Annotated in this window: 46 protein-coding genes and 1 pseudogene (2 of these 47 only partly in view); 13 read left to right on the top strand and 34 right to left on the bottom strand. The window is 36.6% G+C overall.

Annotated elements, in window-relative coordinates:
- The 13 genes from dinB to uvrC all read right to left on the bottom strand — a co-directional run.
- Positions 1–542: the 5' portion of a DNA polymerase IV gene (gene dinB / locus AO58_RS0105180; protein WP_024980685.1), read on the bottom strand. 541 nt of this gene lie to the left of the window's left edge; only the first 542 of its 1,083 coding nucleotides appear in the window; its start codon is at positions 540–542; its stop codon lies off the left edge, out of view.
- A 106-nt stretch (positions 543–648) separates the two neighbouring features.
- Positions 649–1,128 (bottom strand): septal ring lytic transglycosylase RlpA family protein, encoded by a 480-nt coding sequence (locus tag AO58_RS0105175; protein WP_024980684.1) that lies wholly within the window; start codon positions 1,126–1,128, stop codon positions 649–651.
- 62 nt (positions 1,129–1,190) lie between these two features.
- Positions 1,191–1,613, bottom strand: a complete 423-nt coding sequence (locus tag AO58_RS0105170) for a hypothetical protein (RefSeq protein WP_024980683.1) — start codon at positions 1,611–1,613, stop codon at positions 1,191–1,193.
- Between the two features lie 100 nt (positions 1,614–1,713).
- Positions 1,714–4,992 carry a TonB-dependent receptor gene (locus AO58_RS0105165; protein ID WP_024980682.1) on the bottom strand — a complete coding sequence of 1,093 codons (3,279 nt, stop codon included), beginning with the start codon at positions 4,990–4,992 and terminating at the stop codon, positions 1,714–1,716.
- Between the two features lie 517 nt (positions 4,993–5,509).
- Positions 5,510–8,293, bottom strand: a complete 2,784-nt coding sequence (locus AO58_RS0105160) for a TonB-dependent receptor (RefSeq protein WP_024980681.1) — start codon at positions 8,291–8,293, stop codon at positions 5,510–5,512.
- A gap of 352 nt (positions 8,294–8,645) precedes the next feature.
- Positions 8,646–10,295 carry a glucose-6-phosphate isomerase gene (pgi, locus tag AO58_RS0105155; protein ID WP_024980680.1) on the bottom strand — a complete coding sequence of 550 codons (1,650 nt, stop codon included), beginning with the start codon at positions 10,293–10,295 and terminating at the stop codon, positions 8,646–8,648.
- Between the two features lie 120 nt (positions 10,296–10,415).
- Positions 10,416–11,636: a M23 family metallopeptidase gene (locus AO58_RS0105150; protein WP_024980679.1), complete on the bottom strand. Its 1,221-nt coding sequence runs from the start codon at positions 11,634–11,636 to the stop codon at positions 10,416–10,418.
- 88 nt (positions 11,637–11,724) lie between these two features.
- Positions 11,725–12,660: a tryptophan 2,3-dioxygenase family protein gene (locus AO58_RS0105145; RefSeq protein WP_024980678.1), complete on the bottom strand. Its 936-nt coding sequence runs from the start codon at positions 12,658–12,660 to the stop codon at positions 11,725–11,727.
- 4 nt (positions 12,661–12,664) lie between these two features.
- Positions 12,665–13,438 (bottom strand): DUF3108 domain-containing protein, encoded by a 774-nt coding sequence (locus tag AO58_RS0105140; protein WP_024980677.1) that lies wholly within the window; start codon positions 13,436–13,438, stop codon positions 12,665–12,667.
- Between the two features lie 294 nt (positions 13,439–13,732).
- Complete coding sequence (gene hppD, locus AO58_RS0105135) at positions 13,733–14,893, bottom strand: 4-hydroxyphenylpyruvate dioxygenase (RefSeq protein ID WP_024980676.1); 1,161 nt, start codon at positions 14,891–14,893, stop codon at positions 13,733–13,735.
- A 145-nt stretch (positions 14,894–15,038) separates the two neighbouring features.
- Complete coding sequence (locus AO58_RS0105130; RefSeq protein WP_024980675.1) at positions 15,039–16,196, bottom strand: homogentisate 1,2-dioxygenase; 1,158 nt, start codon at positions 16,194–16,196, stop codon at positions 15,039–15,041.
- A 157-nt stretch (positions 16,197–16,353) separates the two neighbouring features.
- The gene (locus AO58_RS0105125) at positions 16,354–18,558 is read right to left on the bottom strand and encodes a patatin-like phospholipase family protein (protein WP_024980674.1); all 2,205 of its coding nucleotides are present in this window, start codon (positions 18,556–18,558) and stop codon (positions 16,354–16,356) included.
- A gap of 21 nt (positions 18,559–18,579) precedes the next feature.
- A complete protein-coding gene (uvrC, locus tag AO58_RS0105120) occupies positions 18,580–20,370 on the bottom strand; it encodes an excinuclease ABC subunit UvrC (RefSeq protein ID WP_024980673.1) in 1,791 nt (596 codons plus the stop codon).
- Positions 20,371–20,706: 336 nt separating this feature from the next.
- Between uvrC and AO58_RS0105115 the strand changes: the two genes are divergently transcribed.
- The 7 genes and pseudogenes from AO58_RS0105115 to AO58_RS18090 all read left to right on the top strand — a co-directional run.
- Positions 20,707–21,747: a succinylglutamate desuccinylase/aspartoacylase family protein gene (locus tag AO58_RS0105115; RefSeq protein ID WP_024980672.1), complete on the top strand. Its 1,041-nt coding sequence runs from the start codon at positions 20,707–20,709 to the stop codon at positions 21,745–21,747.
- A 56-nt stretch (positions 21,748–21,803) separates the two neighbouring features.
- On the top strand, positions 21,804–23,060 hold the full coding sequence (locus AO58_RS0105110; protein ID WP_024980671.1) for a pyridoxal phosphate-dependent decarboxylase family protein: 1,257 nt from the start codon (positions 21,804–21,806) through the stop codon (positions 23,058–23,060).
- Positions 23,035–23,607: a 5-formyltetrahydrofolate cyclo-ligase gene (locus AO58_RS0105105; RefSeq protein WP_024980670.1), complete on the top strand. Its 573-nt coding sequence runs from the start codon at positions 23,035–23,037 to the stop codon at positions 23,605–23,607. The genes AO58_RS0105110 and AO58_RS0105105 overlap by 26 nt, the downstream gene beginning before the upstream one ends.
- 37 nt (positions 23,608–23,644) lie before the next feature.
- The gene (locus AO58_RS0105100; RefSeq protein ID WP_024980669.1) at positions 23,645–25,618 is read left to right on the top strand and encodes a transglycosylase domain-containing protein; all 1,974 of its coding nucleotides are present in this window, start codon (positions 23,645–23,647) and stop codon (positions 25,616–25,618) included.
- Between the two features lie 529 nt (positions 25,619–26,147).
- On the top strand, positions 26,148–26,633 hold the full coding sequence (locus AO58_RS0105090; RefSeq protein ID WP_024980668.1) for a T9SS type A sorting domain-containing protein: 486 nt from the start codon (positions 26,148–26,150) through the stop codon (positions 26,631–26,633).
- Positions 26,633–29,401, top strand: a complete 2,769-nt coding sequence (locus AO58_RS18355) for an SUMF1/EgtB/PvdO family nonheme iron enzyme (RefSeq protein ID WP_081764645.1) — start codon at positions 26,633–26,635, stop codon at positions 29,399–29,401. Before AO58_RS0105090 ends, AO58_RS18355 begins: the two co-directional genes overlap by 1 nt.
- A gap of 272 nt (positions 29,402–29,673) precedes the next feature.
- Positions 29,674–30,012: pseudogene (locus AO58_RS18090) on the top strand (peroxiredoxin family protein); the annotation flags it as partial.
- Positions 30,013–30,279: 267 nt separating this feature from the next.
- Here the strand turns inward: AO58_RS18090 and AO58_RS0105070 are convergent.
- From AO58_RS0105070 to AO58_RS0105060, 3 genes are all read right to left on the bottom strand, one after another.
- Positions 30,280–31,317, bottom strand: a complete 1,038-nt coding sequence (locus AO58_RS0105070) for an NADP(H)-dependent aldo-keto reductase (protein WP_024980665.1) — start codon at positions 31,315–31,317, stop codon at positions 30,280–30,282.
- A 139-nt stretch (positions 31,318–31,456) separates the two neighbouring features.
- The gene (locus AO58_RS0105065; protein ID WP_024980664.1) at positions 31,457–32,395 is read right to left on the bottom strand and encodes an OmpA/MotB family protein; all 939 of its coding nucleotides are present in this window, start codon (positions 32,393–32,395) and stop codon (positions 31,457–31,459) included.
- A gap of 144 nt (positions 32,396–32,539) precedes the next feature.
- A complete protein-coding gene (locus AO58_RS0105060; protein ID WP_024980663.1) occupies positions 32,540–33,301 on the bottom strand; it encodes an exodeoxyribonuclease III in 762 nt (253 codons plus the stop codon).
- Between the two features lie 198 nt (positions 33,302–33,499).
- Between AO58_RS0105060 and AO58_RS0105055 the strand changes: the two genes are divergently transcribed.
- Positions 33,500–35,302 carry a GNAT family N-acyltransferase gene (locus AO58_RS0105055; RefSeq protein ID WP_024980662.1) on the top strand — a complete coding sequence of 601 codons (1,803 nt, stop codon included), beginning with the start codon at positions 33,500–33,502 and terminating at the stop codon, positions 35,300–35,302.
- 39 nt (positions 35,303–35,341) lie between these two features.
- Here the strand turns inward: AO58_RS0105055 and AO58_RS0105050 are convergent, their stop codons facing one another.
- The 4 genes from AO58_RS0105050 to AO58_RS0105035 all read right to left on the bottom strand — a co-directional run bounded on the left by AO58_RS0105050 (position 35,342) and on the right by AO58_RS0105035 (position 39,415).
- Positions 35,342–36,040, bottom strand: coding sequence for a response regulator (locus AO58_RS0105050; RefSeq protein WP_024980661.1), 699 nt, complete (start codon positions 36,038–36,040; stop codon positions 35,342–35,344).
- A gap of 7 nt (positions 36,041–36,047) precedes the next feature.
- Positions 36,048–38,096, bottom strand: a complete 2,049-nt coding sequence (locus tag AO58_RS16950; protein WP_244530669.1) for a tetratricopeptide repeat-containing sensor histidine kinase — start codon at positions 38,094–38,096, stop codon at positions 36,048–36,050.
- 93 nt (positions 38,097–38,189) lie between these two features.
- Positions 38,190–38,429, bottom strand: a complete 240-nt coding sequence (locus AO58_RS0105040) for a hypothetical protein (protein WP_024980660.1) — start codon at positions 38,427–38,429, stop codon at positions 38,190–38,192.
- 173 nt (positions 38,430–38,602) lie between these two features.
- A complete protein-coding gene (locus AO58_RS0105035; protein ID WP_024980659.1) occupies positions 38,603–39,415 on the bottom strand; it encodes a LytR/AlgR family response regulator transcription factor in 813 nt (270 codons plus the stop codon).
- A 335-nt stretch (positions 39,416–39,750) separates the two neighbouring features.
- On the opposite strand from AO58_RS0105035, the gene AO58_RS0105030 reads away from it, so the two are divergent.
- A complete protein-coding gene (locus tag AO58_RS0105030; RefSeq protein WP_024980658.1) occupies positions 39,751–40,272 on the top strand; it encodes a DUF3575 domain-containing protein in 522 nt (173 codons plus the stop codon).
- Positions 40,273–40,326: 54 nt separating this feature from the next.
- Here AO58_RS0105030 and AO58_RS0105025 read toward each other — a convergent pair whose 3' ends face one another.
- On the bottom strand, positions 40,327–41,868 hold the full coding sequence (locus AO58_RS0105025; protein WP_024980657.1) for a glycine--tRNA ligase: 1,542 nt from the start codon (positions 41,866–41,868) through the stop codon (positions 40,327–40,329).
- A gap of 96 nt (positions 41,869–41,964) precedes the next feature.
- Here AO58_RS0105025 and AO58_RS0105020 point away from each other — a divergent pair, with 96 nt between their 5' ends.
- Both AO58_RS0105020 and AO58_RS0105015 read left to right on the top strand, forming a co-directional pair.
- A complete protein-coding gene (locus tag AO58_RS0105020; RefSeq protein WP_024980656.1) occupies positions 41,965–42,648 on the top strand; it encodes a ComF family protein in 684 nt (227 codons plus the stop codon).
- A gap of 170 nt (positions 42,649–42,818) precedes the next feature.
- Positions 42,819–43,427, top strand: coding sequence for a superoxide dismutase (locus AO58_RS0105015; RefSeq protein WP_024980655.1), 609 nt, complete (start codon positions 42,819–42,821; stop codon positions 43,425–43,427).
- Between the two features lie 72 nt (positions 43,428–43,499).
- Here AO58_RS0105015 and AO58_RS0105010 read toward each other — a convergent pair whose 3' ends face one another.
- Both AO58_RS0105010 and AO58_RS0105005 read right to left on the bottom strand, forming a co-directional pair.
- The gene (locus tag AO58_RS0105010; protein ID WP_024980654.1) at positions 43,500–43,781 is read right to left on the bottom strand and encodes a TM2 domain-containing protein; all 282 of its coding nucleotides are present in this window, start codon (positions 43,779–43,781) and stop codon (positions 43,500–43,502) included.
- 78 nt (positions 43,782–43,859) lie between these two features.
- Positions 43,860–44,807 carry a 2-hydroxyacid dehydrogenase gene (locus AO58_RS0105005; protein WP_024980653.1) on the bottom strand — a complete coding sequence of 316 codons (948 nt, stop codon included), beginning with the start codon at positions 44,805–44,807 and terminating at the stop codon, positions 43,860–43,862.
- Positions 44,808–45,028: 221 nt separating this feature from the next.
- On the opposite strand from AO58_RS0105005, the gene nhaA reads away from it, so the two are divergent.
- Positions 45,029–46,195, top strand: a complete 1,167-nt coding sequence (gene nhaA / locus AO58_RS0105000; protein WP_024980652.1) for a Na+/H+ antiporter NhaA — start codon at positions 45,029–45,031, stop codon at positions 46,193–46,195.
- A 424-nt stretch (positions 46,196–46,619) separates the two neighbouring features.
- Here nhaA and proC read toward each other — a convergent pair whose 3' ends face one another.
- From proC to AO58_RS0104945, 11 genes are all read right to left on the bottom strand, one after another.
- Entirely contained in the window at positions 46,620–47,396 is a 777-nt protein-coding gene (gene proC, locus AO58_RS0104995) for a pyrroline-5-carboxylate reductase (RefSeq protein ID WP_024980651.1), read from the bottom strand.
- 77 nt (positions 47,397–47,473) lie between these two features.
- Positions 47,474–48,826, bottom strand: a complete 1,353-nt coding sequence (gene mgtE / locus AO58_RS0104990) for a magnesium transporter (RefSeq protein WP_024980650.1) — start codon at positions 48,824–48,826, stop codon at positions 47,474–47,476.
- Positions 48,816–49,595: a 16S rRNA (adenine(1518)-N(6)/adenine(1519)-N(6))-dimethyltransferase RsmA gene (gene rsmA / locus AO58_RS0104985; protein WP_024980649.1), complete on the bottom strand. Its 780-nt coding sequence runs from the start codon at positions 49,593–49,595 to the stop codon at positions 48,816–48,818. Before rsmA ends, mgtE begins: the two co-directional genes overlap by 11 nt.
- A 47-nt stretch (positions 49,596–49,642) precedes the next feature.
- Positions 49,643–50,122, bottom strand: a complete 480-nt coding sequence (locus AO58_RS0104980; RefSeq protein ID WP_024980648.1) for a nucleotidyl transferase AbiEii/AbiGii toxin family protein — start codon at positions 50,120–50,122, stop codon at positions 49,643–49,645.
- Positions 50,112–50,300 carry a hypothetical protein gene (locus AO58_RS0104975; RefSeq protein WP_024980647.1) on the bottom strand — a complete coding sequence of 63 codons (189 nt, stop codon included), beginning with the start codon at positions 50,298–50,300 and terminating at the stop codon, positions 50,112–50,114. Before AO58_RS0104975 ends, AO58_RS0104980 begins: the two co-directional genes overlap by 11 nt.
- Positions 50,301–50,388: 88 nt before the next feature.
- A complete protein-coding gene (locus AO58_RS0104970) occupies positions 50,389–50,700 on the bottom strand; it encodes a DUF4286 family protein (RefSeq protein WP_024980646.1) in 312 nt (103 codons plus the stop codon).
- Between the two features lie 76 nt (positions 50,701–50,776).
- Positions 50,777–52,555 (bottom strand): tetratricopeptide repeat protein, encoded by a 1,779-nt coding sequence (locus tag AO58_RS0104965; RefSeq protein ID WP_024980645.1) that lies wholly within the window; start codon positions 52,553–52,555, stop codon positions 50,777–50,779.
- Positions 52,556–52,731: 176 nt separating this feature from the next.
- Positions 52,732–54,003: a serine--tRNA ligase gene (gene serS / locus AO58_RS0104960; RefSeq protein ID WP_024980644.1), complete on the bottom strand. Its 1,272-nt coding sequence runs from the start codon at positions 54,001–54,003 to the stop codon at positions 52,732–52,734.
- A 209-nt stretch (positions 54,004–54,212) separates the two neighbouring features.
- Positions 54,213–54,752, bottom strand: a complete 540-nt coding sequence (locus AO58_RS0104955) for a DMP19 family protein (RefSeq protein ID WP_024980643.1) — start codon at positions 54,750–54,752, stop codon at positions 54,213–54,215.
- A 469-nt stretch (positions 54,753–55,221) separates the two neighbouring features.
- The gene (locus tag AO58_RS18135) at positions 55,222–55,392 is read right to left on the bottom strand and encodes a hypothetical protein (protein WP_169733396.1); all 171 of its coding nucleotides are present in this window, start codon (positions 55,390–55,392) and stop codon (positions 55,222–55,224) included.
- A gap of 20 nt (positions 55,393–55,412) precedes the next feature.
- Positions 55,413–55,640 carry a CDGSH iron-sulfur domain-containing protein gene (locus AO58_RS0104945; RefSeq protein WP_024980642.1) on the bottom strand — a complete coding sequence of 76 codons (228 nt, stop codon included), beginning with the start codon at positions 55,638–55,640 and terminating at the stop codon, positions 55,413–55,415.
- A gap of 155 nt (positions 55,641–55,795) precedes the next feature.
- On the opposite strand from AO58_RS0104945, the gene metG reads away from it, so the two are divergent.
- Positions 55,796–57,671, top strand: the 5' portion of a protein-coding gene (gene metG, locus AO58_RS0104940) for a methionine--tRNA ligase (RefSeq protein WP_024980641.1). It continues 179 nt past the right edge of the window; only the first 1,876 of its 2,055 coding nucleotides appear in the window; its start codon is at positions 55,796–55,798; the stop codon falls past the right edge of the window.

Genomic DNA, 57,671 nt, shown 5'->3' with positions numbered 1-57,671 from the left:
AAGTTTTCTAAAAAAGGAATGATATCAGCACCACTAACTGTTTTTTGACCATTAGGTTTATTGTAGTCACTAGCTACCTTTGCGATGAACTTGTTAATTGAAATTCCGGCTGAAGCTGTCAAACCAACTTCGGATAAAATTCTAGCACGAATTTCTGAAGCAATTAAAGTCGCACTTGGATTTCCTTTTTTATTTACCGTTACATCCAAGTAGGCTTCATCTAAAGAAAGAGGTTCTACCAGATCTGTATAATCATAAAAAATGGCCTGTATTTGTTTGGAAATTTCTTTATATCGATCAAAACGTGGAGGTACGAAAATTAAATCGGGACAATATTTTTTGGCCAATACGCCGCTTAAAGCACTACGAACACCAAATTTACGAGCCTCATAACTCGCTGCTGAAACGACACCTCTATTTTCGTTACCACCGACTGCAATTGGCTTTCCTTGCAACGCTGGATTATCCATTTGCTCCACGGAAGCATAAAAAGCATCCATGTCAATATGAATAATTTTACGTGTTGAAAAACTTGTGTCCATGCTTGAAATATTTTATTCTAATGAAAAGAGAGCGTCACTAGCAACCACAAAAAAACCTAGAATTTTAAATCCTAGGTTACCTTAATTTTAATGCCATATAATATAACTATTTTTTGATAATAGTTTCAATAGTTACTTTCATAGATCCAGCAGCTTTAGAGGAGGCAATAGCCATAAATGCTTTTTTAGATAAATCAATTTCTCTTGATTTTACAAATGGCCCTCTATCATTCACTTCAACAATAACCGATTTTCCATTGGATTCATTGGTTACTCTAATTTTGGTTCCAAAAGCAATTTTTTTATGAGCAGCTGTCAATTTATGCATATCAAAACGCTGACCACTTGCCGTTTTACGACCATGAAACTTATCAGCATAATACGAAGCATGACCATTCTTTTTGTACAACACATACTTAACTGTAGGATCAAACAAAGAATCTTTTAACAAACCGGTCAATAAAGGATTTATTTTTTCTTTTTTAATGCTGTCTTTAGTACTGGATACTTTCTCTTTCGTATTGTTTTGGCTATATCCAAAAAGAATTAAAGCAAATACGAAGAGAACGGCTAATAATTTTTTCATGTAAACTCATTTAAATTAATACTAATTTAAAACGTACTGAATCGCTTCAGTTGTTTTAAAAATTAAAGCCACAAAGCCCAAGGTATCCTACTTAAAATTAGGAGTAAACCCAAGCCGTAAAACACAGCAAATGTTTTAAACTGTGCAGATGCATCGGTAAGTTTTTTATGTTTAGACCAACCAATGGTAATCAAAACAATGGCAATGATATTGATTAAAGGATGCTCTAAAGAGGTCAATCGTAATGCTTTGTCTGCCATTTGCCCGAAAACTTTTAAACCAAAAGGGGAAATGAAATAGAGTATAAGCCCGATTAGAAATTGAACATGAGTAAAAATAAGTGCAAATAAAGCAATTTTACGATCTTTAGCGGTAAATGCTTTTTTTGAAGTGAATCCCACTATAGCATTCACCACAGCAAACACTAAAATTAACAACACCAAATAGGCCCAACCAGAATGAAACTTTTGTATAAATTCGTACATAGAATATTGTTTTTGAATGTCAAATATAAGAAAAAATGGGGTAAAAAAAAACCCTCATTTCATTTTGAATGAGGGTTTTTAAAAAATTAAATCTCAGAGATTAGTTAAAAGTATAACGAACTCCTGTTTGAATTTGCCATCTTGATGAGTTAAGACCAACATCATCAACTTGATTAATATTGTTTGCGACAGTAGGGTTATAATTGAATGTTGGTGTGTTTGTTCCTGTTAAGAAACTAACTTGTTGTAATAACAACACTTGATCATTACTTACAAAATAACGTTTTCCCCAGTTTTTATTTAACAAGTTAGTAAAGTTAAAGATATCAGCAGTGAAAGCCAAAGAGTGTTTCTTGTTACCAACATTAATTGTGAAATCTTGGGTGATTTTTAAATCTACAATATGACTTGTTTTCAAACGATCAGCATTTCTTTCTGCGTAATTACCTTTTCTACTTCTTAGGTATTCATTACCTTCAATAAAAGCGCTTAATGCCTCCCACTGTTGATCTGGAGTTAAGGTATTATTTGGAACAGTAACTAAATTAATGTCACTTTTTTTAGCAGGAACAAAGATTAATGCAGAATTACGAAATGTATCTTGTAATAATCGACCACTGTCATTGTAAACATAACTAAATGGAGTTCCTTGCGCTCCTTCATAGAAAGCACCAATTGTTGTTTTTGTAAATTTAGACCACTTAAAAGTAGCGGTACCATTAACAACAACTCTTCTACCTTGATCAAAATCTGATCTTGAAATGGTTGGAAAATTAGCTCCATTTACTGTTTCTGTAAACTCCCATTGAGAAACGTTCTGAGAAGATGTCGCATCCATTATAACTGTAGATTTACCATATGAGTAAGTTCCTGAAATGCTACCATCTATAAAATCTGATCTAAAGGTCTTAGCTAAGGTAAAAGAATAATTATAAGCCATACCTTCTTTTGTATTAGAGGCTAAATAAATCCCAGTATAAATTGGATCTACTCTACTTGTACCGTTATAACGTGGTCTTGTATCTGCTCCTGTTAAATTACTTGACGCAGCCTTTATATTTAAATTTTGGTATTGTACTGCTGATATATTATCATTGTAAGTAATTTCAGAACTTAAAACGAAACCTAAAGGAAGTTTTTGATCCACTGCAAAACTTGCTTTAAAAACTTGTGGCAATTTAAAATCCTTAGCAAATAAATCAATATTTCCCCCTCTACCTCCAGAACCTGGTCTTGGAATAGACGTTGGCAAACCAGTAAGTTGACTATTCACACTTGGATTAGGATTAAATACAGGTAATTGAGCAGGAGTCAATTGTGGAACTGAACCTTGAGAAATTCCGTTGTTGTTGTAGGTTCCACCAGGCCAAACCAAAGGCAATCTTGATGTAAACACACCTAAACCTCCTCTAATTTGAGTTGATTTATTCCCCTTAACATCATAATTAAATCCTAAACGTGGAGCAAAGTGAGCGGTATTATTGATAGCTTGACCTACTCTAGCACCTTTTAAATCTTTACCAGCTGCTTGCAACAATCCAACTGTACGTGTGTTAAAGTCATTATTAACCAAACCATCTTCCCAGACCGGCATATCAACTCTAATACCGAAATTTACTCTAAAATTATCAGATAGCTTCATATCATTTTGAACATAAAATCCAAATTGTTTAGCGCCAAATTCTGCAGCTCCAAGAGACGCATCACCTTCACCTCCAATTAAAGAATAATTCATATTGTATCTATTTGATCTACCATTGGTCATGAATGCATTAAAGTTTGCAAATCTATATGAACCAAAATTATTTCCAAAAAATACATTTTTTGATTTTGAAAACTCATTATGTGTACCAATTGTTATTGTATTAATACCAGATTGTATTTCAAAATTATCCGTAATGGTTAAAACATCTTGATTCAACAAATTAGCCGTTGAAAAACCTTCAGCCCCAAAGAAAATACTTCCTGGACCATCTTCAATTTGAACAGTTGGAAAAGGAGAGCCTGATGCATCACGATCATCACGAACGCCAGTATAAGCCACAACTAAGTTGTTTGAGAATTTATTTCCGAATCTTGAACTAAGTTCTAATGAAGTTGAATTTGTAGTTGATTTAAAAAGTTGACTACCATTAATGAAATTAATAGCTGTAGCCGAGGATCTATTAGGTGAAAAGTTTTCAGCCTTAACCAAACTATGCTTTAAAGACAATTTATGATTATCATTAATGTTCCAATCTAATTTAGCAATAATTTTATCACTGATTAATGTTCTAACATTATTAGTATAAGACCCTGGGTCATAACCATAGTCTTTAGCTAATTTGGCTTTCAATAATTCAATATTAGCTAAAGCAGTTTGAGGATTAAATGGAGAACCACCTATTGATCCTGTATAAGTTGAAATGTCAAAAGGTTGTGGTGTCTCATTATCTTGTCTTTCGTAGTTTACAAAATAAAATAATTTATCTTTTAAGATTGCACCACCTGCTCTAATACCATAAGTTTGAGCAGAAAAATCAGCTAATTTTTTTCTTCCCGCTGCTCCTGCTAAAGAGGGTGGAGTTTTTGCTGCTAAATTCTCATCTCTATTTAAGAAATAAGCTGATCCTTCAAAATTATTAGTTCCTGATCTTGTGATTGCACTAATAGCTCCACCGGCAAATCCAGAAAGCTTAACATCGAATGGAGAAACACTTACTTGAAACTGATCAATAGCATCAATAGAAATAGGACTTACTCCTGTTTGACCACCATTTGTTCCATTTGCTGCAAGTCCAAAAACATCATTACTTACTGCCCCATCAATATAAATAGCATTAAAACGATTGTTTTGACCACCAATAGAAAGAACATCATCTCCTCTAACCTGAGCTTGTGGGGTCAATCTCGCAAAATCAGAAATATTTCTAGAAAGCGATGGCAAAGCACTAATTTTTCTAGAATCTACAACTGTTTGAGAGCCTGTTTTCTTAGAATTGAACGTATTATCTCTTGAAGCTTTAACAACCACTTCTTTAAGCTCATTAGTCTCACTAATTAAACGAACTTTAATGCTTTTGGATTCACCCAATTGCAAAACAACATCTTTATCAACATAAGGTCTAAATCCAATAAATGAAATAGTAATTTCATAAGGACCTCCAACTCTCATATTTGATATTCTGAAATTCCCAGTGTAATCTGTTGTCGCACTGTAGCGAGTACCCGAAGGGGTATGCACTGCTAAGATTGTAGCTCCTGGTAACGCTTGAGGTTGTTTCTCGTCATCAAAAACTACACCATTAATTGAAGATGTTGTATTTCCTTGTCCATAAATAGAAGGAACTGAAAATACAAAAAATGCAAGTAATAAAAATAACTTAATTGAATTTTTCATGCTTTTTTATTTGGTTTTGATTTTTAGCAAAATTCCAACTTTTAACATTATCTTATGTTAACTTAACGTTAACATAAGTCCCATGGCTTCCTAATTTACAGACAATTGGCTTTATTATGCTGATTGCGTTAAAAAATAAAAAATAACACATGTTTTTTATTCAAAAAATACATTTTTGTTAAAATCATAACATTTAAAAAGGCTTTATTAGCCTAAAAAATAGCCAAAAGCCTCTCCTAACCTTAAATAAAACATAAATAAAGAGTAAATTTTTTACAAAATAAATTTTAACTCAAGGCAAAATCATGTTTTTACCTACTTACTATCTGTTAATTTTTACAAAAAATACAACAACCAAACCTTACTATTATTTAGTAAAACACAATAAAAAACGCTCTATCCATTTTACTATTACCCTTGTCTACCAATTATATAAACAGCACCCTATGATAAACAAAAAAATAAAGCATAAAAAAACCACCTCGTGTGAGGTGGTTTGAAAATATAAAACGGTGTATTAGAAATTGTAGCGTAAACTAAAATTCCAAGTTCTACCAAAACCAAAGAACACTTGGTTTCCATCGGCTACACCTTGATAGGTTCTACCTAATTCTTCATAGGTTTTTCCGCCTGAAGCAATGTCATTAGCAAAAATATTGGTTCTGGATTCAGCAATGTACGTTTTATCTAAAACATTGTTTACATTCAATCTAAAATTGAATGATTTGTCATTATGTTTTCCAACTAATAATTTATAAGACACTCCCATATCCAACAAACCGTAAGAAGGCAATTGCAATGATCCTTTGTTATCTGCTAGTGTAAACTTGTCTGGAGAAATAGAAGCATATAAACGGTCTGAATGTCTGTAGTTGGCGTCCACAAATAGTCTATCAAGCACTTCATAGGTCGCTCCGATAGAAGCAGTCAATTGTGCGGCATCACCAACTTTTACACCATCCAAATACAAAGTACTTGTTGATCCACCACCAATAGGGTTATTGGAGATATCAAATCGTCTGCTTTCACTATTCCCGTCATATTTCCAATCTCCAATAGAGAACATACCATTTACTTTTAGTTTTGGTGTCACTCTTGCATTGGCTTCTAACTCAAAACCTGTGTGTACTTGTGTAATTCCTGAGAAATCATAATAACCTCCTTGATTATCAATAGCTTGATCTGAAGCTCTTTGATATCTATCTTTCCAAGTAGTATGATACACATTTACATTGGCATTAAAAAATCGAGAACGAAAACCATAACCAGCTTCCAATCCAACAACTTTTTCATTGGTTAGATTGTCATTAACTAAAGAAGCATTGTTTGGGTAAACGGCATTAAAGAAAGGTTGTTTCGAATAATATCCTGCATTTACAAATACATTATGTTGCTCATTGATATTATAATTGGCTCCCCCTTTAACATTTCCACCTAAAATATTTTCATAAGCTGTAGAAGATAAATCAGAAGATGAACTATATTTAAAGTAGTCGTCTCTTCTAAATCCTTGTTGCGAAACAGCTCCTTGAACAAAAGCCGTCAAATTATCATTACTGTATTCTAATTGCGTAAAAGCGCCATACCATTTCACCAATCCATCATTATTGAAACCAAGTTTTGGTTGGTTACTTTCACTATAAAATGGATTCCAACTTGGTTTAGTTGAAACTGTATTATAAATTAAATTAGGAATTTGAACTCCAGAAGCGTTCACATTATTTACATTGCTATTATCAGCATATCTATCAGACCCCAACAAGTTAGAAAGTGTTTGGTAATGCATTCCTCGGTAAGCTCTTGCATCTACCCCAAAATCTAGCGTGAAATTTTTCGACAATTTCTTATTCAAATTCACTACTCCACCGTACCAGTTGTGTGAATTAATATTAGAAATTTGGCTAATTCCGTTGGTAGCATTATTAGCCGTTGAACTATTACTTTCATAAGCACCATTTACTTGCGCTCTTGTATACGTTTTTCCTCCAATAGTTACAGTTTGACCTGAATTGTACGCTTGGATTAAATCTACATTAATTAGTCCATCTGGCGTTCTCAACGCATCATGAAATTGTCTGTTTCCTGCAATGGCACCTGTACCATTGGTTCCACCACCACGTCCAAAAGACCCATAAACTACCGCGGACATTTTAGTGGTCTCGTTAATGTCATAATCCCAGTTAACAGACATTACAGGTTTATGATAATAGTTGGTACTAAAACTAAATTCCTCACCATTTAAGTATCCCCAATCAGAATTGTATTTAATATCCGGTTGCCCGTTTGCACCATATTTTAAGTAGCTTCCAATAGTAGGTGCTGTATTTCTCTTGTTGTGCCATTGAGGCGCTCCTGTAAAAGTAAATTGAAAATCATGTTTTTTATTAGCGGTTTTATAACCTAAACCCACAAAATAATTATACCCTTCAAATTTTGTTCCATCCACATAACCATCTCCAGAAGTACGACTAAACAATACAGAAGCCGATAAACCATTTTCCAATACCCCAGTAGAATAACTAGCCGTTGATTTCAAGTATAGATCATTACCAAATCCTGTAAACAAAGACCCTCCTTCTTTCATGTCTGAAGTTCTAGTTACTACATTTATAGTTCCTCCAACCGAAGAGATGGCCAATTTAGAAGACCCTAAACCTCTTTGCACTTGCATGGCCGAAGTTACATCAGACAAACCTGCCCAGTTACTCCAGTAAACTGCGCCATTTTCCATATCATTAATAGGCATACCATTTACCATTACGGCGATATTTCTTTGATCAAATCCACGAATATTGATTCGAGAATCTCCAAACCCACCACCAGCTTTAGTAGTGTATACTGAAGGTGTGTTGGCTAAAATTTCAGGAAATTCTTGAGATCCTAATTTCTCTTGTATTTCAGCGGCTTTAATTGTTGATACCGCAACTGGTGTTTTTCTGTCTTTGGCTACATCAATCACGGAACTTTTTACGATAATTTCTTTTAGCTCATTAGAATTTGAAGTTAACACAATCGTTCCGATATCTTTAGTAGCTCCATTGGAAACTGAAAAACGAACAGTCTTGGTTTCAAAACCAAGGAATGAAATAACTAATTCCCCAGTACTTGCCGTTGTAGTCAAAACAAAACTTCCATCAAAATCAGTTGTTGTTCCTATTGGCGATCCTTTAATTACAATGTTAGCTCCTGGTAAAGAACCATCATTATCTTTAATTTTTCCTGTAATTTTCCCTTGTGAAAATGCCGTTGAAAATGCAAAAAACATCATGCAAAATAGCACATAATTCTTAATTCCCTTCATTGTTTTTTTGTGTTGTTTTCTTTAAAAATTAATTTTTTGCAAAATTCAGCCATTAAAAGGGTTGCAATGTTAAGCTAAGATTAACTAGAGTTAACACTATCTTAAAACACGTATTATTAATACATTGCCAGTGTTTTATGTTAAATTAACAGCGTATTGAAGCAAAAATTAAGTCTAAATTCCACCAAGTACTTTTTCATGCAAATTATTTTATGGTTCACATATAAAATTGGGAATCAGAACTCTTAAAAAAAACTAAAAAATGATTTTCGATTTATTTTTTATAATGGCATTAAAAAAAAAGTCTCGAACAGAAAACCTGTCGAGACTTTTGAAAATAATTTATTTCGTATTATTTCTTCTTATTCTTAAGAAAATGATTCAATAAAAATGAAGTTGAACTGTCGTGGTTTTTCACTTGTTCCGTTTCAATTTCTTCTAAAATTGAATTGGCCAATTGTTTTCCTAATTCCACTCCCCATTGGTCAAAACTGAAAATATTCCAGATCACACCTTGTACAAAAATCTTGTGCTCATACATTGCGATTAAAGCACCAAGGGATTTTGGCGTTAATTTTTGAATCAAAATAGTATTGGTAGGTTTGTTTCCTGTAAATACTTTGAATGGTAATAATGCCGCTGCTTTTTCGGCTGAAAGTCCTTGTTTATCGAATTCAGCTTGTACTTGAGCTTCGGTTTTTCCGTTCATCAACGCTTCTGTTTGCGCGAAGAAATTGGACATTAATTTATCGTGATGGTTCCAATCGCCATACAAAGGTTCTACAAAACCAATAAAGTCAGAAGGAATCAATTTAGTTCCTTGATGAATTAATTGAAAAAAGGCGTGTTGCGCATTCGTTCCTGGCTCACCCCAAATAATAGTTCCCGTTTGATAGTTCACAGGTTTACCATCGCGACCTACGCTTTTCCCATTACTTTCCATCGTTCCTTGTTGCAAGTAAGGGGCTAATTTTTGTAAATATTGTGTGTACGGAATCAAAGCTTCACTTTCGGCACCATAAAAATTGTTATACCAAACACTTAGCATTCCTAAAATCACAGGAATGTTGTTTTCGAAAGTTGTGTTTTTAAAATGCTCGTCCATATCTTGGGCACCATCAAGCAATGCTTCGTAGTTGTCATATCCTACCGCTAAACTGATAGACAAACCTACCGCGCTCCACAAAGAAAAACGACCTCCTACCCAATCCCACATTGGAAAAACATTGTCAGGATTGATTCCGAATTCCGTAACTTTTTGTAAGTTGGTTGACACGGCAACAAAATGCTTGGCCACATCTTCTTGTGTCGCTGATTGCAAGAACCATTTTCTGATAGTTTCAGAATTGGTCAACGTTTCTTGTGTAGTAAAGGTTTTTGAAACAATTACGAATAAAGTAGTTTCTGGATCTAACTTTTTGATCACCTCATTCGCATGATCTCCATCTACATTAGATACAAAATGAACCTTGAGATGATTTTTATAAAATTGTAACGCTTCAACCGCCATAACTGGCCCAAGGTCAGAACCTCCAATACCAATGTTTACGATATCTGTGAAGGTTTTTCCAGTGTACCCTTTTCGGATTCCTGAAACAACTTCGTTCGTAAAGGATTTTATTTTGGCTTTCACTTCATACACTTCTGGAATAACATTTACTCCTTCCACGTTTATTACAGCATCTGATTTTGCACGTAATGCTGTATGAAGTACGGCACGGTTTTCGGTTTGGTTGATCAATGCTCCACCAAAATACTCAGAAATAGCAGTCTCTAAACCACATTCCTTAGCCAATTCAAGTAAAAGAGCTACCGTTTCTTGGTTGATATTGTTTTTGGAAAAATCTAGTAAAAAATCATTCCAATTGATGTTAAATTTATCGGTACGATTGCTGTCCGCTTGAAACAATTCTTGAAGTGTAACTGTTTGTTGTTCCGAAAAATGTTTTTGTAATTTCTCCCAAGACGCTGTGGTCGTTGGATTGATTGTATGTAAGGCCATATGCTTTTATTTAATACATTTTAATGCATGTAAAATTAAGCAATTAACTTTAAATAGCTTGTTAAGCTTTCTTTAATGCCAAGATAAATTACGAAAACGTTATCTTGAAATACCTGCTACTTAAAGATTCGCAACGCTATCCAATTCAAACTTTAAAGGCTTGATTTGCTTAAAGAAACGGTCTTTAGTTGCACCTGTAAGTGGTTCTCCGTTAGGCAATTTTAAGCGTAATGGATCAACTTGCACACCATTCTTCCAAAAACGATAGCACACGTGGGGGCCTGTTGCCAAACCTGTACTTCCCACCAATCCTATCGGTTGTCCTTGCGTTACACGCTGACCTCTTCGAACTAAAATTCGAGACATGTGCAAATACTGTGTAGCGTAAGTACCGTTGTGCTTTACTTTTACAAAATTACCATTTCCAGCCGTGTAACCGGTTTGTTCTACTACACCTGCTGCCGTTGTGGTAATTGGAGTTCCATGTGGCGCTGCATAATCGGTTCCTTTGTGCGCTTTCCATCGTAATTGAACCGGGTGAAAGCGATTCGAGGTAAAACGAGAGGTCAATCGACTGAATTTAATTGGCGTTTTCAAAAAGAAATTTTTCAAGCCCTTCCCTTCTTCACTATAGTATTCAATTCGATTAGAATTAGCATTGGCCACAAATGGAAAAGCGTAAATAATCTTCCCTTTGTATTCAAAGAAAGAAGCTTCTAGGCTATCGACACCATCATAAATAGAATCGTTAATAAATCGCTCCGTAAAAGTGATGGCAAAACGATCGCCTCGTTTTAACTTAAAAAAGTCAATGGACCAAGCGTAAATTTTAGCAATTCTCGAGGCCAATCCACCTTCTACTTTGTAGGTGTCGAGGGTTTCTGAAAGCGATCCTTTCAGCACACCACCAATGGTTCTGCGTTTGATGGTAATGGGTTTTGTTTTTTTATAGGCCTTTGCGATAGAGTCTCTTAAGTCGATTACATAATATTGACGCGCATCGGGTTGATAGATAAATGCGATCAACTCTTTGGTCTTTTTCTTAGAACGAATAAGTGTATATGGTTTGTTATTTCGAATAGAACGTACGCTAAAGGTGTCTTTTATTTGCGCCACAATTTCGAAAACCTTTTTGTTTCCGATATTTTGTTTTTTAAGAATGGTTCCAAACGTATCACCACTTTTTAAAGTGTCATTCAACACATTGAAATCAGCATAGTTGAACCCAAATTCTGTTTTTTTAGGAATAGGTTTTGTTTTGATTTCAGACCAAACCTCATCTTTTTTTTCACAGGAAAAAAAAGCAAGTGCACATAATAAAAGTATTGCGAAACGTTTCAATGTTATGATTATTTTTTCAATTATTTGTAAATCGGACTGTTAACAATCCTTGTAACTGCCAAGCAATTCATTATTTACTAATATACGATTAATTTTCTACTCCCCAATTGGCCAATTCTTCAGCACTCCATAATTCTGGAAAAAATATTCTTCTTTGGTATTTTGGATGCATATATTTTTTCCAATCACTCCCGCCTGTAGCTTCTCCATCACCAAGACCACTGGATTCGATATACTTTTTGGCCGTGTTTAAGTGCTGCATCACCCAAGTAACATTCACGGTAAAATCATATTCGCGCATGGCTTTGACCAAATCAGGATTTTGCTGATCTTCAAGAGGTAATTGCTTGAATTTTTGCCACAAGTTGATGGTGTTGTACTCCTTCATTTGTGCCAAAAACGAAGTTTTATATTTTCTTTCAAACTCGGATAACAAGTATGATTTTTCGCCTGTTTTGTGATCCTTACCCGCTGCTTGCCAATACAAATGATCAAAAGCATGCTCAAAAGGCGTGTTTCGGTCAATCGTTGCTCTAAACCTTGCATCAATTAAATTGATTAAATCAGTCGAAGCGAATTCAATCATTCGATATTGAGCACTTTGAAAACCACTTGCTGGCGTCAAGGTATTTCTAAATTTCATGTATTGCTCTACCTCCATTCCATCACCCATAATATCAAATGAAGTGGTGAGCATGGTAAAATAACGACTAATTCTCATTAACCTTTCGGTAAAAAAAGCGGTTTGAATATTTTCATTATATGAAATTTGCTGCATTTCCCAAAGAATCATTTTGAACAATAATTCATTGACTTGATGGTACATAATAAACACCATTTCATCAGGCAAAGTAGTACGTTGCGTTTGTAAGTTCAACAAGGCATCCGTTTGTATATAATCCCAATAAGTAATGGGCTTAGACCACAACAAACCCTCTAAATGTGTATCGGTTTTTTGTTGAATGGCTTTAAATTTTTGATCAATTTCTTCTAAAAGGGTGGTGGTATTTTCTGAAATAATCATTCGTTTATTTTGATTTAACTTTAAATGGGTGTTTTAATCCTTTATAGGCATCCAAATCCGCTTTAATAGCTCCAACGGCTAGTTCAGCCTTAATGCGCAAAGGAATTTTATTTTTATCATTTGAAATCCAAACGGTTAAGCTTTCTTGCTCTTTGAACACGCGACCCGATTGTACTAAAGGACGAAAAATCATGGCCGAAATAACGCCAAATTTAGTGGTAATATCTTCACGGCCTAAGAATTTTAACTTAAACTTTGTGGTTTCGTCATCAAAAAACATGTCAATTGCAACAGATTCCCCAACTTTTAACTGATCTATCGTAGGGTAATTTCTAAGATAATAAAAGGTAGAAACAATGTCTTGTGTGCCTTTTGGAAAAGAAAATGTTTTTTCGCTTTTATGCTTATAATCCTTTACCAGTATCTTTTGAGTTGAATGATTAAAAAAGCCTTCTTGATTTTTGGTATAGCCTCCTTCATCAATTTTTCGAACAAATTGGTACGGATACCCCGTTGATTTATCAAAATAACTTTCGTACAAATCATCCACTTTAAAGAAAAAACGAGACATTCCCGTAGTATATCCTTTGCCTATTACATGAAAAACAGGTTTTTGACCAATCGTAGCTTCTTTAACTTCGAGCGTTGCATAACCTGCATTGACAAAACCATAATGTATCCTAAATTTAAACCACTCGCCAGCCTCGAAAGATGAAGAATTTTGAGAATTGAAACTCACAATAAAGAACAATAAAAAAAGGAGGAGGAGTTTTCTCATTTTGTATAATTTGAGCTTTAAAGAGATTCTCTAGCAAAAATGAGCCCAAATGTATTAAAACAAAAAAACCCAGTCAAATTAATGACTGAGTTTTTATGCTATTAACTAACCAAAAAACTATAAATTATGAAATTTATAATACCCATGAAAGGAAACCACCCCTCTCATTTGCTTTGCAAAGATACAATGGCTTTTTATATTTTTTAGCCTATAAAATTAAGTTTAACACAACGTTTGTATATTATTAGCATTCTATTTGGTTATTTTTTTTGATAATGCAAAAAAAACTTAATTTTATAGCGTTCCTCGCAATTGTTGCTCTCTTTCGATGGACTCAAATAAAGCTTTGAAGTTCCCTGCACCGAATCCTTTGGCTCCCATTCGTTGAATTATTTCGAAAAATAAGGTCGGACGATCTTCAACAGGTTTGGTAAAGATTTGCAATAAATACCCATCTTCATCGGCATCCACCATAATGGCTAGCTTTTCGATAACGGCTAAATCTTCTTTCATCATACTCATGTGTTCGCCCAAACGTTCTGGAATGGCTTGGTAATACGCATGAGGTGGCGCTGATAAAAATTCTACACCACGAGCTCTAAGCTCAGTAACAGTAGTAATAATATCATCGGTAGCAATGGCAATGTGCTGCACGCCTGCGCCTTCATAAAAATCTAAATACTCTTCTATTTGAGAACGCTTGTTTCCTTTGGCGGGTTCGTTGATTGGGAATTTAATTCTTCCGTTGCCGTTACTCATTACTTTACTCATCAAAGCAGAATACTCGGTGTGGATTTGTTTGTCATCAAAAGAAAGGAAGTTTACAAAGCCCATCACGTCTTCGTACCATTTTACCCAAACATTCATTTGATTCCAACCCACATTTCCTACCATATGGTCGATGTATTTTAAACCAACAGAAGTTGGGTTATAATCCGATTTCCATTCTACAAAACCTGGAAGAAAAGCACCTGTATAGTTTTTGCGCTCTACAAACATATGAACGGTCTCACCATAAGTATAGATTCCAGCGCGAACTACTTCACCAAATTCGTCTTTTTCTACGGTAGGTTCCATATAGACTTTTGCGCCACGTTTAGTGGTTTCTTCAAAAGATTTACGAGCATCTTCTACCCAAAGCGCCACGATTTTAACTCCGTCACCGTGTTTTTTTACGTGTTCTCCAATTGGAGATTCGCTGTTGAGCGCCGTAGTTAGTACCAAACGAATTTTGTCTTGTTTTAACACATAAGAAACTTTGTCTCTTGAACCTGTTTCTAACCCGCAATACGCGTGCGATTGAAATCCGAAAGCCGTTTTGTAAAAATGAGCGGCTTGTTTGGCGTTGCCCACATAAAATTCTACGTAGTCGGTTCCCATTAACGGAAGGAAATCTTGTGCTCCTTCAAATATTTTTTCTAGTCCGTATTCTACTGATTGTACTTCTTTTGCCATTGTATATATTGTTTGTTTCGGGGTTTCCGAAAATGTTGTTGATTAGTTCAAAGCCCTGATGGAAGCGGCATCCTGTGGCTCCGGGGTTCGGAGCCACAGATATAGCGTACAGCAGGAAATAGCTCCTTATTATTTTAATTATTTTTTACTCTACCCAAGATTTGTAGTACTGTCCGTCATCAAGACCCATCGCTTCTTCGGTAACCATTAAAGGGCGAAACGTATCGACCATAACGGCTAATTCTTGAGTAATTGTTTGACCGATGCTTCGCTCCATAGCTCCTGGTGCTGGTCCGTGAGGAATACCTTTTGGATGCAAAGTGATATGTCCTTGTTCGATATTATTACGACTCATAAAATCGCCATCTACGTAATACAGAACCTCATCGCTATCGATGTTGCTGTGATTGTAAGGCGCAGGAATAGCTTTTGGGTGGTAATCGTACAAACGAGGCACGAAAGAACACACTACAAAAGTAGATGTTTCAAACGTTTGGTGTACTGGTGGCGGTTGGTGCACACGACCGGTTATAGGCTCGAAGTTGTGGATACTAAATCCATAAGGAAAGTTATAGCCATCCCAACCAATAACGTCGAAAGGATGCGTGGCATAGACCACCTCGTGCATCATCCCTTCTTTTTTGATTTTGATTAAGAAATCGCCTTTTTCGTCGTGCGTTTCTAACTCTGTTGGCAATTTGAAATCGCGTTCACAAAAAGGAGCGTGTTCTAAATGCTGACCTGATTCGTTTTTGTATCGTTTTGGTGTATAGAAAGGCGCAAAAGATTCTACATAAAACAAGCGATTTTCGGTAGTATCAAAATCAATTTGATAAATCATTCCGCGAGGGATAATAAGATAATCACCATATTCGAAAGGAATGTTACCCATCATTGTTCTTAGGGTTCCGCTTCCTTTGTGAATGAAAATCATTTCATCAGCATCGGCGTTTTTATAAAAATACGAACGCAAGGATTCTTTTGGTGCTGCTAAACCAATAGTGCAATCTTTATTGACCAACATGGGTTTGCGACTTTCCAAGAAATCATTTTCGGGTAACAATTCAAACCCTTTTAGCAATAATGATTTGATGTTTTTACCGATAGCAATTTTGGGTTCTACTGAATACGAATTTAGTATTTCTTTGACCTGAGTTGGTCGGTGTACATGATATAATATTGACGAATGGCCGTGAAAACCTTCGGTACCGAATAATTGCTCGTAATACAATCCCCCATTAGGTTTCTCGAATTGTACGTGGCGTTTTTGAGGAAAATCTCCTAGTTTATGATATATTGGCATTTTTTAAAAAATTTAGATTCAACCTAATTGTATTCCTTAAAAAATAGTGCAATCATTCTGGATTTCTCTTAATAAGAAATTGCAGATAATCTAATAAACCTTGCCATTTTGTTTTCATGAAAGCAAATGTCGTAATTTTTTTAATATAATTTTAAGATTAAAAAATATATCCTACACTAAACCAAAAAAATCCTTTTGGCTGTTCGGGCGACCAAGAGTACTTTACCTCAACTGGCCCAAGAATAGAATCCAATCCGTATCCCACAGCATATCCGGAGTACCTGGGCAAAGCCACCCAATCGAGCGAACTAAAAATACGATTACCAATATTAGCGTAATTCGCAGTCAAATTGAAGTGATTTCGTTTGTAAAATTCAAAATCTAAGGTTCCCAATGATTTGATATAACTATTACCGCCTAGGCTTAAAAAATCATATCCAAAAAAAGACTTGAAGTTATTTATCGCATTATAACCATATCCTCCAAGCATAAAATTTAAAAAAGGAACACTTTGCTTACCCACCGTTGTACCAGCATCCGTTTCAAATTTAAAGACTAAACGAGGCAACACTTTTGCCGCTACCGCAAAATCAGCTTTGAGTATGGTAAAAGGCTCAAACACTTTTGAATAATTAGAAGACATTAAATACGAGTGCACATCACCCGTAAACGACCAGCCTTTGGTTGGAAAATACTTACTGTCCAAGGCATCAAACTTCAAATATCCGAACACGCCCAAATAATTACTATCCTCTACGGCTGGGCTATTTTTGGTAACTACTGAGGGAACGATATTTAGGTACTTGTATTCGATACCGCCTCCAATTAAATATTTTTGAACAAAAACCGATTGAAAATAAGCCTGATTGTTCCAATCCTGAAAATCAACATTGATCAATGAAAGTTCTTCGTCCATTTCTTTGCCCACCTGAATGGTCTGAGATATACTTCTATCAAATTGATTCAAAGAGGACTTAAAACCAAAACTTATGTTATAGCCATTGTCGACATAATAATTAAAATTGTAACGGAAATTATCTCCAATGATAAGATCCAATGAAGAATTGTCATTTTTAATCAATAGATTTTTTTGTGTAATATTGGCCAAAACAGCGCTTTTGTACAAACCATCGTAATGTAAACCCAACTTTAATTGTGTTTTAGTGTCGTTTTCTTTCAAGTTTAACACCAATTGTTCAGCATTCCCAAGAGGTTGCAAAGCGTAAGTAATGGCGTTAAAATTTTGAGTTCCGTTGATGTTGTTAATGCCATTTTGCAACTTCGTATAGGTAATTAAACTTCCGGGTTTGAAGCGTAATTTACCTTTAACATAAGTGCTCGTGAAATTTTTCATTTCATTCACTTGAATGTCTGACACCAAAATACTATCAGATATGAGCTTTAATTTTGGCTTTCGATAAGGAAAATCATGATTTACTAATTGTTTTAATTTTTCGTACACGGCAAAAGAAGCTTCTTCGCCTTTAACTATTATTTCTTTGCCTTTATCAAAAGATATCACAGAATAATCTTTGATGTCTGGCTGTATGTACACGGTTGTTTTTTGTACATTTCCTTTCATCTTGTCGATCATGCTGAAATTGGTGATCTGTACTAATATTTTGGTAGCATCTCTAAGTGCGGTACGATCTTTTAACCCTTCTTGAACATCGACTCCAATGATAACATCAGCTCCCAAATCTATCACTTCTTGAATGGGGTAATTATTCACAACACCACCGTCAATAAGCACTTTACCCTCAATTTCAACGGGAGAAAACAAGGAAGGAAACGCCGCACTTGCTAAAATACATTGCGCTAAATTGCCTTTGTTCAACAACACTTGTTCGCCTTTTTCAATATCAGTAGCGATACACAAAAAAGGAATGGGTAATTGATTGAAATCGTGAATGTTTTTTACATTTCGAGTCAAACGGGTCAACAAATTAAAGTTGTACATACCTTTAGAAAGTGCCTCAGGAATACCGATTTTGAATTTATTAAAGGGCAGTGTTACGGCATACAATTCGTCATTGCGTTTTTCGTAAAAATTCTTGGACCCCCTTGGAACATAATCGTTGATTAACTTATCGAAATCAACGGTGTGAAAAATAGAATCAATTTGTGATGCATTAAAACCCGTGGCGTACAAACCTCCAATCACGGCACCCATGCTGGTTCCGCCGATATAATCGATTTTGATTCCGGCTTCTTCAATCACTTTCAACACGCCAATATGAGCGAAACCTTTGGCTCCACCTCCACTTAATACTAGACCTATTTTGGGTTTCTTTGCTTGTTCTTGTGACCAAAGTAACCCACAACAACAGAACAACAAAAGTAAAGCAGTAAATCTACTCATAGACAAGAATTTAGCAACGTGCTATTTCTTGTAAAAGTCGGAAATTTTTTTGGCTTTTGACACGCCAATAACCTCAGAAATTTCTTTTTCTGTAGCCAATTGTATTCTTTTAACACTTTTAAAATGCTCAATAAGCGTAATCATCGTTTTTTCGCCTATGCCCGGGATACTTTCAATCGATGAATTCAAGGCGGCTTTGCTTCGTTTGTCACGATGATGTGTGATTCCGAATCGGTGGGCTTCGTTTCTCAACTGCTGAATTACCTTTAGGGTTTCAGATTTTTTATCCAAATACAAAGGGATAGAATCTCCGGGAAAAAAGAGTTCTTCCAATCGTTTGGCAATGCCAATGATGGTGATTTTCCCTCTCAATCCAAGTTCATCAATACTTTTTAAGGCCGCAGATAATTGTCCTTTTCCTCCATCAATAATAATCAATTGTGGCAAAGGCTCTTTTTCGTCCAATAATCGTTTGTATCGGCGGTACACTACCTCTGTCATCGAAGCAAAATCATCGGGTCCTTCGACGGTTTTGATATTAAAATGACGATAATCTTTCTTGCTAGGTTTTCCATCTTTAAAAACTACACAAGCCGAAACAGGATTCGTTCCTTGAATGTTTGAATTATCAAAACACTCAATATGTCTTGGCTCTACAGGCAATCGCAAGTCTTTTTGCATTTGTGCCATAATCCGATTGGTGTGACGGTCTGGGTCGACAATCTGCAATTGTTTGAGTTGTTCGATGCGGTAAAACTTGGCATTACGAATAGACAAATCCAATATTTGTTTTTTGTCGCCCAATTGAGGCACTGTAATTTTAATATTTTCACCCAAATCTATGGCGAAAGGAACAATCACTTCTCTAGACAACAAATGAAAGCGCTCTCTAAGTTCAACAATGGCTAATTCTAACAACTCTTCATCCGTTTCTGCTAACTTCTTCTTGATTTCCATCGTGTGTGAACGAATAATCGAACCGTGAGAAATTTGCAAGAAATTCACAAAAGCCGCACTTTCATCCGAAACAATCGAAAACACATCAATATTCGTGATTTTCGGATTGACAATGGTTGAACGGGATTGGTAATTTTCTAAAACCTCAATTTTTTCTTTTATTTTCTGAGCTTCTTCAAACTTCATTTCGCTGGCCAAATCGACCATCATTCGTTTAAAATCTTTTAAACTTTCTTTGAAATTACCTTTGAGGATTTCGCGTATGGCGTCTACTTGTTTTTGGTAATGCTCCAAGCTTTCGTGACCTTCGCACGGGCCTTTGCAATTGCCAATATGGTATTCTAAACACACTTTGAATTTTCCACTATTGATGTTGTTTTCGCTCAAATCGAAAGTACAAGTACGGAGTGGATACAACTCTTTGATTAATTCCAAAATCGTATTAACGGTTTTGAAACTCGTGTAAGGACCGAAATATTCAGAACCGTCTTTAATCATTCTACGAGTAGAAAAAATACGTGAAAAAGGTTCTTTTTTGATGCACAACCAAGGATAACTTTTGTCATCACGAAGCAAGACATTATAACGAGGCTGAAGCGTTTTGATTAAATTATTTTCTAACAACAACGCATCAGATTCTGTGGGAACTACAATGTGCTTTATGGTCACAATTTTTTTGACCAACACATTGGTTTTGGCCGTATCGTGAATTTTGTTAAAATAAGAGGACACCCTTTTTTTTAGGTTTTTGGCTTTGCCTACATATAAAATTTCACCTTCCTTATCATAATATTGGTACACGCCTGGATTATCAGGAAGGGTTTGTATTTGAAGGGCTATCGAGGGTTGCGTCATTGTAGATTTAGAAAATTCGCTATCGCTTTTAATTCAGAACAAATTTAGTGATTCTATTTTTCTAAAACTTCTGCGTTGGATTTTTCTTCAGGACATTCGTATTCAAAAATTTTCGCCACGAATTCACGAATAGATCAGGAATAACAACAGGTTTTAAAAACACAAATTATTAAAGTTGTTGGAATTTGTGACATTCAATTTTAATGACAATTAGTGAATTTGTTGCTAACTGCTATTAATCTGAGGCATCGAAGTATGATTAAGTTTTATTTTATTTGAAATTCAACCAACAGGTAATGCTTAATAATTTTTATATTTAGCCCATTAAAGTTGGCTATGAGAAGTTTAAAACCAATAACGATTTTTGGCGAAAGCATTTTACCGGGAGAAAACAAAACCATCAACGTTGAGATGGCGCGACTCCACACGACTACCAAGCTCAATATCCCTATCATTGTTCGGCGTTCCAAACAAGAAGGTCCTGTCATTCTTTTCACAGCGGGAATCCACGGCGATGAAATTAATGGTATCGAAATTGTACGACAACTCATTAGCCAGAAAATAAACCGACCCAAACGCGGCACGATCATCTGTATTCCCATCATTAATATGTATGGTTTTGTGAATCGTTCCCGAGAATTTCCCGATGGTCGTGACCTGAATCGCTCTTTTCCGGGCAGTAAAAAAGGGTCCTTGGCGAGTCGATTTGCTTTTCACATCCTCAACGAAGTGATGCCCGAAGTGCATTATGCGATTGATTTTCATGCGGGTGGTGCGAGTCGTTTTAATGCTCCTCAAATTCGCCTAGCAGAAAATGATGCTGAATTAAAGCAATTAGCCGATGTATTCAATGCACCTTTCACTTTGTACTCCAAAAACATTGCGGGTTCGTTTCGAAATTCTTCTACCAAAATGAACGTGAAAATGCTTCTTTTTGAAGGTGGAAAATCATTAGACATAGATAAAAAAGTCGCCAGAGAAGGACTTGAAGGCACCAAACGCGTGTTAGCACAATTGGACATGTTAGATCCAAAACACAACATCGAAGTGCCCGAAAACAAAACCATTTACATCGAAAAATCGAATTGGGTGAGAGCCAAATGCTCCGGAATGCTTCACGATTTAAATACCATTGGCACGTTTGTTACCAAAGGGACTGTTTTGGCACTCATTACCGATCCTTTTGGGAAATTTGAACGCAAAGTGAAAGCCCCCAATGATGGTTACGTCATCAACAGCAACCAATCACCTATTGTGTATGAAGGAGACGCCATTTTTCATTTGTCTACTTCTTTAGTCGGAACAAAATCAAACAGAATTGAAAAACCAGAGGCCTATATTCAGCAATTTAATGATATTGAAATCTTTAAAACCTAACAAAAATCATATTCTAATAGGAATCAGCCAGTTACCTTTGCTGAAAAATTACAACAATGTTATATTGGAAAAAAATAGATCAGAAAGAACGTAAAGAACGTATTCAAAATGCATTAGCCGAAAATGTCAATTTTTCAAAAGACATTTCATTGGGGTATCCAGCCTCAAAATTAGACGGGAAAGTTTTTTATGATGATGCGCCTTTTTTACAAGAAGCGCCTACTTTGCAAGCCTATGTGGCCAACCCCAATCATATCGGTTGTCACACTTTGGGAACTTCCGAAAAAGCCTTCAAAGGCACCCAACAAATAGAGCGAGAAGTTTTGGATGTCATAGCAGTCGATATTTTCAAAGCGAAACCCAATTCTTACGATGGCTATATTTCACCAGGCGGAACCGAAGCGAATATTCAGGCCATTTGGATGTATCGCAACTTTTTCATGTATCAAAAAGGAGCCCAACTACACGAAATTGCCATCGTAGCTTCCGAAGATACGCATTACTCCATTGCCAAAGGCTCCAATGTTTTAATGCTCGATTGGATTAAAGTTCCTGTTGCCTTTCATAATAGATCCATAGACAGCCTTGCATTAGAACAATTGATTCTGGAAGCGAAAGCAAAAGGTAAAAAATATTTTATCACCGTTTCGAATATGGGTACCACTATGTTTGGCTCTGTAGATAATCCCGAAGTGTATTGTACTCTTTTTGAAAAATACGGTTTAGAGTATAAACTTCATATTGATGGGGCTTATGGTGGTTTTGTTTATCCATTCAGCAATCCTCAATCGACCCTTAATTTTAATAATCCAAAAATTAGCTCTATCACCATCGATGCACACAAAATGCTACAATCGCCTTATGGAACAGGTATTTTCATTTGCCGAAAAAATCTAATTGAAAACGTTTTGACCAAAGAAGCCGAGTATGTAGAAGGTATGGATTTAACCCTTTGTGGAAGCCGTTCCGGATCGAATGCTGTGGCCGTTTGGATGATTTTGTTTGCCTATGGCGCACACGGCTGGTTCGAAAAAGTAAGCGTTTTGCAAATGAGAACCCAATTTTTATGCAATGCATTAGACCAACTGGGCATTGCTTATTTTAGAGATCCGTTCATGAACATTGTCACCATTCATGCCGAGTACATCGACCCAAAACTAGCCGATACTTTTGACTTGGTGCCACAACAACATCATGGGGACAATAAATGGTACAAAATAGTGCTTATGGATCATGTAGAAGTCGAACATTTGACTACTTTTATAGCCCAATTAAAAGCAACTATGCATGTTGAAGAAGGAATTACGGCTTAAGTACAAAACACTCCGAAAAGCACTACATGAAAATGATATCGAATCGATGAGCTTGGCAATAGCCAACCAAGCTTTATCGCTTCCTATTTGGGACAAAACCTATTTTCATATTTTTTTACCCATTGCATCCCAAAAAGAAATCAATACTGAATTTCTTTTGCACATTTTAGCGGGAAAAGACAAAGAAATTATCCTGTCTAAAAGTGATTTCGAAACCCTAAAAATGATGCATTTTCTACTTACAGACAATACACGCATTGTAAAAAACGAGTATCAAATTCCTGAACCCGTATCAGGAATCGAAGTGCCTTCGAAACAAATAGAAGTCGTGTTTATACCTTTACTCGCCTACGATAAACTGGGCAATCGCGTGGGATACGGCAAAGGGTTTTATGATCAATTCCTTTCAGAATGCAGGCCTGAAACCCTAAAAATCGGCCTGTCTTTCTTTGACCCCGAAGACCAAATAACCGATGTTTTTGAGAACGATATCCCATTGGATTATTGTATCAACCCGTACGCTATTTTTAATTTTAGCATAACATAAAATAAGATACTTTTGCAGCCTTAGTGAAATTTAAATGATGAGAACGAACAAACAAAAACTCCTTCTAGCCCTAAAAGTATTGGCTATAGTACTACTTGTGACTATAGGAGGTTTTATATTTTTTAGAGACACCCTTTTAGATCAAGCCTTAGACAAGGTTTCGACTAAAATGACCCAACAATACAACAGTGATTTTAGTGTTAAAAAAGCAAGTTTTGATGGCCTGAGCGGTATCGATCTCTACGATGTTATTTTGGCTCCAAAAAATGCCGATACCCTTTTGCATATCAAAAAACTCAATACCAGCATCAGTTTTTGGAACTTATTTATTGGAAATATTCAATTAGAAAAATTAGAACTTGAAGACGGATATATTCAATTGGTCAAAAAAGGAAAACAACGCAATTTTGACGCCTTTTTAAAAAAAGAGGAAGAAATCAACCTCGAAAATTCAGATCGCAAAACCGATTATGCCGCCACAGCCTATCGTTTGATTTCAAGAATCCTCAATTTGGTGCCTACCGATATGCACATCCAAAACTTAGCCTTCAAAATTGATGATAACGGCAACAAAACCCTACTCGATTTTAAAAATCTTACTTTACAAAACGAACAACTCAATTGCTCCCTTGCAGTTGCAACCAATACGTTCAAACAAAGACTAAGCCTCAAAGGAATTGCCAATCCAAGAAACAAAACTGCAGATTTCAGGATCTTTAACCAAGACACAGGAGCCATTCGTTTGCCCTATGTTGACGAACGGTATCACCTACAATCCAGCTTTGACTCCATCCGTTTGAATATTCAAAATATTGAAAAATCATCGGGGGAATTCCATTTTGACGGACTGGCCACCATTACCAACTTACGCATCAATCACCCCAAAATTGCCAACAAAGATGTGGTCATTAACAACGCTCGATTTGATTATCGATTTCTACTGGGTGCTGATTTTATTTCAATCGATAAAAGCTCAACACTGCAACTCAACAAAATAAAAGTGCATCCGTATATGGCTTACGAAACCGAATCGGATACGATTTATAAATTGCAAGTGAGTATTCCCAAAATGAAGGCGCAAGACTTTATCGTTTCGCTTCCCGATGGTTTGTTTACCAACTTTCAAGGCATGCAAGCCCAAGGAAATTTTGAGTACAACTTGGATTTCAAATTCAACAAAAACAAACCCAACCAATTGGTGTTTGATAGCAAACTCAACAAAGAAAACCTTCGCATCACAAAATACGGAAAAGCCAATTTGACCAAACTCAACGGCGAATTTGTGTACCGAGCCATCATCAAAAATGTACTCCAACGCCCAATTTTGGTAGGAGCCGAAAATGCAGATTATACGCCTTTGGATCAAATTTCGCCTTACTTACAAAAATGCGTCTTAACCACCGAGGATCCTTCGTTTTTTAATCATCGTGGTTTTATCAACGAGGCCTTTAAACAATCGATTCTCAAAAACATCCGTACCAAAAAATTCGCTCGTGGCGCCAGTACCATCAGCATGCAATTGGTCAAAAATGCCTTTTTGACTCGCGAAAAAACCTTATCGCGTAAACTCGAAGAAATTCTTTTGGTCTATATCTTAGAAAACAACCGTGTGGTCAGCAAACAGCGCATGCTCGAAGTCTATTTCAATATTATCGAATGGGGTCCTGATGTATACGGAATTGGTGAAGCCAGTCGTTTTTATTTCCAAAAAACACCCGCCGAACTAGACCTGAACGAATGTTTGTACTTGGCCAGAATTATTCCAAGCCCGCGCAAATTCATGTACCAATTCAATGACGAAGGAAAACTCAAAGACTTTGCCGTAAAGCAACAATTGTTTTTGACCAATTTAATGAACCGAAGAGGATTGCTAGCGCCCGAGGATTCCATTTACAAATCCAAACCCTTTATGGTTACCGGCCAAGCCAAATCGTTCATCAAATTGAGAGTGCCCGACTCCATACAAATCCAAGCCGATTCCATAGCTGCCGATCTGATTTTTGGTTTTTAAAAATTTGGAGCAGCAAGAATAGGCTTTTTAAGAAACAATGGTCCCGCTTTCCGTTGCAATCTTATGCCCCGAACCCCGGGCCATAAGGATTTCCACTACAATCGGGGCTATAGAGCAAAAATCTTGTTTTTCTAGGAAAGATTTAAAACCACAAAAAAGCTGTAATCACAACACGATTACAGCTTTTTTTTATTGAAATTCTAGTTCTTTCTTAAGGCGCTGGATCTGGAATTTTTGCCTGAACGCCATCTATCGCTTGCAGTAGTTCTTCGCTTAAAGTCACGTTAATCGTATCGATGTTTTCTTTCAGCTGTTTCATTGTTGTGACGCCAATAACCAGAAATTCCCTGGATGTGTTACGCGTTTAAACGTACAGCTTTTCTTCCTTATGTTAAATGTTATTGCCTACACTTGGAATTGCCAAAATTCGAGGTTTTTTTACAGACTCCCGTTATGCATAATTGTAAAAAAAAACAGCATAAAAATAAATAAAAGTGTATCATTGCAAAACATAATTTAAAACCAAAAAATGAAACACAAAAAACCAAAATGGAGTGTTTTGTTGCTAGGCCTAGGGCTAACAGCACAAGCACAACAAACAACTGCCGCCTCAGGTGGTAATGCTGCAGGCAGTGGAGGATCAGTTGCTTATTCGGTAGGGCAAGTGGTTTATACCACCAACACAGGCAGTACTGGCAGTGTAGCACAAGGCGTGCAACATACCTATGAAATTTATAACCTAGGCATTAATGATCCAACACTAAACATGTCGGTTGTCGTTTTTCCTAACCCTACAACAGATGCAGTTACCTTACAAATTAGCAATTACAACAATGAAAAATTCTCGTATCAGCTTTTTGATTTGCAGGGTAGACTGTTAAGCAACTACCCAATAGCAGCACAGCAAACGCAAATAAAAATGAATAGTTTGCCCGACGCTACTTATTTTTTAAATGTTCTAAACCAAGTAAACCAAAAAGTACAATCATTTAAAATTATTAAAAAACAAAATTAATGAAAAGAATATTTACTCTATTTGTCGTTTTATTTATGGCTGCAGGTGCATTTGCTCAAGCACCAGAAAAAATGAGCTATCAAGCCGTTGTGCGTAACGGAAGTAATAATTTGGTAACCTCTAGCGCTGTTGGTATGCAAATAAGCATAGTACAAGGTTCTGCAAATGGAACTGCTGTTTATGTTGAAACTCAAACACCAACAACCAATGCTAATGGTTTGGTGAGTTTTGAAATTGGAACAGGAACAACTTCTGATAATTTTTCATTAATCGACTGGGCTAATGGCCCCTATTTTATAAAAACAGAAACTGATCCAGCAGGTGGAACTAATTACTCAATAATGGGTACAAGCCAATTGTTGAGCGTACCATTTGCTATGTACGCCAAAACATCAGGCAGTGCAACGCCTGGTCCTCAGGGTCCAGCAGGTGCAAATGGTGTTGACGGTGCCATTGGAGCCACAGGTCCACAAGGCCCTCAGGGAATCCAAGGTTTAAAAGGCGATACTGGATTAACAGGTGCACAAGGAATTCAAGGTTTAAAAGGTGACAAAGGCGATACTGGATTAACAGGAGCACAAGGGATTCAAGGAATCCAAGGAGATAAAGGTGGCACTGGATTAACAGGAGCCACAGGTCCACAAGGCCCTCAGGGAATCCAAGGTTTAAAAGGCGACACTGGATTAACAGGTGCACAAGGAATTCAAGGTTTAAAAGGTGACAAAGGCGATACTGGATTAACAGGAGCACAAGGAATTCAAGGTTCAAAAGGAGACAAAGGCGACACCGGATTAACAGGTGCACAAGGAATTCAAGGTTTAAAAGGCGATACAGGTCTAACTGGTGCCCAAGGTCCAGAGGGAATCCAAGGAGACAAAGGCGATACTGGATTAACAGGAGCACAAGGAATTCAGGGAATCCAAGGTGATAAAGGAGACCAAGGCGATACTGGAACTAACGGTACAAATGGCCAAAATTCGTTGGTTAAAACAACAGCCGAATCGGCAGGTATAAACTGTACATCAGGCGGTGTGAAACTCGAATACGGTTTAGACTTAAACGAAAATAACACTTTAGATGCTAGTGAAATTAATGGAGCTCTTACAAAGTATATTTGTAATGGTATAGAAGGTCAAGGTGGTGTAACAACAGCGGGTACCAACGTAACCATTACAGGTGCTGGGACCACCCCAAACCCCTATATTGTGAATACGAATATTCCCGATTTGGCTAATATACTTACTGTGAACAACAGTGCGAGCAACACCAAAATTACCAACTTGCTAGACCCAACCAACCCACAAGATGCCGCGACCAAAGCCTATATTGATGCACTGGTATCGCAACTGCAAACGCAAATAGCGGCTTTGGAAACCCTATCAAAAAATTTACTTCCTAACATCACGACCACAAGTGCCACCGGAATATCCACCAAAATCGCCGCTACAGGCGGAAATGTAACCAACGATGGCGGTGAAACCGTAACAACCCGTGGTGTAGTATATAGCATCACCCCCAACCCAACCATTGCCTTGAGCACCAAAACTACCGATGGTGCAGGAACTGGTGCATTTATAAGTAATATTACAGGTTTGACAGCCAATACTACCTACTATGTACGAGCTTATGCGACTAATAGCTTTGGTACAGCATATGGTTCTGAGATAAGTTTTACCACCAGCGCAATAAGCCTACCAACCCTTACCACCACAACAGCCACAACAATAGCCACCAAAACCGCCACTACAGGCGGAAATGTAACCAACGATGGGGGTGCTACTTTAACAGCAAGAGGCGTAGTTTACAGCACCACCACCAACCCAACTATTGCCTTAAGTGCCAAAACTATTGATGGTGCAAGCACAGGAACTTTTGTAAGTAGCCTCACAGGGTTGATTGCCAATAATACTTATTATGTGCGAGCTTATGCAACTAATAGTGCTGGTACAAGTTATGGAAATGAGGTTAGTTTTAAGACTACAACTACAATAACCGCTGCTTTGGGTATTACCACCTCCGCCATACCCGCAGGCACTTTTTCAATGGGCAGCCCTGCTGCTGAGCCAAATAGGGTTAGTGACGAAGTGCAACACAACGTTACTTTAGCTGCTTTTAGTATGAGTACTAAAGAAATAACTTACGCCCAATTTGTGAAGTTCCTAAACGACACCAACGTGGAGCTAAGTACTTCGGCTACAGGACCCTACGGATATAAGCAATTGTGCGGTATCACTGGGCTTACCTATAGCGGCGGCAACTGGGCACCAACGGGCAACCCTAATGCACCGATAATTAACGTAACTTGGTATGGAGCAGCATACTTTGCGATATATGCCGGTGGAAGATTGCCCACCGAAGCCGAGTGGGAATATGCGGCACGCGCCACCACCATCACTGCTTTTAACACTGGGGCTTGCTTGAGCAATAGCCAAGCCAATTATAATTGGAGTTCTCCACAAACGGGTTGTACCAACACGAGCACAAACGATCCCGGTACTAGACAAAGTGTAGGGACTTATGCACCCAATGCTTGGGGGCTTTATGACATGCATGGTAATGTTTCGGAATGGTGTTCAGACTGGTATGCCGCTACTTCGACTGCACCTGCAACCAACCCGACAGGCCCTGGTACCGGTACGAGCCGTGTCATTCGTGGTGGCAACTGGAGCGGCGGCGCCGATAGCTGCCGTTCGGCTCGACGTGGCAGGGTCAATCCCGATGAAATCGATAGCTTCAACGAAGCCATCGGTTTTCGTGTAGTTTTCTAGATCATAAAAAATTGAGCTAAAAAGAAAAAAAGAAAACCGCGCAGCGGGTAATTTTCTAATTTCACAAACAACCCCATTTGCTTTCAGTAGCAAATGGGGTTTTGTGTTTTTTTGTACAGAAATACAAACCACCACGCTTGTTGCGCTGTAATACCAATTAAGGATTTAAAATAGTCCAAAATTTTGTGGTATAATGCCGTCTAGTCTTTTCGGACGAGATAAATATAGTCCAATAAAAATTGGACTATTTTAATACATAAACGGTTGTTGTTTTTGGTGCTAGTTGGTGTCAAAAATGTACAGAAGAACTACCCGAAATAGCAAAGAACTATTCCAAATGGAAGGCTCAAGGTGTAGAAGTAGTTTTTGTATCACTCGATGAAAACAAAGAAATGTTTAAAAACTTCACCGCTACTTTACCCTTTATTTCTTTTTGTGATTATCAAAAATGGAACAGCACGGCAGTGAAAAATTATTATATTTTCGGCACACCCACAATGTTTCTATTGAATGAGAAACGTGAAATTTTATTGCGCCCCAACTCAGTAAAACAAATGGACAGTTGGGTTGATTGGTATTTGGTGCAAGGAAATGAACAAACAAAACACTAACAGCACCTGCCAATAGTGGCGGTTTAGTGGTTAACAGTAGCTTTGTGCTGCTACCAAGGATTATGGGTAATAGGCATTAAAATGCTTTGTAATCGCATTCTGCGGATCACTGTAAAATTCTTTCTCTTTAGAATGGAAAAACTTTTTGCTTAATCCCCATAAAATTTATGTGACCCTTTTTTCTATGAATAGGTTTTTAACTGTCCACAAAAAAAGCTGTAATCACAACACGATTACAGCTTTTTTTATTCTAATTCCACTCCTTTATTAAGGCGCTGGATCTGGAATTTTTGCTTGAACGCCATCAATCGCTTGCAGTAGTTCTTCGCTCAAAGTCACGTTGATTGTATCGATGTTTTCTTTCAGTTGTTCCATAGTCGTTGCGCCAATAATCGTGCTGGTTACAAAAGGTTGTTGCTCAATAAAAGCCAAAGCCAATTGCGTTAGCGTCAATCCGTTTTGCTGTGCAATTTCGTTGTACAAACGTGTAGCCGCAGCCGATTGTTCGCTATTGTATCTTGAAAATTGAGGAAACAAATTGATTCTTGCGTTAGGATGTGATTCGCCCGTTAAAAATTTACCCGACAACACCCCAAAAGCCATTGGTGAATAGGCCAAAAGCCCCACGTTTTCTCTAATTCCAATCTCTGCTGAACCATTTTCGTATAAACGATTCAACAACGAATAAGGATTTTGAACCGTTTTGATTCTTGGCAAATTATGGTATTTACTCTCTTCCAAAAAGCGCATGATTCCCCACGGCGTTTCATTCGACAATCCGATATGTTTTATTTTTCCTTGTTGGATAAAACCATTCAATGTTTCTAAAACTGCGTGAATGTTGTCTTCCCAAGCATCATCTTGTACTTTAAAACCGCGTTGTCCAAAAAAATTGGTTTTACGTTCTGGCCAATGCAACTGGTACAAATCTATATAATCCGTTTGTAAACGCTCTAAACTTTTGTCTAATGCATATTGAATACTCGCTGGAGAAAAATCATTCTTTTCGCGCATATAGGTAAAGTTAGGATTTGGCCCAGCAATTTTTGAAGCCAAAACCACTTTGTCTCTATTGCCCGTTTTTTGGAACCAAGTGCCTATAATGCGTTCAGTGCTACCATAGGTTTCTTGACGAGCCGGTACGGAGTACATCTCGGCAGTATCAAAAAAGTTAACGCCTTGTTCTAAAGCATAGTCCATTTGAGCATGTCCTTCGGCTTCTGTATTTTGTTGACCAAAAGTCATCGTGCCTAAACAAATTTTACTGACTTGAATGTCGGTATTAGGAAGTGTGGTATATTTCATTGATTTGATAATTACATTTTAAGCATTCAAAGATAAAAATTAGCTTCCGTTTTAAAATTCGACATTCGTTAATTTTAACACAAAAGGCTCACCATAAAACGATGAGCCTTTTGTACTTTTCTTTAAGACCAGCTTTTTTCTAAAACTCGTTTAACATTTTTGAGATTTCGTCTAAACGTGGCGTCAGTATGATTTCGATTCGGCGGTTTTTGGCTTTTCCTTCGGCGGTGGCGTTACTCATTAAGGGAGCATATTCGCTACGACCTGCAGCCGTTAAATTTTGTTTGTTGACTTTTTTGTTTTCGCTCAAAATAGCTACAATAGCCGTGGCTCTTTTGGTAGACAAATCCCAGTTATCAGCAATGGGTCCAGCGCTTTTAAAACCATCGTCATCGGTATGTCCTTCGATTAGCACAGCAATATCTGGATTATCGCCTAAAACTTTGGCCACTTCTACTACGGCTTTTTTCCCTTCGGAACCTACGGCCCAACTACCTGAATTGAACAATAATTTGTTCTCCATAGAAACGTAAACTTTTCCGTTTTTTTGCTCAACGGTCAGGCCTTTGCCTTCAAAACTATTCAAGGCTTTGGACAAGGTTTCTTTTAAATTTTTCATGGCAGCTTCTTTGGCAGCAATCAAATCCTCGAGTTCTTGCAAACGCTGTGCATTTTTGCTTAAACGCTCTCTTTCGATGCCCAAGGCTTTGCTTTTGGCATCGAGTTCGGCTAGGAGATTTTGATTTTTTTTCATGTTGGCTTGCAAAGCTTCATTGCTATTTTTCTCGAGCGCGGCATAGGAATCTTGTAAGACTTTATATTTGTTTTGCGCAGCGGCATAATCTGCTTTTAATTTTTCTAGATCGGATTTGGTTTTGTTTAACTCAGAGGTTAATCCTTCTTTTTCGGATTCTAATTGTGTTTTTGCTTTTTGCAGTTCGCCGTTTTCATCGGTCAAATCGGCGTGTTCTTTTTGAAGATTGGCTAATTTATTTTCGAGTTCGTTGTAGATTTTTTTGGACACGCAAGAACTGGCTAAGAGTAGTAGTGTTAGTCCAAGGAAGATTTTTTTGATCATGGTATTTGTTTTAAACTATATGTTCGAATTGAAACTATTGTTTGTAAGAAGCCTAATGCCCTAATGCCCTGATGGGAGCGGCATCCTTACTGGGCGGGGTTCGCCCAGTAAGATATAGCGGACAGCAGGATTAGCTCCTGAAAATTATTCGATTTCGACCAAAATTGGGCAATGATCGGAGTGCATAGCATCTGGTAGAATAACGGCTCTTTTGAGTTTATGTTGTAAAGTGTCGCTGACTAAGTTGTAATCGATGCGCCAGCCTTTGTTATTGCCACGAGCGCCGGCTCTGTAACTCCACCACGAATACTGATGGGGCTCTTGATTGAAATGACGGAAACTATCCACAAAGCCCGAGTTGATAAATTGATCTAACCAGGCGCGCTCCTCTGGAAGGAAGCCCGAAACGTTTTTATTTCGAATGGGATCGTGAATGTCAATAGGTTTGTGGCAAATGTTGTAATCACCACATATAATAAGGTTGGGAATGTCTTTTTTTAAGGCATTAATGTACTCCTGAAAATCATCCATGTACTTGAATTTGTGATCCAAACGTTCGATATTCGTGCCAGAAGGCAAGTACAAACTCATCACGGAGCAATCATCAAAATCGACTCTGAGGTTGCGCCCTTCGAAATCCATATGCTCGATTCCGGTTCCGTAAGTCACCGCATTAGGTTTGATTTTGGACAAAATGGCTACACCTGAATAGCCTTTTTTGGTGGCCGAGAAATAGTATTGATAGGGATAGCCAGCTTTTTCGATGTCGGCTACGGGTATTTGATCCTCGGTGGCTTTTATTTCTTGAAGGCAAATAACATCGGGGTTGGCTTGCTGCAACCAATCTAAGAAGCCTTTGGTGATGGCAGCGCGAATTCCGTTAACGTTGTAAGAAATGATTTTCATGGTGTGTACTGCGTTAAAAGTTGATGACTATTGAAGCAAAACATAGGTTTTGACAATAATTTAATATAAAATTAAAACCAATATCTTGATTTTTTGAAGAATCCAAAAGTACTAAAAAAGTCGAAGTTTGTTTGACAAAAGCCAAATAAATTGGGCTTTTTTTCTATCTTTGCGGCTTGCTCAAAAACATAAAAATAAATGGGTTTAGTCACCGCAAAAGAAGTTGCAAAGGCAATAAAAACGGATAAATACGGAGTTTTTGGCACTTTCTCGGGATGGTTACTGATGAAAGTTTTGAAAATTTCGACCTTAAACAAAATATACAACAGGAACAAGCATCTTAGTGAGGTTGAATTCCTGAATGCCATATTGGATGAATTTGAAATCAAATTCGAAATTCCAAAAGAGGATTTTAAAAGATTGCCAAAAGATGGCGCTTATGTTACCATATCTAACCATCCTTTGGGCGGTATTGATGGGATATTGTTATTGAAATTAATGCTAGAAAAAGAGCCTAATTTTAAAATTATCGCTAATTTCTTGTTGCATCGTATTGATCCGATGAAACCATATATCATGCCGGTGAATCCTTTTGAAAATCACAAAGACGCCAAATCGAGTGTGGTGGGCATCAAGGAAACCTTGCGCCATTTGAAAGACGGAAAGCCTTTGGGAATTTTTCCAGCTGGTGAAGTTTCGACCTACAAAGATGGTAAATTAATGGTAGATAAACCCTGGGAAGAAGGCGCTATCAAAGTGATTCGAAAAGCACAAGTTCCCGTTGTACCGATTTATTTTCATGCTAAAAACAGTAATTTATTTTACTTTTTATCTAAAATTAGCGACACGTTGCGAACGGCAAAACTGCCTTCTGAATTGCTAACGCAAAAGAAAAGGGTTATCAAAGTACGTATTGGAAAACCTATTTCTGTAGCAGAGCAAAACGAGTACGAATCCATTGAAGAGTACTCGGAGTTTTTAAGAAAAAAAACCTACATGCTGGCCAATCCGTTTGAGAAAGACAACAACTTTCTCAACACGAACCCACTAAAGGCGAATAAAAGTCCAAAAAAAATCGTCACACCTGCCAGTAGTGAAAACATGATTGGTGAGGTTGAAAAACTACGCCAATTGGATTGCCGTTTGTTGCAAAGTAAAAACTATGAAGTGTTTTTTGCACAAGCCAAGGACATTCCGAATATTTTGCATGAAATAGGTCGTTTGCGTGAAATTACTTTTAGAGAAGTCGGAGAAGGTACTAATGAATCTATTGATTTAGACAAATACGACAAATATTATCGCCATCTTTTTCTATGGGATGACGAGACCCAAAAAATTGCTGGTGCCTACCGCATGGGATTAGGTTGCGAGATTTATCCTAAATATGGTATGGATGGTTTTTATTTGAATGGATTGTTCCGATTTGAACCTGAGTTGCATGAAATGCTACATAAGTCTATCGAAATGGGTAGGGCCTTTATTATTAAGGAGTACCAACAAAAACCCATGCCTTTGTTCTTGTTATGGCGAGGAATCATTCACACCACCTTACATTATCCGGAACACAAATATTTACTTGGTGGAGTAAGTATTAGCAACCAATTCTCAGATTTTTCAAAATCGTTGATGATTGAGTTTATGAAATCCCATTATTACGATCCTTACATCGCGCAATATGTACATCCGAAAAAGGAATTCAAAGTAAAATTGAAGGATGCGGATAAAGATTTTGTCTTTAATGAGACAGATGCCGATTTGAATAAATTTGATAAAATTATTGATGAACTAGAACCAGGCGTATTACGTTTGCCGGTATTAATTAAAAAATACATCAAGCAAAACGCTAGATTGGTTGCTTTTAACGTAGACCCGCTTTTCAACAACGCGATTGATGGGTTGATTTACATTCGAATAGAAGACATTCCAGAGAGCACGATGAAACCAGTGATGGAAGAATATCAAGCTGAATTGGAGCGTAAAATGCACGACAAAGAAGATTAAAAAAAACAGGCTGCCAGAATACTTGGCAGCCTGTTTTTTTTACAACAACAATCCTTTTAGTTTGGCTACTTTTACTAATTCTTCATCGGTACCCTCTTTAAGTTCCAATAATACTTTCATTTCCTCCATTCGGCGTTGAATAGCACTTGACGAAATGGGTAAATATTGCGAGATATCAGCACGTTTCGTTCCTTTTGACAACTGAAACAAAATGGTTTTATCAAATTGATCGATTTCAATACTCTCGTCTTGCATTTGAGCCAGCATCTCTAAAACGGATTGACTATAGTAAATTTCATTATTAATTATTTTGTCGAACGCAAAGAGTAATTCATCAAAAGTCAAATCATTTTTAATCACCAAACCATTCGGGTTAATGGTTTTAATAATGGTTTTTATTTTTAAAATCTCGGTGAACATGGTCAGTAGGATGATCTTACAATCAGGCATGTGTTCTCGGAGTAGTTTAGCCAAATCTTCGCCCGAAAAAATTCCTTTTTCTTCGTAAGCTGGCATGCTAATATCCAAAAAAGCAATGTCAAAAGTAGGAGATTCAGGATTTGTGATCACTTCATAACCTGATTGACAATCCTTAGCCTGATGAATTGAAAAACCATATTCCTCAGGTTTGTATCTAGTTATTGCATTTTTGTACCCCTGAATAATAAAGGGATGATCATCAACAATTAAAATATTTTTGGTAATTAAAGCGTAGGTTTCTTTCGATGGGGTTTTCATTAGTTTGTTAGGTTATGGGGTTATCTTCAATAGGGACTTCAACAGTTAATAGGGTGCCTTGACCGGGTTTAGTTTTGATCTCAAGTTTTCCATGGCATGCTTTGGTTCTAAATTCAATATTCTGTAAACCTATTCCTTTTTTAGCTTTTTTCAAATTGAATCCTTTACCATCATCAGCCACTACAAGCTTTATTCGTAAAGGGTTCTCTTCCTTTGAAAATTCTATGGTAATGACAGACGGAATGGCATACTTATTTGAATTCTGAAGCGCCTCTTGTACAATTCGATACAAGTTAATTTTAATCTCATTTGAAATATTAGCCCAATCAATATTTTTATCCAAACTAAACACCACTTTTGTTTTGAAAGCCTTTCGCTGCTGGTCAATAAGATTGGTCAGAATAACCACGAAGTTATTAATTAATTCGGAGTTTTCGCGGTTCATATCGTGTGAAATTTCACGGATATCTTGCTCAATTTGTTTTAATTCAGCCAAATACTTCAATCTGGTTTTTATTGCCAAAGCATCTTGTACAGTGTTTAAACTATCCAAATTCATTCGGACTCCAAACATTTTTCCCAAAACACCATCGTGCAACTCTCGAGCTACTCGTTGTTTTTCTTTGATCCGATTCTCCTCAATCGTCTTTTGCTGGGTAATCATCAAGTTGTAAATTTCGGCGTTGGCTAATTGTTGTTGTGCTTTAAAAACTAACAAGTTGTGCTTGTTCCTTTGATTCACAAATACAAATATAAAACCCCCCACGAGTATCAAAATACTAAAAACATAGAATAGATTTCGGTTTTGCACCACTAAATCCGTGTTCTCACTTTTAATTACATCCGTTTCATACTCAATTCTAGAGAATTTTTCGCCCATTTTTCGTTCGGCCTTTTGAAGACTATCATTAATATGGATGTACTCTTTGGAATAACGAGAAGCGTTTTGGGGCTCTACTACACCCATTTGTTTTAAAGCCACTAGCACATTTCTGAAATTCTTGTCTTTACGTGCCGACAACAAAGCTTCTCGAGCAAATTGTAAGGCTTTTGTACTGTCTTTGTGAAAACTGTAATATTCTGAGAGATGGATTTTGTTAGCTACAATACCTGAAGTTAATTTTAAACTATCTCTTAATTGTAGCGATTTTAAGAACAATTCAGGCAATTCTTTCTCTTGATTGAGTTTAAATCTTGAATACGCTAAATTATCCAACAACATGGCGTACAACGAAGGTTTGTCGTACTTTAAGTTTTCTTGTTTTAAGCCCTCTTGATAATATTGCGCGGCTTTTCTATATTTTTTTTGATTCTGATATACATAACCAATATTATTTAAAGAAGTAGCTTTAGATTGATAAATCGCGGGGATTTCATCTAAATCTGAATAAGACAATGCTTTATTATGAAATCCTATAGACTTATCATACTCCTCTAATTCATTATAAATTATGCCTAATAAATTATAAGATTCATATTCAATATCTTTTGAGTCAGTTCCACGAATTGCTCTTAAAGCTTTTATTACAGCCCTCTCACTACCTAGGAAATCATCTTCATTGAATTGCAGCAAAGCCTTATTTAGCAATACTTTTGATAAATTGCTGACTTCGTTTGTTTTTGAATATAGTTTTTCCGCTTTGTAATAAAAAACATATGAACTGTCAGAAACACCAATCGAACTATAATAATCCCCTATATATGAGTAAGACTTGGCTATATTCAAAGTATCTTTCTGATTTAAAGTCTGAACTAAAATCTTCTCAGTTACAATTTTGAAATTTTTCCAATCACCAATGTTATAAAAACGATTCGCAACTTTGAACATATTTACTATGGACAAGGAATCTACTTCTTGTTCCATTAATAACTCAAATGCTTGCTTACTGAAAAGTTGTTTTTGTTCTCTTGTGTACTTATCATCATTGGCTTTGTCTAAATACAGCATCAAGCTATCTATGGACAGTGCAACTCTTTTTGCCTTCACCGTTTCACTTCTTGAACAGTTCATCAATAAAAGAACACAGATGACAATTAATAAATATCTAGCAATCAATAGTTTTTGTTTTTACCAAAAATAGGAAAAGTTATTACAAAAAAAAAGGGACAATCAAATTTGATGTCCCTTAGGTATATTTAAAGAAAAAAATTAATCTACTTTTTTATTTCTACCTGCAGATTGAGAGCCACTGATATCTACTTTTTTATTCATTCCTGCAGATTGAGAACCACTAATATCAACCTTTTTATTTCTTCCCGCTGATTGAGAACCACTTATTTCTAATAAATTGATCTCTTTTCCAACAGAACTTTTTGCTTCAGTAGAAGTAAATGATGTTAATCCCATTACTAATGTAAATAAACCGATAGTTAAGATTGCTTTTTTCATAATTTGGTGCTTTATGTTTTTGATTAGATTTTACTTTTCCCCCGATCTGTTCGGAATTGTTTTGTAAATCTAAGTAGGTAACAGGATTTTTTCCTACACATAAACACGCTTTTTGGTAGAACATAGGCATTCATGAGTGAAGAGTAGTCAAATTAGAGCAAATAGACTGATTATCAAAACTCTATATAATTTTGATCAGAAAAACCAGAAATAATTAAGTCAACATTCGTTTTGTATGTTTTGGAAAAAGGAATTTTTATGGAGGAATTCCTGATAAAACATTGAGAATTTCCCATTTGAATTCGGGAGATCCAATGGCTATTAACGATAAAACTATTGTGGATTCGAACGAATGGAAAAACCAACATGGATTCAAAATGTTTAAGGGTCTTAAAGGCTGTAATTTTTTCTCCTGATTTCAAATAAATATCGGTCGAGTTATTGTCGGCTTCAAAATGCGTAATCTCGTCTGCAACAAGGTACCGATAATCGCCATAGGATTTAATACAAATTGTTAACGGTTTGGGTATTGCTTGAGTTTCTAATTGAACCCTTGCCCTAGCATCCGCATTACTTTCATGACGTGTTTCGGTTTGAGGCAAAAGAAATGGTTCTTTTTTTCGCAACTTATGCAATGTCTTTAATAGCTGTACGGAGGATACTGGTTTTAAAAAATAATCAAAAACACCATAATCAATGGCCTCGAATGCGTACTCTTTTTGGGTAGTTGTAATAATTATTGCTGGCAGAATGGCTAAAAAACGGTGCAATTCACTAATCAAAAATAAGGATAACTTGCTTTTTTCATCACCAGGAGCAATCTCTAAAAAAACAAGATCAGGCCCTTTTTCAAGTATCAACTGTACTCCTTGTTCAAGCGTAAAAGTCATACCTAAGAATTCTAGTTCCGAAAAACTTTGTGCGGTAGCCTTGGTATCCAAAGCACTTTCTTGAGAATCGTCAATAATAATATAGGTAAAACTCATTCAACAACGCTTATATTCAGTTTAGAAATCGGTTGTCTAAATTCTAAATCTTTTTTTGGTGGATATTTTAATAGTGCGTAAAAATACCATTTTAAACAAAAAACACAATTTAGACCTTTAAAATTACTGTATCATTATGTCTTTATTTGAGTTTGTTAAAACAAAGCCTTGAAATGTTAATAGAAATAGACGAAATGCATAAAAATCCGATGAAGTACACAAAAATCAGTCTTAAAAACTGAATCAAGCCGAAAGAACATTGAGAAAAAAAATAAGCCTAAGATTTTGTTTACATTTTTTTCTTACATTTGAAACAACTAAAATCTATTTTAACTATGAAAAAAATTCTACTAGCATTGGCTTTCGGATACTTTCTATCTGGAACTGCTCAAGAAAACGAATCAATTTCTTCGAAAAAAAATGAAATGAAAATAAATGCTGCTTTATTAGTGGCGGGAGCCTTAGAGGTAAGCTATGAACGGATAATTAATGAAGAATCAGCCTTTGGTGCTTCTTTGTTGTTAGCTATAGATGACGATATTGATACAAAAGTGATCTTTACACCCTACTATCGTTACTATTTTGGAAAAAAGCCTGCTGCAGGTTTTTTTGCTGAAGGTTTTGGTATGCTAAACAATTATGAAAGCTACAAATACAACACCATAGGAAACGAATCTAGAACAACCACTCGTACCGATTTCGCTTTAGGATTTGGACTCGGTGCCAAATGGATTACCAAAAAAGGATTTATCTTCGAGATAAACGGTGGCGTTGGACGTAATCTTTTCAATAGCTCGGACACTGATTATGAGATAGTTGGTCGAGGCGGCATCACTTTTGGCTACCGATTCAACTAAATACAAAAAAAGCTTCTCGATTTGAGAAGCTTTCTTTATATAATAGCTATGTGATTACATTTTCATCAACCAATTTTTCATCGATACTTCATTTTCGATGATGGCTTTTAAGTCGGCAATAGCTACACGGTCTTGTTTCATCGTATCTCTATGACGAATGGTCACCGTTTGGTCTTCTGCGGTTTGATGGTCTACTGTTATACAGAAAGGTGTTCCCAAGGCATCTTGTCTTCTATAACGTCTTCCTACTGCATCTTTCTCATCATAAGAAACATTGAAATCCCAACGTAAATCTTCAATGATTTGTTTAGCAATTTCTGGTAAACCGTCTTTTTTTACTAAAGGTAAAATAGCTGCTTTTGTAGGAGCTAAAACTGATGGTAATTTTAATACTGTTCTTGTTGAACCGTCTTCTAAGGTTTCTTCTTTTAAAGAAGTAGCAAAAACCGCCAAGAACATTCTGTCCAAACCAACTGAAGTTTCTACCACATACGGCACGTAATTTTGATTCAATTCGGCATCAAAATATTGTAATTTTCTACCTGAATATTCTTCGTGCGCTTTCAAATCGAAATCGGTTCTTGAGTGAATTCCTTCTAATTCTTTGAAACCAAAAGGGAATTCAAACTCGATATCGGCAGCAGCATTGGCGTAATGCGCTAATTTTTCATGGTCATGAAAACGGTATCTTTCTGCCCCTAAACCAAGTGATAAATGCCATTTCAAACGCGTAGCTTTCCAGTGTTCGTACCATTGCATTTCTTCTCCTGGACGCACAAAAAATTGCATTTCCATTTGTTCGAATTCACGCATACGGAAGATGAATTGTCTCGCAACGATTTCGTTTCTGAAAGCTTTTCCTGTTTGTGCAATTCCAAAAGGAACTTTCATTCGCCCAGATTTTTGAACATTCAAGAAATTCACAAAAATTCCTTGAGCCGTTTCTGGACGCAAATATAAATCCATTGCCGTATCAGCAGAAGCACCTAATTTGGTACCAAACATCAAGTTGAATTGACGCACTTCGGTCCAATTACGTGAACCTGATTCTGGACACGCAATTTCTAATTCTTCGATTAAGGCTTTTACATCTTCTAAATCACCATTACCCAAAGAACGTCCCATTCTTTCTAGAATTTCTCTTTCTTTGGCTAAATATTCTACTACTCTTGGATTGGTCGTAATAAATTCTTGCTCGTTGAAAGCCTCTCCAAAACGAACTTTTGCCTTTTCGATTTCTTTCTTTGCCTTAACATTTAGTTTTTCGGCATAATCTTCAATCAAAACATCGGCACGGTATCTTCTTTTAGAGTCTTTGTTGTCAATCAATGGGTCATTAAAAGCATCAACGTGGCCTGAAGCCTTCCAAGTGGTTGGATGCATCAAAATGGCAGCGTCGAGACCTACAATGTTCTCGTTCATTTGTACCATCGATTTCCACCAATATTCGCGTATGTTCTTTTTTAATTCTACACCGTTTTGTGCATAATCATATACTGCACTCAAACCATCGTATATTTCGCTTGACGGAAAAATAAAGCCGTACTCTTTTGCGTGCGAAACTACATTCTTAAATAAATCTTCTTGTTTTGCCATAGTACTGCAAAAATATAAAAAGTGATTTAAAAAAAAGAAAAAAGAGCAAGATTGCATTGCGGATTTACTTATTTTTAACAATAAAACCCTGATTAGATGATTAAAAACCTTATCGACTTGTTTTTTCCTCCAGTTTGCAGCGGATGTCATGCGTTATTATTGAGTAACGAAAAAACAATTTGTACCCAATGCAGACATGAACTTCCACAAACCAATCATCATTTACTCCCCGAAAACGAAGCCTACAAAAAATTTTATGGCAGAATTCCCCTAGAACATGCCTCTGCTTTTTTGTACTTTCATAAAAAAGGAATGGTTCAGGAATTGATTCATAATTTGAAATACCGTGGGCAACAAGAAATAGGAACTCAACTGGGGCATTGGTATGCGGAAGACTTAAAAAATTGTGAGCCTTTAAAAAATGTAGCTGCAATAATTCCTGTTCCGTTACATACCAAAAGATGGCGCAAAAGGGGCTACAATCAAGTCGATACTTTTGCAGAAGCTTTATCAATGGTGTTAAACATTCCGATAAGAAGAGATATTTTGTTTAAAAAACTTCATGTAAAAACCCAATCCAAGAAAAATTTAATGGGGAGAATCTATGGTGATCAAAAAGTTTTCGAAGTAAATTTTAGCCCTGAGGATCACCAAAAGCATTATTTAATACTAGATGATGTTTTAACCACTGGCGCCACACTAGAAGCTTGTTCTAGAGCACTTTTGGAAATTCCAAACACCAAAATTAGTATTGTTTGTATAGCTATGGCACATTCCTAAAATTATCTTTTTAAAGAAATTAAAATCTAAAAGTGAGTATATTACATTTATACCTTCAAAAAATAAGGATTCCAAAAACATAATAGGAATTATAACAAAATTGTTTTTTAAAGTATAAAGTTAATTGCATAAATTTGGATAAATTTTTATAATCAATTAAATCACATATCATGGCATTTGAATTACCACAATTACCTTATGCATACGATGCATTAGAACCACATATTGATGCAAGAACAATGGAAATTCACCATTCTAAACATCATAATGCTTATACTACCAACCTAAATGCAGCTATTGCAGGTACAGATATGGAAGGCAAAACCATCGAAAATATTTTAATCAATTTAGACCTAAGCAACGCTGCCGTTCGTAATAATGGTGGAGGTTTTTATAACCACAATTTGTTTTGGACTGTAATGTCTCCAAATGGAGGCGGACAACCAACAGGCGAATTGCTTGATGCTATCGAGGCTTCTTTCGGAACATTTGAAGAATTCAAAGCTAAGTTTGCTAAAGCTGGAGCTACACAATTTGGGTCAGGATGGGCTTGGTTGTGTGTTCAAAAAGGCGGAAAATTAGACGTTTGTGGTACACCAAACCAAGACAATCCATTAATGCCAGGTGTAGGTTGCGGCGGAACTCCAATTTTAGGAATGGACGTTTGGGAACACGCTTACTACTTGCACTATCAAAACAGAAGACCAGATTATATCGAAGCTTTTTTCAATGTAATCAACTGGACTGAAGTAACTAGACGTTACGTTTTAGAAAAATAAAATGTTTTTACTATAAATTAAAGGCTGCCTAAAATTAGTTTAGACAGCCTTTTTTATTTTTGAATCGATAGTTTAAAACCATCCTTTCTTGCCCACTTGGTAGGTTTGATAAAATTCTTCATCAGATTTGGTCAAATAGATAATACCTTCTATAAAGCCAATTATACCTCCAATTCCACAGGTAACTACACCAATTACTAATTGAACAATTCCTTCTTGCGTGTAGCCTAAAACAAACTTGTGAATCCCAAGATACCCGAAAAGAATTGCCAATACACCGGCAATAATTTTTTTGTTTTCTGGTTGTGCTTTAGGATAAGGGGTGTTCCATGCTTCGTGTTTCGTTTCTTCCATGATGGTTTATTTTGGTTATGACTTAGTTAGTGGTAAATCTATAAAAAAAGTTACATATTTTTATTAACCAATAGATTATCATTTACCATAAAGTGCCTTTATTTTATCCACAATCACTTGAGCCAATCTCTCATGACTCTCGAAAGTCCAGCCAGCAATATGTGGAGAAAGCAAAACTTTTGGACTTTTTAGTAAATAATCAAAAGCTTCTGGCGTGTTTTTATCTTGGAATAAAGTTTCAAAAGACAATTTCTCATACTCCAAAACATCCAATCCTGCACCCAAAATTTTTCCAGATTCTAAGGCTTGAACCAAATCGGCAGTAACTACATTTTTGCCTCTTGAGGTGTTAATTAACCAAAAAGAGTTGGAAAATGAAGCGATAAAATCAGCATTCACCATTTTGTCCGTTTCGGGTGTCCAAGGAATATGTAGGCTCAGCACATCGGCTTTTTGTTGTAATTCTTCTAGTGTAACTTGTTTGGCGTTGGCATCACCTACATTAGGCAAAATATCGTAACAAAGCACTTCAACATCAAACCCTCGCAGTTTTTTGGCAAAAGCTTTTCCCATATTTCCGTAGCCAATAATCCCAACGATCTTTCCGTCTAGTTCATGACCGCGGTTACTTTCTCTATTCCATTGTCCTTTTCTAATTTCAGCATCGGCTTGATTGAGTTTGTTAAAAAGCGACAAAATCATTCCTAAAGAATGCTCTGCTACCGCATTTCGATTACCTTCAGGAGCGGCTATGAGTGCAATATTTTTAGACAAAGCATATTCGCAATCTATGCTTTCGAGACCAGCACCCACTCGGGCAATAAACCGTAAATTAGTAGCTTTGTCGATGAAATTTTTATCGATTTTGAATCGGCTACGAATCACGATGCCATGATAGTCTTTAATTTTATCTTCAACGGCTTCTTTAGAAGAAGTAAAGTCGGCTTCGTTGTGAAAACCCGCTTGCTGCAATTGTTCCCACAACAAAGGATTGTTGCTATCTATATGAAGGATTTTGATGTCCATAAATTTTAATTTTTTAGCTTTCAAAGTAACGAAAAAAAAATACGGTTTATGTTTTCTTTAAAACAGTTCCCTCAAAAAAAGCTTAAATTTGCAAAAAACACATTTTTCGGATTTCAACTTTAAAAAAACACCTTTTTTACTCTGTATAAAAAAGTTACTTTTACACCTATATCTTGTTAAAAGAAGGCTATACTAGAAATTCGTTTCAATAATTACTATTTATGAAATTAACAAAAACATTTAAAGCATTTTTCAAAACTGAGAAAGCTGGAGGTTTATTACTTCTTTTTGTGACAATCCTCTCGCTTCTTCTAGCTAACTCGAGTATACAAACCGATTATATCGCTTTTTGGAAAACGCCTTTGGGACATCATAGCATTACCGATTGGATCAACGACGGTTTGATGGCTATTTTCTTTTTAATGATTGGATTAGAATTGGAGCGCGAAATCTATGATGGCGAATTATCCGATATTAAAAATGCTGCTTTACCTATTTTTGGAGCTTTGGGAGGGATGCTAGTGCCTGCTGGAATTTTCTTAGCGTTAAATTTTGGAACGATTACCCAAAACGGAGCGGGTATTCCTATGGCTACTGATATTGCTTTTGCTATTGGAATTTTATCCCTACTGGGGAATCGGGTGCCTGCTTCTTTAAAAATATTTTTAACGGCATTGGCTGTTATTGACGATTTAGGAGCCATTATCGTCATCGCTGTGTTTTATACTGATTCGATTGCCTTTCTAAATTTATTTTATGCCTTTGCCGTTTGGGGCTTCTTGTTTATTTTAAATAGAAAAAAGGTCCATAATTTAATTCCGTATTTGCTTGGTGGCGTGGCCATGTGGTATTTTATGTTGAATTCAGGAATTCATGCTACGATTACAGGTGTTATTTTGGCCTTTGTGATTCCGTTTGGGGATGGTGGACCGCAGACTTCTTCCTACCGTTTACAACATTTTTTACACAATCCCGTGGCGTTTGTTATCCTACCTTTATTTGCCATTGCCAATACTGGAATCCCAATTGAAGGCGATTGGCACGAGGGCTTGTCGCATGCTAACTCTTTGGGCATTATAGCTGGTTTAGTCATCGGAAAACCATTAGGGATTTGGTTGTTTTCGTTTTTGGCGGTGTCGTTGGGTTTTTGTGCTTTGCCCAAAGAATTGCGTTGGAAAGATATTGTTGGAGCTGGAATGCTTGGCGGGATTGGATTTACAATGTCCATTTTTATCACCTTGTTGGCCTTTAAAAATGACGGGGAGGAAATCATCAATTATTCTAAAATTGCGATTCTAATTGCTTCATTTTTGGCAGGAACCCTTGGTTTTATATGGCTCAAAATCAATTTGAAAGAGAAGAAGACTAAAAAGAAAAAAGCGGTGTAATCTGTTTTTAGCCACGAATTACACCAATCAACACAAATTGCAATCCGTTTTAATGACACTAATTCAAAAAAATGGATTAGCCTTGTTGAAATCTGAAATCTCTTTTCGTAATGATATCGCGTGAGGGCAATGTCATTAAGCTAAGGATTAAATGATAAAATGATTGCTGATTTTTGATTAACGATTTTTGATTGCTGATGTATAAGATGCTTAAAATCATATAATTTTACTCACTTGCTCTAAAATCTAAAATCAAGAATCGTTAATCTTCAATCTAAAATCTCTTAACTTAATGACATTGTACGTGAGGGATAGAAGCTAGCTACCGAAGTAGCGCGGATAGCCCGACAGCCTAAAGGAAAGGGGCCGACTCACGAGTAGCATGAGTTGGCCCCTTTGCTTTAGGGTGGCACGCCCAAATAATTTATCCTTTGATTTGTTTTAAGGACGTTTTGATGCCTCGAATGAGTGAAGAACTGAAACCGTGCATTTCCATTTCGTTGAGTCCTGCGATAGTGCAGCCTTGTGGTGTAGTTACGCGGTCGATTAATTGTTCGGGATGGCCTTTTTCTTCTAGGAGCATTTCGGCGGCACCTTTTACGGTTTGAGCAGAAATGGCCAAGGCGGTTTGCCAATCGAATCCAATCTCAATACCCGCTTGCATAGACGCGCGGATGTAACGTAGGGCAAAAGCTGTTCCGCTGGCGGCCAAAACGGTGGCGGCATCCATTAGTTTTTCATCGATAATTGGCGCGGTTCCTAAGTCCTGAAACAATTGCACTACCGGTTGAGCGGTTTCTTTGTTTTTTTCGTTGAAGGCGATACAAGTCGCTGAAGCTCCGAATTGGGCAGCGATATTGGGCATAATTCGGATGGCGCTGTGAGAAGCCCCTATTTTGTTTTGTAAATTTTCGATAGATAAACCACTAACGGCTGAAGCAATGGTTTTGTTCGTAATTACTGGAAGGATTTCAGTCAAAACTGTATCTACTTGATAAGGTTTGATGGTCAAGATAATTAAATCGGCTTCTTGAATAGCTAAGGTATTGTCTGTTGCAACGGTGATTCCGAGTTCTTGCAAATATAAAATACTAGCCGTGTTGCGTCGTGTGATGGTGATTTGATGTCCTTGTGAAAACTTGGCTAAACCTAAGGCAATAGAAACGCCAAGGTTTCCTCCTCCGATGATGTGTACTTTCATGGTTTGGTTTTTTCCTCCCCCCAGCCCCCTCCAAAAGAGGGGGAGCCGATATGGGAATGTGTTATTTTTATTACTTATTAAAATCCTAAAACCAATTTGGCTATAGAAAAATAAATCAAAATTCCGCAAATGTCGTTACTAGTGGTAATAAATGGCCCAGTTGCTAATGCCGGGTCGATACCAAATTTGTCTAATAGCAACGGGATAAAAGTACCAATTAATGAGGCAATAATTATCACGGAAACCAATGCAATTGTTACAATTACGCCAATAATTACCTCTACATTCAGCAGAAAATGGCTTCCTAAAAACAAGATGCTGGCTAAGATTAATCCGTTCAAAAGGCTTAGTGAAATTTCTTTGACCAAACGATTGAACAGCGAACCACTTAAGGTATTATTTGCCAAACCTTGAACGATTATTGCTGAGGATTGTACCCCAACATTTCCAGCCATCGCAGCGATTAAGGGAGTGAAAAAGAATAATTTTCCGTGTTCGAGCATGGCGCCTTCAAACAAACCAAGCACGCGAACGGTGATAAATCCACCTAATAGCGCTAAAACCAACCAAGGCAAACGTGCTTTGGTCAATTCCATAATACTATCATCGGCCTCTACGTCTTGAGAGATACCCGCTGCTAACTGGTAATCTTTGTCGGCTTCGTCCTTGATTACGTCTACGATATCATCGATGGTAATTCTACCCACTAAACGACCTAATTCATCCACGACAGGAATGGCTTCTAAGTCATATTTTTGCATGATACGTGCTACCTCAACATCTTCGGTATCTACGTTGACAAAATTTAATTTTCTTATGTACACATCGCTGATTGCGGTTCGTGTAGAAGTGGTTAATAAGTCTTTGAGCGATAAACGTCCTTTTAGTCTTCCGTCATCATCTACTACATAAATGGAGTGCACGCGTGATATATTTTCGGCTTGAATTCGCATTTCTTTGACACAAGTGAGTACGTTCCAGTTTTCGTTGACTTTCACTAACTCTTTGTGCATGATTCCCCCAGCAGTATCTTCGTCATAGCGCAGCAATTCGACAATGTCTTTGGCGTGCTCAACGTCTTGCAATTCTGAGATTACTTCGGCTTTGATGTCTTGCGATAATTCGGCAATAATGTCGGCCGCATCATTGGTTTCTAATTCATCAAGCTCTTCAGCGATTTCTTTTGGGGAAAGACGGCTCAAGATGTTTTCTCTCAAATCGTCTTCTAGTTCTAGAAGGATTTCGGCTGTTTTTTCGCTATCTAAAACCTTGAAAATATAGGTTGCCTCGTCAAAGTCGAGTTCGTCTAAAACCTCTGCAATATCAGCATGGTGCATGTCATTCAATAACAATTCCAACTGAACGTCGTTCTTGTTTTGAATGAGTTGCTCTAACTCTAGTATGAGTTCTTTGCTGATTTTAAACTCCATCGGCTTCTATTTTTCGTGTTAATGCTATAAATTCTTCTACGCTCAATTGCTCCGGACGAATATCAAAAATTGGGTCTTCTCTTAAAGCATCGGACAAATTTAAGGTTTTTAAACTGTTGCGCAAGGTTTTTCGGCGCTGCTGAAAGGCAGTTTTCACTACGGTAAACAAAAGTTTTTCGCTACAAGGCAAGGTGTAATTTTCTTTACGACGCATACGCATCACACCCGATTTTACTTTTGGCGGCGGATTGAATACGTGTTCGTCAACCGTAAACAAATATTCGGTATCGTAAAATGCTTGTGCCAAAACCGAAAGTATGCCGTAAGTTTTACTTCCTTTTTTCTCGCAAATGCGTTCGGCAACTTCTTTTTGAAACATACCTGAAAACTCTGGAATTTGGTCTCTAAACTCCAAAGTTCTGAATACAATTTGCGTTGAAATATTATAGGGAAAATTACCAATGATAGCAAATTGTTTCCCTTCGAAAACGGAATTGATATTATATTTTAAGAAATCTTCTGAAATAATTTTATCCTTTAATTTTGGATAATTGGCATCCAAATAAGTCACCGATTCCGTATCGATTTCTATAACATAGGTATCGATGGGTATTTCTAGCAAATATTTGGTCAACACTCCCATTCCTGGACCAATTTCTAAGACTTCGTTGTAGCCTTCTAAACTCAAGGTGTCGGCAATGGCTTTGGCAATGCTTTCGTCTTTTAGAAAGTGTTGTCCGAGATGTTTTTTGGCTTTTACTTTTTCCATGAAATTTTATAGTGTTTAGAATTTGATATTGAAGTGTTTCAAATCGGTTATTTTTTTTTGTTTATTTCTAGCAGTTGCTGAATATCTAATAAATCCTTTGGTCTATTTGCTTTTATTTTGCTTGTTATCAAATCTTCGAGAGAGAGTACATTCCACTTTAAAAACGAATTAGAATTAACCGTTACCTCTTCACTACTTTCAAAAGCTTCGTCAAAAGTTTTATTTACGGAAAACTTGGTAATTAGTTCTAAATCTAAATCCAGAGGAGAAAATTTAATCGATATATTTTGTTTTTCTTTTTTAACATTTTCGGGAAAATCCTCAATTTCATATCCCATTTCATTAAAAACAGCGACTAACTTTTTGAAATTAAGTTCTGTGGTTTCAATCCAAAAATCTACATCAGATGAATGGCGTTGATACCCATGAAAGTTTACAGCTCCACCCCCAACCATCAGCATACGAACTTTATATTTATTCGCCGTTGCAATAAACTGATTAATATTTTCTTCCCATTTATGAGACATGCTCCTTTTTATTTAAAATAAAATTTGTGCTTTTCTTTACCTTTTTTTTAATTGGAAATTCCTGCATTTTCTCCATTAAACGCAAAAAACTATAAAAGCGTTCGCATTTAGATAATTTCAAAAAATCATCTATTTGTTTTTTATTGCTTTCTTCTTTGGTTTGAAAAAAAAGTTCCATAACTACTGATTATTTTAGAGTAATTAGCCTAATTAAATCTTTATGCTAACATTTTTTATTATCGGATTCAAATCGCAAACTAGTTGATTTAATGCTCCGAAATCACTTGTAATTCTGTTCTGAAAGCTAGCATTTTGTCTCCAAATAATTTTAAGCCTTCTTCTCTTAAAGCTGGAGCGTCTTCATCATAATACTTTTGAAGGGTCGCCTTACTGTCTGTCGTGTATTGCACCGAATAGGTAAGTCCACCCATTTCTTCTTCGACCAAAACGCGAACTAATCTAGCATTAATGAATTTACCCGTTGCTAGTACTTCTGGAATGTGCTTATGCTGCATCCAAATCATCCATTTGTCGTGTACACTTTCGTGAATATTGATGGTAACGTTGTATATAATCATCTTTTGTTGTTTAAACGGTTAATTGCTTAATCGTTGATTTGTTTAATCGGTTAACCGAATCAACGATTACACTCTTTTACAAATTCGTATCGCCTCTTAATTGTCTGAATTTTTTCCTTGCCTCAACAAAGTAAATACTGTCTTGATGGTTAAAAATCATTTTTTCATAAAGTGGTTTTGCTTTTTCGGGGTCATTTAAGTATTTCACATACAGTTCCGCTGCAAAAAACAAGGCTTCATCGATGTAAATGCCATCACTATGTTGGGCAATTATCACCTGATATTGTTGCAATGCCTGAGAATAATTGCCTATCGTCTCATACAATTTACCTAATCGTAAAAGAGTCACCGCTTCAATCTCTTGTCCTTTGAATTGCTGTAGCATCTTTTGGAAATGAGCAATAGCCTCCTCGTTGCGTTTTTGATACATCAAATAGTCGCCTTTGGCAAATTGCTTTAAAGCCGTTTGGGTAGAATCGACAACGGTATTGTCATTGATTAATAAAAAATATTCCAAAGCATCATTGGCAATCAATTGTGTATTGGCAGATTTTAATTCTTTAAATTGCTTCAAAGCCCAATCAAAATCGGTTTTAAAATAACTCGTTTTGGCTGCTTTTAAACTGGCTTCATGTGCCATTACATCGTTCTTCAAATCCAATTCAATTTGGGAATAATACAACAAGGCTTGGTTGTATTTTTCTTCATATAACAAGATATCGGCCAACTCCATTTTGGCATCGGCAATTTGATAATCGTTTAACGGTAGTGCCAATGCTTTAGTAATAATTGCTTTTGCTTCTTCTGGTTTTTTTAAACTAAAAGCCGTAAAATGTGCTTGAATTAATTGCAATTTCAGCGTAAACAGATTGATTTCAAATTGCTGCAATAAGGATTTAAGTTGCGTATCAATGGCGATAAAATCAGCAGGTTTTGCTTTGGCCAATTTCATTTCTATTAAGTACGTATTGGCTTGTATGAGTGTTTCCAAATCCTTGGTGTTTTCTAAAACAAAGCCTAAGATTTCTGCTGCCGCTTCGGTTTGGTCTTCTTCAATTGCCATTTGTCCCAAGCTTACAATTTCAGCCAAGGATTCTGGATTACGTTTGTAAATGGCTTTTTCTTGAATGAATGCTTTGCCAAACTCTTTTTGTTGAACATAAAACCAACTCAAATACTGATTCCAGAAGATATCTTGGTCTTTTTGAGTGCGTAAAATCAACGCCTTTTTTAAAGAATCAGAAAATGAGGTATCGTTCTCGTCTGACATATAACGAGACAATTGATGCTGAATTAAACTCGAATTCTGAGGATTGATGAAGGCTTCGTCTAAAAAAGTGGTAATCATTAAATCGGTTTTACCCAATTGCCCATAAAGCAAGGCCATTTGATAATTGAAATTAAAAGTGGGCTCCAATTCGACCGCAATTTGATAGGCTTTTACGGCGTATTCTAAAATCACTTTTTTCTCAAAAGCATTGGATACACCATACACTTCGTTGGGATTTTTACGAATACTTTCAAGCGCTTGTTCGTAATAACTTTTGGCTTTGGCTTCGTTTTTTTGCAACTGCCAATTGTAGCCCATTTCGACTAATAAAAAAGCTTGTTTGTATTTAGAATAACGCGTTTGTATGGTTTTTTCGGCCAAATCATATTGTTGCAATTGTTGATAGCAATCAATTGTTCTGAGAAAATATTGAGAGTTTTGAGGGATACTTTTGAGCAATTCTTCGTACCCTAATTTGGCTTTTTCAAAATCTCCTTTTTCATAAAAATATTGAGCCAATTGTTCGTTTTGCGAAAAACAAATCCATGAAAAAAACAGCGTGATATGTAGAAAGAGTTTTTTCATGGGTTGCGAATTTATTTAACCATATAAGGTATTTAAGGGCATATAAGAATTACATTGCTATTCAAAATTTAAGCTTTTGCCTTAAAAAGTTGAATCATATTTTTTTTTAATGCCTGAAAAATTATTTTAATCATTAAAACTTAAATGACCTTAAATGCCTTATATGGTAATTTATTTTAGTCAATGATATCAAAACCACAATACGGACGTAATACTTCTGGGATTACGATTCCTTCTGGAGTTTGGTAGTTTTCTAAAATTCCAGCCAAAACTCTAGGCAAAGCCAAAGAACTTCCGTTCAAGGTATGCGCCAATTGATTTTTGCCGTCTTTGTCTTTGAAACGTAATTTCAAACGGTTGGCTTGGAAGGTTTCAAAATTAGATACAGATGAAATTTCTAACCAACGGTCTTGCGCAGTTGAAAACACTTCAAAATCATACGTCAACGCCGAAGTGAATCCCATATCGCCTCCACACAAACGCAAAATTCGGTACGGTAATTTTAGTTCCTGCAAAATATCTTTGACATGTTCTACCATACCATCCAAAGCTTCGTATGACTTTTCTGGATGTTCGATACGAACAATTTCTACTTTATCAAATTGGTGCAAACGGTTTAATCCGCGTACATGTGCTCCATAAGAACCTGCTTCACGACGGAAACAAGGAGTGTAAGCGGTACATAAAATTGGCAATTCATTTTCACTTACAATAACATCTCTAAATAAATTGGTCACGGGAACCTCAGCCGTTGGAATCAAATACAAATCATCAACAGTAGCGTGGTACATTTGCCCTTCTTTGTCTGGCAATTGACCCGTTCCGTAGCCTGAAGCTTCGTTTACTAAATGTGGCACCTGCATTTCCTTGTAACCTGCAGCTGTGTTTTTATCTAAAAAATAATTGATTAAAGCACGTTGTAAGCGAGCTCCTTTTCCTTTGTAAACAGGGAATCCCGCACCCGTGATTTTTACACCCAATTCAAAATCAATGATATCGTATTTTTTTACCAATTCCCAATGTGGCAAAGCGCCTTCGTGCAACGCAGGAATGTCACCTTCTTGAAAAACGTTTAGGTTGTCGTCTGCCGATTTTCCGTTCGGTACAATATCCGCTGGAAGGTTAGGTAAGGTATATAATTTTTGAGTCAATTCTTCGGCCAAAGCATCTGCTTTTTCTGCCAATTCCTTGCTTTTTTCTTTTAAAGAAACTGTTTTTTCTTTAAGAATAGCGGCTTTTGCTTTCTCACCACTTTTCATCAAATCCCCAATATCTTTGGACAATTTATTAGATTCAGATAAAGTGTTGTCTAAAGCCACTTGAGTAGCGCGACGTTGTTCGTCTAGTTGTACCACTTCGTTTACAATACTGTTAGCGTCAAGGTTTCTTTTGGCTAAAGCGTTGATTACTTTTTCTTGATTCTCTCTAATAAATGCGATTTGTAACATAGTTTTGTTTTTAACTCTTATATTTAAGGCTATTTGCGCCCACAAATTTAAGGAAATGTTTGATAAGATTGGTACAAAGTTTCTTTTGGAAAAGATATTTCACTAATATTCACGAAAGAGTAACAGAGAGCCACGAAGTTTTCTCTAATTTATAGAAAGTTCTCCGTGTTCCTTCGTGTTTTTCTTGGCCTTTTTTTGAGAAATATTAGTTATTCTCTTTTAATCTCATGCCCTACAAATTCTTCCAAAGTGGCAAACATTTCGTCTACCGTAAGCACTTCAAAATCGGGATGTAATTTTAAAAAATTGGCATTCAAAGTCACTAAATTTTCCTCTATTTCAAAAAAAGTATCGCTATTGAGTGCGTCACGTACAGGATTTACACCCTCTAGTTTCCCTTTCAAAAACTTATTGAGTTTCACGCTACTCATCAGTTTTACTTTTTTGGATTGTTGCTGAAAGAATTCCAAATGCTTTTCGGCACCAATCAAAGCCAAACCTTCTTCTATCAGCTCGTTCAACTCTGCATTCCAACCCGAATGATGCACAAATTGCGCAAAATTACCCGTTACATATTGTGTGTAATAATAATCCAAGTAATAGCTCGTCAAAGCATCTTCATGAATCAACTCATCCTCAACGCCTTCTTCTCGCATTAAATTAATGACCGAAATGTTCGAATGAATAACATCTTGAAGTTGCTCACTATTGAACGCTGTTTCCGAAACTATAATTCTACCAAATTCCATAAGCTTTTGTTTTTTGAAGATTTCAGGCAAATTTCGGGTAAATTAATGGACCATGGAAATGTTTTTTTTGACCATCAGAGCAAACGCATGAGTTTTAAAAAAAGTAATCAGACACAGATTCCACAGATTTGGAGGTCGAAATAATTGCAAGTAATGTTCGGTTATAGTTATAACGAATCCAAAAAAAAATCAATGAACGAAAATTAGTGCTCATTTGTGGAATTCGTTTTGAAAATTAACTCATGTGTTTGCCCTATTCCATCCATAAATTATAGCAACTACAAACTTCCTAGACCCTGCTTGAAATAGACCACTTTTAAAAATCTCAATACTTGGGCGTTACCACAAGGGTCGGGCTTTACGCTACAATCTTTTTGAGGCAGAAAAAGCCTCAAAAAGGATTTTCACTGCAAACCCTAACGCAACATCCGGTAATGAATAGCTTCAGCCTTAAAACAAAAGAACGAATCTATAAATCATTAGATTCGTCCGTATGCTTTTGCGCATTCATTTTGGCCACCAAAGCTTTCAGTCTCTTGGCTCGTAACTCTTTCTCTTCTCGCTCTTTTGCCTTCTTCCGATTGAGTAATTTGGTATGCAACGCCTTGTTTTTGGTGTTTTTTTCAGGTCCCTTAGCCATAACCCTAAGTGTTTGTGAATCTAATTTTTCTTCATTGGAGGTAAATCAAATGCTTTCGATTCGCCTTCAAAAGTATTGCGGTGGGAACCGTCACAAAAAGGTTTATTCGAAGACAAGCCACATCGGCATAAACCTAAAGCAGTTCTTCCTTCTAGTCCGTAGACATTTCCGTCTTGATCTACTATTTCAAAATCGCCTTCAATTTTTATAGATCCGTTTTTGTTGATGGTTAGTTTCGTCTTGCTCATAATTTGTTTTGTTTTGGCTTCAAAGGTCATAAAATTTAAATTGATATTTCGGTTTTCAAATCTTCTTTTTTATAGAAGTACGGACAAGTCGTGACTTGTCCCTGTGTCCCTATCATAAAAAATCTTATTTTTGCAGGCAATAAAACAGAATAAAGATGCAGAATCCAAAAAGATATACCATTACAGCAGCATTACCTTATACCAACGGACCCATTCATATTGGGCATTTGGCGGGGGTTTACGTGCCTTCGGACATTTATTCACGTTATTTGCGTTTGCAAGGAAGGGATGTGGTGTTTGTTTGCGGAAGTGATGAACATGGAGTGGCTATTTCGATGAAAGCCAAAAAAGAAGGCATTACACCTCAAGAAGTGATTGATAAATACGATGGAATCATTAGGAAATCATTTGCTGATTTCGGAATTTCATTTGACAATTATTCTAGAACTTCGGCTGAAATTCATCACAAAACGGCTTCTGAATTTTTCAAAAAATTATACGACAAAGGTGATTTTATCGAAGAAATTACCGAACAATTATACGATGCCAAAGCTAATCAGTTTTTGGCCGATCGTTTTGTAGTAGGTACTTGTCCAAAATGTGGTAACGAAGAAGCCTACGGAGATCAATGCGAAAAATGTGGTTCTACATTAAACGCTACCGACTTAATCAATCCTAAATCAACCATCACGGGAGAAACGCCTGTTTTGAAATCGACCAAACACTGGTTCTTGCCTCTGGATCGTTACGATGCCTTCTTGAGAGAATGGATTTTGGAAGGTCATAAAAATGATTGGAAACCTAATGTGTACGGTCAAGTAAAATCTTGGATTGACGGCGGATTAGAGCCTCGTGCAGTAACTCGTGACTTAGACTGGGGAATTGATGTTCCTGTAGCAGGTGCCGAAGGAAAAAAATTATACGTTTGGTTTGATGCTCCAATTGGTTACATCTCATCTACCAAAGAATGGGCAGCCAGAGAAGGTAAAGATTGGGAACCTTACTGGAAAGATCAAGACACCAAATTGGTACATTTTATCGGAAAAGATAATATCGTTTTTCACTGTGTGATTTTCCCAGCGATGTTGAAAGCGGAAGGAAGCTATATCTTACCAGATAATGTTCCAGCAAACGAATTCTTGAACTTAGAAGGAAATAAATTATCGACTTCAAAAAACTGGGCCGTTTGGTTGCACGAATATTTAGAAGAATTCCCTAATCAGCAGGATGTGTTGCGCTATGCCTTGACATCGAATGCGCCAGAAACCAAAGACAACGATTTTACTTGGAAAGATTTTCAGGCTAGAAACAACAACGAATTGGTGGCTATTTTTGGAAATTTCATCAATCGTGTGGTGGTTTTGACGAATAAATATTACAACGGAATTGTTCCAAGACCAAATGAATTATCTGAAGTAGATGAACAAACTTTAGAAGAATTGAAAGCTTATCCAGCGGTGATTTCGAGTTCTATCGAAAGATACCGTTTTAGAGAAGCCTTGGGCGAAATGATGAATGTTGCGCGTTTAGGAAATAAATATTTGGCGGATGAAGAGCCTTGGAAAATGGTCAAAACCGATCCGGAACGTACCAAAACCCAAATGTTTGTAGCCTTGCAAATTGCGGCTGCTTTGAGTTCGCTTTGTGAGCCTTTCTTACCGTTTACGTCACAAAAATTGTTACGAATGCTAAACATCGATGTCAATAATTGGAATTTAGATTTTGACAATTGGAATTTATTACCAGCAGGTCACCAAATTGGCGAAGCCGAATTGCTTTTCTCTAAAATTGAAGACGAGGCCATTCAAAAACAAATCGACAAATTAGAAGCTACGAAAACGGCAAATAGCGCTGAAAATAAAAAAGCTGAACCACAGAAAGAGTTGATTCAGTTTGAAGATTTTGCCAAAATGGATATTCGTGTAGGAACTATTTTGGAAGCCGAAAAAATGCCTAAAGCGAATAAATTATTGATTCTAAAAGTAGATACTGGAATTGATGTTCGCACCATTGTTTCAGGAATTGCAGAGA

Source organism: Flavobacterium succinicans LMG 10402 (genome assembly GCF_000611675.1).
GTDB classification, from domain to species: domain Bacteria; phylum Bacteroidota; class Bacteroidia; order Flavobacteriales; family Flavobacteriaceae; genus Flavobacterium; species Flavobacterium succinicans.
This window is presented reverse-complemented; position numbering and strand designations above follow the sequence as displayed.

Excerpts from the sequence above, each read along its gene's own strand:
- AO58_RS0104975 (WP_024980647.1), bottom strand. The coding sequence starts at position 50,300 with ATGGAACTTTTTTTTCAAACCAAAGAAGAAAGCAATAAAAAACAAATA.
- AO58_RS0105035 (WP_024980659.1), bottom strand. The coding sequence starts at position 39,415 with ATGAGTTTTACCTATATTATTATTGACGATTCTCAAGAAAGTGCTTTG.
- rsmA (WP_024980649.1), bottom strand. The coding sequence starts at position 49,595 with ATGGAAAAAGTAAAAGCCAAAAAACATCTCGGACAACACTTTCTAAAA.
- AO58_RS0105125 (WP_024980674.1), bottom strand. The coding sequence starts at position 18,558 with ATGAGTAGATTTACTGCTTTACTTTTGTTGTTCTGTTGTTGTGGGTTA.
- AO58_RS0105160 (WP_024980681.1), bottom strand. The coding sequence starts at position 8,293 with ATGAAGGGAATTAAGAATTATGTGCTATTTTGCATGATGTTTTTTGCA.
- AO58_RS0105020 (WP_024980656.1), top strand. The coding sequence starts at position 41,965 with ATGATTAAAAACCTTATCGACTTGTTTTTTCCTCCAGTTTGCAGCGGA.
- pgi (WP_024980680.1), bottom strand. The coding sequence starts at position 10,295 with ATGGCCTTACATACAATCAATCCAACGACCACAGCGTCTTGGGAGAAA.
- AO58_RS0105175 (WP_024980684.1), bottom strand. The coding sequence starts at position 1,128 with ATGAAAAAATTATTAGCCGTTCTCTTCGTATTTGCTTTAATTCTTTTT.
- AO58_RS0105165 (WP_024980682.1), bottom strand. The coding sequence starts at position 4,992 with ATGAAAAATTCAATTAAGTTATTTTTATTACTTGCATTTTTTGTATTT.
- AO58_RS0105055 (WP_024980662.1), top strand. The coding sequence starts at position 33,500 with ATGGGTTTAGTCACCGCAAAAGAAGTTGCAAAGGCAATAAAAACGGAT.
- AO58_RS0105030 (WP_024980658.1), top strand. The coding sequence starts at position 39,751 with ATGAAAAAAATTCTACTAGCATTGGCTTTCGGATACTTTCTATCTGGA.
- AO58_RS0105130 (WP_024980675.1), bottom strand. The coding sequence starts at position 16,196 with ATGCCAATATATCATAAACTAGGAGATTTTCCTCAAAAACGCCACGTA.
- serS (WP_024980644.1), bottom strand. The coding sequence starts at position 54,003 with ATGTTACAAATCGCATTTATTAGAGAGAATCAAGAAAAAGTAATCAAC.
- AO58_RS0105145 (WP_024980678.1), bottom strand. The coding sequence starts at position 12,660 with ATGATTATTTCAGAAAATACCACCACCCTTTTAGAAGAAATTGATCAA.
- AO58_RS0105090 (WP_024980668.1), top strand. The coding sequence starts at position 26,148 with ATGAAACACAAAAAACCAAAATGGAGTGTTTTGTTGCTAGGCCTAGGG.
- AO58_RS0105100 (WP_024980669.1), top strand. The coding sequence starts at position 23,645 with ATGAGAACGAACAAACAAAAACTCCTTCTAGCCCTAAAAGTATTGGCT.
- AO58_RS0105070 (WP_024980665.1), bottom strand. The coding sequence starts at position 31,317 with ATGAAATATACCACACTTCCTAATACCGACATTCAAGTCAGTAAAATT.
- proC (WP_024980651.1), bottom strand. The coding sequence starts at position 47,396 with ATGAAAGTACACATCATCGGAGGAGGAAACCTTGGCGTTTCTATTGCC.
- AO58_RS18355 (WP_081764645.1), top strand. The coding sequence starts at position 26,633 with ATGAAAAGAATATTTACTCTATTTGTCGTTTTATTTATGGCTGCAGGT.
- AO58_RS0104945 (WP_024980642.1), bottom strand. The coding sequence starts at position 55,640 with ATGAGCAAGACGAAACTAACCATCAACAAAAACGGATCTATAAAAATT.
- AO58_RS0105140 (WP_024980677.1), bottom strand. The coding sequence starts at position 13,438 with ATGAGAAAACTCCTCCTCCTTTTTTTATTGTTCTTTATTGTGAGTTTC.
- AO58_RS0105105 (WP_024980670.1), top strand. The coding sequence starts at position 23,035 with ATGTTGAAGAAGGAATTACGGCTTAAGTACAAAACACTCCGAAAAGCA.
- nhaA (WP_024980652.1), top strand. The coding sequence starts at position 45,029 with ATGAAATTAACAAAAACATTTAAAGCATTTTTCAAAACTGAGAAAGCT.
- hppD (WP_024980676.1), bottom strand. The coding sequence starts at position 14,893 with ATGGCAAAAGAAGTACAATCAGTAGAATACGGACTAGAAAAAATATTT.
- AO58_RS18135 (WP_169733396.1), bottom strand. The coding sequence starts at position 55,392 with ATGGCTAAGGGACCTGAAAAAAACACCAAAAACAAGGCGTTGCATACC.
- AO58_RS0105010 (WP_024980654.1), bottom strand. The coding sequence starts at position 43,781 with ATGGAAGAAACGAAACACGAAGCATGGAACACCCCTTATCCTAAAGCA.
- AO58_RS0105060 (WP_024980663.1), bottom strand. The coding sequence starts at position 33,301 with ATGAAAATCATTTCTTACAACGTTAACGGAATTCGCGCTGCCATCACC.
- AO58_RS0105005 (WP_024980653.1), bottom strand. The coding sequence starts at position 44,807 with ATGGACATCAAAATCCTTCATATAGATAGCAACAATCCTTTGTTGTGG.
- AO58_RS0105050 (WP_024980661.1), bottom strand. The coding sequence starts at position 36,040 with ATGAAAACCCCATCGAAAGAAACCTACGCTTTAATTACCAAAAATATT.
- AO58_RS0105115 (WP_024980672.1), top strand. The coding sequence starts at position 20,707 with ATGAGAAGTTTAAAACCAATAACGATTTTTGGCGAAAGCATTTTACCG.
- AO58_RS0105040 (WP_024980660.1), bottom strand. The coding sequence starts at position 38,429 with ATGAAAAAAGCAATCTTAACTATCGGTTTATTTACATTAGTAATGGGA.
- AO58_RS0105025 (WP_024980657.1), bottom strand. The coding sequence starts at position 41,868 with ATGGCAAAACAAGAAGATTTATTTAAGAATGTAGTTTCGCACGCAAAA.
- mgtE (WP_024980650.1), bottom strand. The coding sequence starts at position 48,826 with ATGGAGTTTAAAATCAGCAAAGAACTCATACTAGAGTTAGAGCAACTC.
- AO58_RS0105015 (WP_024980655.1), top strand. The coding sequence starts at position 42,819 with ATGGCATTTGAATTACCACAATTACCTTATGCATACGATGCATTAGAA.
- AO58_RS0104980 (WP_024980648.1), bottom strand. The coding sequence starts at position 50,122 with ATGTCTCATAAATGGGAAGAAAATATTAATCAGTTTATTGCAACGGCG.
- AO58_RS0104955 (WP_024980643.1), bottom strand. The coding sequence starts at position 54,752 with ATGGAATTTGGTAGAATTATAGTTTCGGAAACAGCGTTCAATAGTGAG.
- AO58_RS0105110 (WP_024980671.1), top strand. The coding sequence starts at position 21,804 with ATGTTATATTGGAAAAAAATAGATCAGAAAGAACGTAAAGAACGTATT.
- AO58_RS0105170 (WP_024980683.1), bottom strand. The coding sequence starts at position 1,613 with ATGTACGAATTTATACAAAAGTTTCATTCTGGTTGGGCCTATTTGGTG.
- uvrC (WP_024980673.1), bottom strand. The coding sequence starts at position 20,370 with ATGACGCAACCCTCGATAGCCCTTCAAATACAAACCCTTCCTGATAAT.
- AO58_RS0104970 (WP_024980646.1), bottom strand. The coding sequence starts at position 50,700 with ATGATTATATACAACGTTACCATCAATATTCACGAAAGTGTACACGAC.
- AO58_RS0104965 (WP_024980645.1), bottom strand. The coding sequence starts at position 52,555 with ATGAAAAAACTCTTTCTACATATCACGCTGTTTTTTTCATGGATTTGT.
- AO58_RS0105065 (WP_024980664.1), bottom strand. The coding sequence starts at position 32,395 with ATGATCAAAAAAATCTTCCTTGGACTAACACTACTACTCTTAGCCAGT.